48 protein-coding genes (1 of these 48 running past the window's edge) are annotated in these 57,671 nt (G+C 68.3%); 27 read left to right on the top strand and 21 right to left on the bottom strand.

Annotation, left to right across the window (positions count from 1 at the left end):
- The 5 genes in view from U9979_RS04850 to U9979_RS04830 are tightly spaced (each overlapping or abutting the next) and all read left to right on the top strand, a layout consistent with a single transcriptional unit that may run on beyond the window.
- A protein-coding gene (locus U9979_RS04850) for a hypothetical protein (protein ID WP_322778429.1) crosses the window boundary here: on the top strand, positions 1-319 show its 3' portion. The gene continues 68 nt to the left of window position 1, outside the view; 319 of the gene's 387 nt are visible here — the last part of the coding sequence; its start codon lies off the left edge, out of view; the stop codon is at positions 317-319.
- Positions 316-2,193 (top strand): hypothetical protein, encoded by a 1,878-nt coding sequence (locus U9979_RS04845; protein ID WP_322778428.1) that lies wholly within the window; start codon positions 316-318, stop codon positions 2,191-2,193. Before U9979_RS04850 ends, U9979_RS04845 begins: the two co-directional genes overlap by 4 nt.
- Positions 2,193-3,761: a hypothetical protein gene (locus U9979_RS04840; protein WP_322778427.1), complete on the top strand. Its 1,569-nt coding sequence runs from the start codon at positions 2,193-2,195 to the stop codon at positions 3,759-3,761. The genes U9979_RS04845 and U9979_RS04840 overlap by 1 nt, the downstream gene beginning before the upstream one ends.
- Positions 3,733-5,088, top strand: coding sequence for a hypothetical protein (locus tag U9979_RS04835; protein ID WP_322778426.1), 1,356 nt, complete (start codon positions 3,733-3,735; stop codon positions 5,086-5,088). The genes U9979_RS04840 and U9979_RS04835 overlap by 29 nt, the downstream gene beginning before the upstream one ends.
- A complete protein-coding gene (locus tag U9979_RS04830) occupies positions 5,085-6,386 on the top strand; it encodes a glycosyltransferase family 4 protein (RefSeq protein WP_322778425.1) in 1,302 nt (433 codons plus the stop codon). Before U9979_RS04835 ends, U9979_RS04830 begins: the two co-directional genes overlap by 4 nt.
- A 63-nt stretch (positions 6,387-6,449) precedes the next feature.
- On the opposite strand, the gene U9979_RS04825 is transcribed toward U9979_RS04830, so the two are convergent.
- Positions 6,450-7,412 carry a 4-hydroxy-3-methylbut-2-enyl diphosphate reductase gene (locus U9979_RS04825; RefSeq protein ID WP_322748873.1) on the bottom strand — a complete coding sequence of 321 codons (963 nt, stop codon included), beginning with the start codon at positions 7,410-7,412 and terminating at the stop codon, positions 6,450-6,452.
- Positions 7,413-7,540: 128 nt separating this feature from the next.
- Here U9979_RS04825 and xseA point away from each other — a divergent pair, with 128 nt between their 5' ends.
- Complete coding sequence (gene xseA / locus U9979_RS04820; protein ID WP_322778424.1) at positions 7,541-8,794, top strand: exodeoxyribonuclease VII large subunit; 1,254 nt, start codon at positions 7,541-7,543, stop codon at positions 8,792-8,794.
- On the opposite strand, the gene add is transcribed toward xseA, so the two are convergent.
- Positions 8,784-9,863, bottom strand: a complete 1,080-nt coding sequence (gene add, locus U9979_RS04815) for an adenosine deaminase (protein WP_322778423.1) — start codon at positions 9,861-9,863, stop codon at positions 8,784-8,786. The two genes, xseA and add, sit on opposite strands and share 11 nt — an antisense overlap.
- A 164-nt stretch (positions 9,864-10,027) precedes the next feature.
- Between add and U9979_RS04810 the strand changes: the two genes are divergently transcribed.
- A complete protein-coding gene (locus U9979_RS04810) occupies positions 10,028-10,267 on the top strand; it encodes an exodeoxyribonuclease VII small subunit (protein ID WP_322778422.1) in 240 nt (79 codons plus the stop codon).
- Between the two features lie 9 nt (positions 10,268-10,276).
- On the opposite strand, the gene U9979_RS04805 is transcribed toward U9979_RS04810, so the two are convergent.
- From U9979_RS04805 to U9979_RS04790, 4 genes are all read right to left on the bottom strand, one after another.
- Positions 10,277-14,641 (bottom strand): serine/threonine-protein kinase, encoded by a 4,365-nt coding sequence (locus U9979_RS04805; RefSeq protein ID WP_322778421.1) that lies wholly within the window; start codon positions 14,639-14,641, stop codon positions 10,277-10,279.
- Between the two features lie 110 nt (positions 14,642-14,751).
- The gene (locus U9979_RS04800) at positions 14,752-15,894 is read right to left on the bottom strand and encodes an FHA domain-containing protein (RefSeq protein WP_322778420.1); all 1,143 of its coding nucleotides are present in this window, start codon (positions 15,892-15,894) and stop codon (positions 14,752-14,754) included.
- Between the two features lie 52 nt (positions 15,895-15,946).
- Positions 15,947-16,972: a hypothetical protein gene (locus U9979_RS04795; protein ID WP_322778419.1), complete on the bottom strand. Its 1,026-nt coding sequence runs from the start codon at positions 16,970-16,972 to the stop codon at positions 15,947-15,949.
- Between the two features lie 165 nt (positions 16,973-17,137).
- Positions 17,138-17,695, bottom strand: coding sequence for a DUF4245 domain-containing protein (locus tag U9979_RS04790; RefSeq protein ID WP_322778418.1), 558 nt, complete (start codon positions 17,693-17,695; stop codon positions 17,138-17,140).
- Between the two features lie 469 nt (positions 17,696-18,164).
- On the opposite strand from U9979_RS04790, the gene glpX reads away from it, so the two are divergent.
- Both glpX and U9979_RS04780 read left to right on the top strand, forming a co-directional pair.
- On the top strand, positions 18,165-19,187 hold the full coding sequence (glpX, locus tag U9979_RS04785; protein ID WP_322747658.1) for a class II fructose-bisphosphatase: 1,023 nt from the start codon (positions 18,165-18,167) through the stop codon (positions 19,185-19,187).
- Between the two features lie 110 nt (positions 19,188-19,297).
- On the top strand, positions 19,298-19,984 hold the full coding sequence (locus tag U9979_RS04780) for a sterol desaturase family protein (protein ID WP_322747657.1): 687 nt from the start codon (positions 19,298-19,300) through the stop codon (positions 19,982-19,984).
- Here U9979_RS04780 and U9979_RS04775 read toward each other — a convergent pair.
- Together U9979_RS04775 and U9979_RS04770 are read right to left on the bottom strand one after the other, a co-directional pair.
- Positions 19,974-20,801: a glycoside hydrolase family 16 protein gene (locus U9979_RS04775; RefSeq protein ID WP_322747656.1), complete on the bottom strand. Its 828-nt coding sequence runs from the start codon at positions 20,799-20,801 to the stop codon at positions 19,974-19,976. The two genes, U9979_RS04780 and U9979_RS04775, sit on opposite strands and share 11 nt — an antisense overlap.
- Positions 20,802-21,206: 405 nt before the next feature.
- Positions 21,207-21,473, bottom strand: a complete 267-nt coding sequence (locus U9979_RS04770; protein WP_322778417.1) for a hypothetical protein — start codon at positions 21,471-21,473, stop codon at positions 21,207-21,209.
- 707 nt (positions 21,474-22,180) lie between these two features.
- On the opposite strand from U9979_RS04770, the gene U9979_RS04765 reads away from it, so the two are divergent.
- Together U9979_RS04765 and sthA are read left to right on the top strand one after the other, a co-directional pair.
- Positions 22,181-23,572: a class II fumarate hydratase gene (locus U9979_RS04765; RefSeq protein WP_322778416.1), complete on the top strand. Its 1,392-nt coding sequence runs from the start codon at positions 22,181-22,183 to the stop codon at positions 23,570-23,572.
- Positions 23,573-24,077: 505 nt separating this feature from the next.
- Positions 24,078-25,487: a Si-specific NAD(P)(+) transhydrogenase gene (gene sthA, locus U9979_RS04760; RefSeq protein ID WP_322778415.1), complete on the top strand. Its 1,410-nt coding sequence runs from the start codon at positions 24,078-24,080 to the stop codon at positions 25,485-25,487.
- Here sthA and U9979_RS04755 read toward each other — a convergent pair.
- Positions 25,477-26,046, bottom strand: a complete 570-nt coding sequence (locus tag U9979_RS04755) for an NUDIX hydrolase (protein ID WP_322747653.1) — start codon at positions 26,044-26,046, stop codon at positions 25,477-25,479. The genes sthA and U9979_RS04755 overlap by 11 nt on opposite strands.
- 654 nt (positions 26,047-26,700) lie before the next feature.
- Here U9979_RS04755 and U9979_RS04750 point away from each other — a divergent pair.
- The 3 genes from U9979_RS04750 (at position 26,701) to U9979_RS04740 (ending at position 28,502) form a co-directional block, all read left to right on the top strand.
- Positions 26,701-27,015 (top strand): hypothetical protein, encoded by a 315-nt coding sequence (locus U9979_RS04750; protein ID WP_322747652.1) that lies wholly within the window; start codon positions 26,701-26,703, stop codon positions 27,013-27,015.
- A gap of 288 nt (positions 27,016-27,303) precedes the next feature.
- Complete coding sequence (locus U9979_RS04745) at positions 27,304-27,969, top strand: helix-turn-helix domain-containing protein (RefSeq protein WP_322747651.1); 666 nt, start codon at positions 27,304-27,306, stop codon at positions 27,967-27,969.
- A gap of 116 nt (positions 27,970-28,085) precedes the next feature.
- Positions 28,086-28,502 carry a hypothetical protein gene (locus U9979_RS04740; RefSeq protein WP_416219431.1) on the top strand — a complete coding sequence of 139 codons (417 nt, stop codon included), beginning with the start codon at positions 28,086-28,088 and terminating at the stop codon, positions 28,500-28,502.
- Here the strand turns inward: U9979_RS04740 and U9979_RS04735 are convergent.
- Positions 28,432-28,905, bottom strand: coding sequence for an SRPBCC family protein (locus tag U9979_RS04735; RefSeq protein ID WP_322778414.1), 474 nt, complete (start codon positions 28,903-28,905; stop codon positions 28,432-28,434). The two genes, U9979_RS04740 and U9979_RS04735, sit on opposite strands and share 71 nt — an antisense overlap.
- Before the next feature lie 298 nt (positions 28,906-29,203).
- Here U9979_RS04735 and U9979_RS04730 point away from each other — a divergent pair, with 298 nt between their 5' ends.
- From U9979_RS04730 to U9979_RS04715, 4 genes are all read left to right on the top strand, one after another.
- Entirely contained in the window at positions 29,204-29,470 is a 267-nt protein-coding gene (locus U9979_RS04730; RefSeq protein ID WP_322778413.1) for a hypothetical protein, read from the top strand.
- The gene (locus tag U9979_RS04725) at positions 29,470-29,883 is read left to right on the top strand and encodes a type II toxin-antitoxin system VapC family toxin (RefSeq protein ID WP_322778412.1); all 414 of its coding nucleotides are present in this window, start codon (positions 29,470-29,472) and stop codon (positions 29,881-29,883) included. The genes U9979_RS04730 and U9979_RS04725 overlap by 1 nt, the downstream gene beginning before the upstream one ends.
- A 362-nt stretch (positions 29,884-30,245) precedes the next feature.
- Positions 30,246-30,440 carry a hypothetical protein gene (locus U9979_RS04720; RefSeq protein WP_322747647.1) on the top strand — a complete coding sequence of 65 codons (195 nt, stop codon included), beginning with the start codon at positions 30,246-30,248 and terminating at the stop codon, positions 30,438-30,440.
- 42 nt (positions 30,441-30,482) lie between these two features.
- The gene (locus tag U9979_RS04715) at positions 30,483-30,773 is read left to right on the top strand and encodes a hypothetical protein (protein ID WP_322752682.1); all 291 of its coding nucleotides are present in this window, start codon (positions 30,483-30,485) and stop codon (positions 30,771-30,773) included.
- A gap of 18 nt (positions 30,774-30,791) precedes the next feature.
- Here the strand turns inward: U9979_RS04715 and msrA are convergent, their stop codons facing one another.
- The 3 genes from msrA to U9979_RS04700 form a co-directional block, all read right to left on the bottom strand.
- Positions 30,792-31,454 (bottom strand): peptide-methionine (S)-S-oxide reductase MsrA, encoded by a 663-nt coding sequence (gene msrA / locus U9979_RS04710; RefSeq protein ID WP_322747662.1) that lies wholly within the window; start codon positions 31,452-31,454, stop codon positions 30,792-30,794.
- Positions 31,455-31,644: 190 nt separating this feature from the next.
- The gene (locus U9979_RS04705; RefSeq protein WP_322778411.1) at positions 31,645-32,937 is read right to left on the bottom strand and encodes a PhoH family protein; all 1,293 of its coding nucleotides are present in this window, start codon (positions 32,935-32,937) and stop codon (positions 31,645-31,647) included.
- 628 nt (positions 32,938-33,565) lie between these two features.
- Entirely contained in the window at positions 33,566-35,389 is a 1,824-nt protein-coding gene (locus U9979_RS04700; protein WP_322747644.1) for a phosphoenolpyruvate carboxykinase (GTP), read from the bottom strand.
- 347 nt (positions 35,390-35,736) lie between these two features.
- On the opposite strand from U9979_RS04700, the gene trhA reads away from it, so the two are divergent.
- Complete coding sequence (gene trhA / locus U9979_RS04695; protein ID WP_322747643.1) at positions 35,737-36,420, top strand: PAQR family membrane homeostasis protein TrhA; 684 nt, start codon at positions 35,737-35,739, stop codon at positions 36,418-36,420.
- A gap of 186 nt (positions 36,421-36,606) precedes the next feature.
- On the opposite strand, the gene U9979_RS04690 is transcribed toward trhA, so the two are convergent.
- Both U9979_RS04690 and U9979_RS04685 read right to left on the bottom strand, forming a co-directional pair.
- Positions 36,607-37,167: a hypothetical protein gene (locus tag U9979_RS04690; protein WP_322747642.1), complete on the bottom strand. Its 561-nt coding sequence runs from the start codon at positions 37,165-37,167 to the stop codon at positions 36,607-36,609.
- 105 nt (positions 37,168-37,272) lie between these two features.
- Positions 37,273-39,294: a thioredoxin domain-containing protein gene (locus U9979_RS04685; RefSeq protein ID WP_322778410.1), complete on the bottom strand. Its 2,022-nt coding sequence runs from the start codon at positions 39,292-39,294 to the stop codon at positions 37,273-37,275.
- Positions 39,295-39,370: 76 nt separating this feature from the next.
- On the opposite strand from U9979_RS04685, the gene U9979_RS04680 reads away from it, so the two are divergent.
- Positions 39,371-40,156, top strand: coding sequence for a rhomboid-like protein (locus U9979_RS04680; RefSeq protein ID WP_322778409.1), 786 nt, complete (start codon positions 39,371-39,373; stop codon positions 40,154-40,156).
- 89 nt (positions 40,157-40,245) lie between these two features.
- Positions 40,246-43,287, top strand: coding sequence for a leucine--tRNA ligase (locus tag U9979_RS04675; RefSeq protein ID WP_322778408.1), 3,042 nt, complete (start codon positions 40,246-40,248; stop codon positions 43,285-43,287).
- Between the two features lie 45 nt (positions 43,288-43,332).
- Here U9979_RS04675 and U9979_RS04670 read toward each other — a convergent pair whose 3' ends face one another.
- Positions 43,333-44,769: a carboxyl transferase domain-containing protein gene (locus tag U9979_RS04670; RefSeq protein ID WP_322778407.1), complete on the bottom strand. Its 1,437-nt coding sequence runs from the start codon at positions 44,767-44,769 to the stop codon at positions 43,333-43,335.
- A gap of 186 nt (positions 44,770-44,955) precedes the next feature.
- On the opposite strand from U9979_RS04670, the gene arfB reads away from it, so the two are divergent.
- Positions 44,956-45,387 (top strand): alternative ribosome rescue aminoacyl-tRNA hydrolase ArfB, encoded by a 432-nt coding sequence (gene arfB / locus U9979_RS04665; protein WP_416219425.1) that lies wholly within the window; start codon positions 44,956-44,958, stop codon positions 45,385-45,387.
- 105 nt (positions 45,388-45,492) lie between these two features.
- Here arfB and U9979_RS04660 read toward each other — a convergent pair whose 3' ends face one another.
- The 3 genes from U9979_RS04660 to mca all read right to left on the bottom strand — a co-directional run bounded on the left by U9979_RS04660 (position 45,493) and on the right by mca (position 47,403).
- A complete protein-coding gene (locus U9979_RS04660; RefSeq protein WP_322778405.1) occupies positions 45,493-45,756 on the bottom strand; it encodes a hypothetical protein in 264 nt (87 codons plus the stop codon).
- Between the two features lie 146 nt (positions 45,757-45,902).
- A complete protein-coding gene (locus U9979_RS04655) occupies positions 45,903-46,358 on the bottom strand; it encodes a tellurite resistance TerB family protein (protein ID WP_322778404.1) in 456 nt (151 codons plus the stop codon).
- Between the two features lie 139 nt (positions 46,359-46,497).
- Entirely contained in the window at positions 46,498-47,403 is a 906-nt protein-coding gene (mca, locus tag U9979_RS04650; protein WP_322778403.1) for a mycothiol conjugate amidase Mca, read from the bottom strand.
- 25 nt (positions 47,404-47,428) lie between these two features.
- Here mca and U9979_RS04645 point away from each other — a divergent pair, with 25 nt between their 5' ends.
- From U9979_RS04645 to U9979_RS04630, 4 genes are all read left to right on the top strand, one after another.
- The gene (locus U9979_RS04645; protein ID WP_322752671.1) at positions 47,429-47,884 is read left to right on the top strand and encodes a DUF4307 domain-containing protein; all 456 of its coding nucleotides are present in this window, start codon (positions 47,429-47,431) and stop codon (positions 47,882-47,884) included.
- A 348-nt stretch (positions 47,885-48,232) separates the two neighbouring features.
- Positions 48,233-48,715 (top strand): transcription elongation factor GreA, encoded by a 483-nt coding sequence (greA, locus tag U9979_RS04640; RefSeq protein ID WP_322747632.1) that lies wholly within the window; start codon positions 48,233-48,235, stop codon positions 48,713-48,715.
- Positions 48,716-48,991: 276 nt separating this feature from the next.
- The gene (locus U9979_RS04635; protein ID WP_322778402.1) at positions 48,992-50,431 is read left to right on the top strand and encodes a magnesium chelatase; all 1,440 of its coding nucleotides are present in this window, start codon (positions 48,992-48,994) and stop codon (positions 50,429-50,431) included.
- Complete coding sequence (locus U9979_RS04630; protein WP_322778401.1) at positions 50,428-52,422, top strand: vWA domain-containing protein; 1,995 nt, start codon at positions 50,428-50,430, stop codon at positions 52,420-52,422. The genes U9979_RS04635 and U9979_RS04630 overlap by 4 nt, the downstream gene beginning before the upstream one ends.
- Here the strand turns inward: U9979_RS04630 and U9979_RS04625 are convergent.
- Both U9979_RS04625 and U9979_RS04620 read right to left on the bottom strand, forming a co-directional pair.
- Complete coding sequence (locus U9979_RS04625) at positions 52,390-55,392, bottom strand: diguanylate cyclase domain-containing protein (protein WP_322778400.1); 3,003 nt, start codon at positions 55,390-55,392, stop codon at positions 52,390-52,392. The genes U9979_RS04630 and U9979_RS04625 overlap by 33 nt on opposite strands.
- Before the next feature lie 369 nt (positions 55,393-55,761).
- Entirely contained in the window at positions 55,762-56,667 is a 906-nt protein-coding gene (locus U9979_RS04620; RefSeq protein WP_322747627.1) for an alpha/beta hydrolase, read from the bottom strand.
- A gap of 229 nt (positions 56,668-56,896) precedes the next feature.
- Between U9979_RS04620 and U9979_RS04615 the strand changes: the two genes are divergently transcribed.
- Positions 56,897-57,671 (top strand): MBOAT family O-acyltransferase (locus U9979_RS04615; RefSeq protein ID WP_416219420.1); only part of this gene is annotated, 775 nt, incomplete at its 3' end.

Raw genomic sequence — 57,671 nt, 5'->3', positions numbered from 1 at the left:
GGCGGCCGGCACCGGCACGCACTCACCGGTGCGGACCGTGCTGGCTCTGCTGGCCACAGTGCTGCTGCCCGGCGCGGCAGCACTGACCACGCTCCGTTTGGACGATGTCCTTACGTGGCTCGCAGTTACGGTAAGCGTCAGCCTCGCTACGCTAACCCTCGTGGCGGTGGTCACCATCGAGGTCGGCTGGTGGAACCCGGAGGCGCTCCTGAGCTGCCTCGGACTCGCATCCAGCGGCGTGCTCGCCTGGGATCTTCGGCGAGCGCTCGGCGAACTGTCCGCGACGGCCCCCGAACGGCAGCGGAGACACCGGGGATGACCGCCAACCCGCCGATCCACACGTTGACCCAACCGTTGGCGTCGGTCCCGCTCCCGAGCACGACCACGACCACGACCACGACCACGAGCACGAGCACGACCACGAGCACGACAGTTACGGGCTCGACAGTTACGGGCTCGACCGCTGCGGCCCGGAATCTGGGCGGGCTCACACTGACCATGACGGTGGGCACCACCGGCATCATCATGTGGGCGACGTCCCTTGGCGGCATCCGGATGGACTCCCTCGGGGACTACGGCCTGCCGCCGGCCCTGCCCGTGCGCTGGTACGCCGGACTCGCCCTGCTGGTCATCGGACACGCGGGCGCGCTGTGCCAGCGGCGGTCGAGACCGTGGTTGCTCGCCGGTTTCCTCACCGCAACCGTGGTCGTCCTCTACGGGACGGTGCCACTGTGCGCGGACGTTCCACACTACCCATGGGTGTACAAGCACATCGGCGTCGTCCGGTACATCGACGTACACGGCAGTATCGACCCCGGAATCGACATCTACCATCGGTGGCCGGGATTCTTTGCGGTCGCCACGCTGTTCGGCCGGCTCGCCGGTCAGCGCAATCCGGTGACATACGCGGCCTGGGCCGAGGTCTTCTTTCCGCTCGTCCAGGCCGGCATAGTCGCCGCGACCGCACGGACCCTGACCGGCCGTACCCGCACCGCCGCCATGGCCGCTTTCCTTTTCGTCGTCACAAACTGGGTGGGTCAGAGCTATTTCGCCCCGCAGGCATTCGGGCTCACAATGGGCCTCGGTCTGTATCTGGTCGCGCTGCGGTTCCTGGGCACCCGGCAGCCGACCGTCGAGCTCACCGCGGTTACCGGGAAAGCCGCGCGACGGACGGCCATCACGATCATCTGCATGCTACAGGCAGCGGTGGTCGTCAGCCACCAGCTCACTCCGTACCTGATCGTCGCCGGAATGGGCGCATTGAGTGTCGCGGGATACCTCCGGCCACGGTGGCTGACACTTGTGCTGGCCGGACTCGCCCTGGCCTGGCTCGCGCCGAACCTCGGTTACGTCGAGCACAATTTCGGCCTGCTTTCCGGAGCGAACCCGGTTGCCAACGCCACGAACGCGCACGTCCACGAGTTCTCCCCCCAGCCCGGAAAAATCTTCAATGCGCGCGCCGGGTACGCACTCACGGCCTCCGTGTGCTTGCTGGCCATCATCGGCGCCTGGCGTGGCCTGCGCCGGGGGGAACGCGCGGTCGGGATCGCGCTGGTGCTCGCGGTGGTCCCCGTAGGGATCGTGTTCGCCCAGAACTACGGCGGCGAGGCGTCGCTGCGGGTCGTGCTGTTCGCCCTGCCGTTCGCATCCGTTCTCGGCGCCCTCGCCCTCGAACCCACCGACGGCGGATGGCGCCTGCGCCAGATGCCATCGGTCAGCATCGTGACCGGCGCTCTGGTCGCCATGTTCCTGCCCGCGTTCACCGGGCAGGAGGAAATCAACATCATGACGCCGGATACCGTCCGGGCCGCCGACTACTTCGACACCCATGCCGCAACGGGGTCTGTCCTCCTTCTCGCCGGCCCCGACTTTCCCCTCCGGTACGGCCCGAGATACCCGGAATTTCGGAGTCCAGGAAGTGATGACGACCCCAACCTGCTGCACGCGGTCAGGTTCCGCAACCGCCAGCTGGGCGCGGCCGACCTCGACGATGTCGTCGCGGTGCTGCGGCAGTACTCCACCCATGGGTATCTTGCGTTCGCGACCTCGCAGGACGTCTATGCCGATGTCTTCGGGCTCACGCCACCGGGAGCGTTGAACTCCCTGGAGGACGCGGTCGCGCGCTCGCCACGCTTCCAGGTTTTCTTCACCAGCCCGACCGCCCGCATTTACACCTACCAGGCAAACCGGTGATGACGGTCGGGCTACCGGCTCACTCCGGGAGGCGCCGGCAACAGCAACAGCAGCAACAGCAACAGCAACAGCAACAGCAACAGCGCGACTACCGAAATCCGCGGCAGCGGGGCCGACACCGGGCGACGCGCGGAAACACGGTTTCGGCGAATGCCGTCCCTGAATGGCGGTCCCCACGAACCCGCGCCCCGCGAACGGCCACCCGGCGCGGTGTCCTCTACCGCAGCGTCCTTGACCGCAGCGTCCTGTACCGCAACGGACTGGCCCTGGTCGTCAACAGCGGGGTGTCCTCTCTGGTGGGGAGCGGGTACTGGATACTCGCCGCGCGCAGCGCCACCCCGGCCACGGTCGGTGAGGTCACGGCCCTGGTCGCAGCGCTCAGTGCCCTGTCCACCCTCGCCCAGTTCAGCTTCGGCAGCGCGTTCGCGACGTTTCTCCCGAGCGCCGGGACATCCGCCCGAGCCCTGGTACTGATCGGCTATGGCGTGGCGAGCGGCGCAAGCCTGCTCCTGGGCACAGTGTTCGTGCTGGTAGCCCCCAGGATGAGCCCGGCCCTGGCAGTGCTGGGACGCCCCGGCGCGGCGATCGGCTTCACCCTGGCGGTCGCGCTATGGTCGATCTTCTCTTTGCAGGACAGCGTGTTGACAGGCCTACGTGCCGCAGTCTGGGTGCCGATCGAGAACGTCGCCTACAGCACCACCAAGCTCGCGACGCTGGCTACGCTGGCCGCCCTCGGGCAGTGTGGTGCGCTCGGGCTCTTCGGCTCGTGGGCGCTGCCACCTGTGGTCTTCATCGCGGGCGTCTCCTGGCTGCTGTGGACACGTCTGCTTCCACCGGCCAACGCCACATCGGCCGGGCCCAGAACCAGACCCAGACCCAGAGCCGCCAGGCTGCCGATCGGGGCTACGGCGGTGTTCCGCTTCCTGTCCGGTGACGCCGTCGGAATGGTCTTCGCCCAGATCGCGACGACCTTCCTGCCGGTACTCGTCGTGGTCCGGATGGGTTCAAACGCCGGCGGCGCGTTCGGCATCGCCTGGATGCTGACGGTGTCGGTCGACCTGATCACAGTCGGCATGGGGATCTCGCTGACCGTCGAAGGCGCCCAGCCCGGCGCCGACGTCGACGCCCTGCACAGGGCCTTACTGCGCCGGGTCCTGCCGGTGGTAGCGGCGGTCGGCGCCGCCGGCATCGCCGGGGCTCCACTGATCCTAAGGATCTTCGGGGCGACCTACGCCGAGCAGGCCAGCACCGTCCTGCGGCTGCTGCTCCTCGGCGGTATGGCCCGAGCCGTGACCGTGCTGGCCGTCTGTGCGGCGAGGGCGCGGCGCCAGGTCGGCCGGATCGTCATCCTGCAGGCCATTCCCGCGGTGCTCGTGACTACGGGTACCTGGCACTTCGCCAAGCCACTGGGGCTGGCCGGTGTCGGTCTGGCCTGGGCTGTCGCACAGAGCGTCACAGCGGTGGTCGCCGCCGCGCTCAGCCGCCGATCGCACCCGGCCAGAGTTCACAACAACAGAATCCGCGACAGTGGAGAAGAGGATGACCTTCATGCGTATGGCCGGTCGTGACCGTGCCTGGATAGGCCGGCGGCACATCATGCTCGCCGGCCCGGCCGAAATGCCGGACGTGACCGCGGTCCGGGTCGCCGCGGAGCAACTGTTCACCATGAAACCGGACCATCGGCTGTTCCGCAGGCTCGACCCGAGCTCGACAAAGTGGATACCGACCTCGGCGGGTGACATACGCCGCCACTGCGTGGCGACTATCGTTCCGATGGACGATCCCGATCAGGACGACCTCGCCGGCCATATCGAACGCCTCTACACATCCGCGGTGCCGACACTGCCGTTCCAGATCTATGTCGGACGTCGGTACGCGGCACTGTCGATGGCCCATTGCCTCGGCGACGGCTGGTTGAGTACCAACGCTTTCCCCGCCCTGCTGCGCGCCGGCCTCGACGGCGACCCACCGGTGGCGCTGACCGGGGATGAGACGGCGCTGCCGCTGGCGCGGGCGCTCATCCGCTTCTACGGTCGTGATCCGCGCCGCCTACTGGCGACGGTGCGTGATGCACGGTCCAGTCCGCCGAAGAGCGCAGCTCCCGCCCGCACCGGGCGGATGCCGGCGGCGGCAGCCGGGAACGCTCCAAGCCGACCGGCCGACGCCGCGCCGGCGGTTGTCGCACGACGCAGCCCCGGGTCGACGCTGGCCGACATCCGCAGTTGGCGCGACGCGCACGCCCCCGACTCGACCAGCGCCGCCGTCCTGTTCGCCGCGGCCCGGGTCGCGTTCGACCGCTGTGGGCTGGGACCACCCGCCGGTGCCGGCGTGTTCACGCTGATCGACAACCGGCGCTTCCTGCCGGCCGACGCGACCGTCGCCGGCAACTTCGCGGTGGGTCTGCACATGGCCCCGGTCAATCCGGTCGATCCGGTCGCCATCAGCCGGACACTGCGCCAAACGGTCACATCTGGTCGATCTCTGGCCACGCTATGTCTCATTGCCGTGCGCGGGTATCGACAACGGCTGCCAGCGGCATCGCTACCGACCGACGCCCACTCGCCGGCACATCCGTGCCTGGTGCTCAACCACCTGGGACGGGTGCCGCGCTTCGAACAGCTCAGCTGGATCGGCGGATCGGCGGGCGGGGATCCCGGCCCGGATGCCCCCCAGGTGTACTCGGCGTCCACGCCCGGGGGCAGCGACGTCATATCCGTGAAGTTCGTCGAGCTACGCGGCGCGGTGTCGGTCACCGCCACCTTCCACCCGTCGAGCTTCCCCCGGTCCGCTGTGGCCGCCGCGATCGACCTGCTGTGCGCCGGCCCGCTTGACCTGCTGACCGATCCGGGCCGCACGGTCACCGGCCCGTCGTCGGTGTCAGGAACAAACCGGTGACCACATCCACGACCGTCCTGGACCCAGCGACACCGCTGGCGCCGCAGGTGCCGATGGTGCCCCTGGCGCCCCTGGCGCCCCTGGCGCCGGAGCCGGAGCCGGCACGCTGCCGGGTGCTGGTTGTCGAGCAGGGTGAGGGAGTCTGGGGGGCGCAGCGTTATCTGCTGCGGCTCGCGCCGCTGCTGCGCGACCGTGGCGTCGAACAGATCCTCGCGGCCCCTGCCGGCAGTGCGACGGCCGCGGCATGGCGGGCCAGCGGACTGTTGCACGTCGTGCTGGCCGCGCCCGACGACCGCGGGATACGCACACCGGCCGGCCGCCTCAGCCCGGCCAACGCGGTCCGGGAGCTTGGGCGGACCGCCGTCCTCGCCCGACGCACCGCCGCACTCGCGCGCCTGCTCGACGTGGATGTCGTGCACGCGAACAGCCACTGGTCCCATCTGGAATGCGTGCTGGCGGGTCGGCTGGCCAGCCGAGCGGTTGTCCTGCACCTGCATGAGGAGAACGAACCGGATCTGATCGGGCGGCTGCGGGGTCTGGCGGTACGCGGCGCCCAGGCGTCGGTCGCGGTCAGTGACGCGGTGGCGGCGTCGTTGCCGCCCGAGGCAGCCCGCCGTACCCAGGTGATCCGCAACGGGGTGGACACGGATGCGATGCGCCCGGGAGCCGCCGACCCCGAGATACGTGCCCAGCTGGCGGCCGATCCGTCCGCCCCCGTGGTACTGGCGCTGTCCCGGCTCGACCCGCGCAAAGGCGTGGACACCGTCATCCGAGCGGTAGCCGCGCTACCCGGGCGATTCGCCTGCACTCAACTCGCCGTCGCGGGCACGCCGAGCCTCGATCCGGCGCACGCGGGGACGCTGCGCGAACTCGGAGCCAGCCTGCTCGGCCTGCGGATACGTTTCCTCGGCCCGCGCACGGATGTCGCGGACCTGCTACGGGCGTGCGACGCCCTGGTGCTCGCGTCCAGTCTGGAAGGTCTACCGCTGAGCGTTCTGGAAGCACAGGCCTGTGGAACACCGGTTGTGGCGTTTCCGACAGCCGGGATTCCGGAAATCGTGACGGACGGCGTGACCGGGCTGCTCGCCCGCACGGGGGACGTCGATGATCTCGCCCGTCGCCTGAGCGAGCTGCTCGGCGATCCTGCTCATGGCCGGCGGATCTCCGCGGCTGCCCGCGCGAACGTGCTCGCCCGCCATACCCTCACCCAGCAGGCCGACAACCAGGCGGAACTGCTGCACTGCCTGATGGCGGCACGGCACCGGGCCGGGCCGGGGCACCGGCCATCCAAGCAATAGGCCCCGGGGCCTTGCTGGCCAAAGGGCGTGCGAGAAAACCACGATCGCACGCCCTTTGGCCGGCTAGGCGCTGGCCGCCCGCTCCCGGGCCCGGATTTCCCGGCGTAGCTCGGGAGGTAGTGCGAACAGTAGATGCTCCTCGGCCGAGGTCACCTGCTCGACATCGTCGAAACCGCGTTCGGCGAGCCAGGCGACAACCTCGGTGACCAGCTCCTCAGGAACAGAGGCCCCACTGGTCACGCCGATGGTCTCGACCCCGTCGAGCCAGGCCGGATCCACCTGGCTGGCGTCGTCCACCAGGTAGGCCGCGGGCACCCCGTGGTCGAGGGCGACCTCGACCAGACGCACGGAGTTCGACGAGTTCGGCGACCCGACCACAAGGATCAGCTCAACCTGGCTCGCGATCTCCTTGACCGCGACCTGGCGGTTCTGGGTGGCATAGCAGATGTCGGCACTCGGCGGCCCCTGCAGCAGCGGGAACCGCTCACGCAGCGCGTGCACCGTCGTCTCGGTCTCGTCGACCGACAGAGTGGTCTGCGAGAGATAGGCGACTCTGGACTCATCGCGAACCTTGACAGCCGCCGCATCTTCCACGCCGTCCACCAGGTGGATGCGGTCGGGCGCTTGGCCCGTGGTACCGACAACCTCCTCGTGACCTTCGTGGCCGATGAGGAGGATGTCGAAGTCCTCCTTGGCGAATCGGCGTGCCTCGCCGTGAACCTTCGTCACGAGCGGGCACGTGGCGTCGATCGTTCGCAGTTCCCGGGACCTCGCCTCCTCATGGACGGACGGTGCGACACCGTGGGCAGAAAACACCACGGTCGCCCCGGCAGGAACCTCGTCCGTCTCGTCCACAAAGATCGCGCCCTTTGCCTCCAGCGTCTTGACGACGTGGGCATTGTGCACGATCTGCTTGCGCACGTAGACGGGAGCGCCGTACAGCTCCAGCGTCTTCTCGACCGTCAGCACCGCTCGGTCGACACCAGCGCAGTACCCGCGCGGATTGGCCAACAGGATCCGCCCCATGCCCGGAAGTCTACGCGGCCCGGCACCTGCTGGAGGGCCGAACGATAACCGTCACACGCCGGCAACCTGCACGGACACCGGGAGCGGTTTGTGCATGGATCGACGGTTGAAGTCGTTACGGTGGCCCGGTGGCACTCACCTCCTCGCCGGAGCAGCCGCTACCGGTCCGCACGATTTCCCGGGCGATCGGGGACTGGGTCAACCGGCTTGGCCGCGTATGGGTGGAAGGACAGCTCACCGAGATCGTCCGCCGGCCCGGCCTCGCCACCGTCTTCCTCACCCTGCGCGATCCCGTCGCCGACGTCTCGTTGCGGCTGACCTGCCCGCGAGCCGTGTGCGAGGCGATCGGCGCCGGCCTCGTCGACGGCGCCCGGGTGGTGGTCTGGGGCAAGCCGTCCTTCCACCCCGCCCGGGGGACCCTCGCGCTCGCCGTTGTGGAGATCCGCCCGCTCGGAGCGGGCGCCCTGCTGGCACGGCTTGAACAACTTCGCGGCCTGCTCGCGGCCGAGGGGCTGTTCGCCGCGTCCCGCAAGCGCCGACCGCCCTTCCTCCCGCGAGCCGTCGGACTGATCACCGGACGGGCGAGCGCGGCCGAGCGGGACGTGGTGGAAAACGCCCGCCGCCGCTGGCCCGCCGTGCGGATCGTGCAACGCGAGGTGGCGGTCCAGGGACCGCTCGCCGTCGGGCAGGTCATCGACGCGTTGCGTGAGCTCGACCGCATCCCCGAGGTGGACGTCATCGTCATCGCCCGGGGCGGTGGGTCGATGGAGGACCTGCTGCCGTTCTCCGATGAGGCGTTGATACGGGCCGTGGCCGCGGCGACCACCGCGGTGGTGTCCGCCATCGGTCACGAGCAGGACGCGCCCCTGCTCGACTTCGTCGCCGACGTCCGCGCGTCCACTCCGACGGACGCGGCAAAAAGGGTCGTGCCGGACGTCGCCGAGCAGCGCGCGCTGGTGGTCACTTTGCGCGACCGGTCGCGGCGGGTCATCGAACATCGGCTGAACCACGAGGAACGCGGACTGGTCGCCCTGCGCAGCCGGCCCGCCCTGGCCGCTCCCGGACGCGAGCTCGACCGGCAGGTCGGGTACGTGAGTGAGCTACGGGCCCGCGCACGACGCGGCGTGACGCACATCCTGGATCGGGCCGAGGGTGAGCTGGCCCACGCCCGCGCCCAGATGCACGCGCTGTCACCGGCTGCGACCTTGGACCGGGGATACGCCGTGGTCCACCGGACCGCCGACGGCGCCATCGTGCGCGACCCGGTGCAGGTGGATGCCGGCGACGAACTGACCATCCAGGTTGCCGCCGGGTCCTTCCCCGCAACCGCCGGTGCAGGTCCCGCGCAGGCGTCCCCAATCGCCGGTGGCTCTAACGGCTGAGGCCCTCGACGACCGTCGCGAGGTCCGCGTGGATGGCCTCCTTGACCGCGGCGGGAGCAAACGAGTGATCGACGCCAGCCGCAGCCAGATCGGCAACCTGACGTCGGGTCAGGCCCAGGCTACGCAGCGCGTGCAGGTACTCGTCCCGCAGCGTGGTCCCGAACATCGGCGGATCGTCACTGTTGAGGCTGACCGGCAGGCCCAGTTCGATCATCCTGGGCAGCGGATGCGCCGAATAGTCGGTGACGACCCCGGTGCGCAGGTTCGAGGTGGGACACACCTCCAGCGGAATGCGATGTGCCCGCAGGTGATCGACGAGGGCCGGGTCGTCACAGGCGGTGATGCCGTGACCGATGCGTTCGGCGTGCAGGTACTCCAGGCAGTCCCAGATCGTGCGCGGCCCGGTCGTCTCGCCGCCGTGCGGGATGCGGTGCAGCCCGGCGTCACGCGCGGCGGTGAACACCTCGGCGAACTGCGGCCGGGGCACGCCGACCTCGGGTCCGCCCAACCCGAGCGCGATCACGGACTCACGGTGGTTCAGCGCGAACTCGATCGTGCCCTCGGATGCGGGACGCAGATCCATGTCGGGCAGGCCCGGAATGTCGGTGATCCACCGGATCTGGATACCGGTTGCCTCCTCGGCTTCGCGGCGGCCCTGCTCGACGCCTGCGAAGACCTCGTCGGCGTCGACACCGCGCTGGATGTGCAGGAACGGCGTGAAGGTGATCTCGGCATATCGGACGCCCTGGGCTGCGAGCCCCAGTGCGGTCTCGCGGGCCAGGAGCGCGAAGTCGCCGGCATCGCGCAACACCCGGACAGCGGCCAGGTAGACCTCGATGAAGTGGTCGAAGTCGCGGAACTCGTAGAACGTCGCCACCCCGTCGAGGTCGGTGGGCAGATCGTCGACGCCGTGGCGGCGGGCGAGGGTGAGCAGGGTCTGCGGGCGCATCGACCCTTCAAGGTGGACATGTAGTTCCACCTTGGGCAGCGCGTCGACGAACTCCTCGTCGGTGGGCTGGTCGATGGTGCCCTCTCGCGCATAACCCTGTCGCGCATCGCCCTCTCGCATGTCCCGAGACGATTGCCGACCGTCCCCATCCCCGTCAAGCAAGATCGCAGCAACAGTTGTGGATCAGCGCGGAACTGCCCGACTCGGCTGTCGGGGTGGGCCGCGTAGGTTCGCTGTGTCCCCGGTGACGCCGGTTCGCCGCGGTCGACTCCCAGGAGGTATCGGTGGCAGGTTCGCAGGATGCGCCGGCGACACACGAGGCTCCGCAGACGTATGAGCGGGCCCGGGCGGAGCTGGAGGATGTCGTCCGCCGGCTGGAGGCCGGCGGCATCACCCTGGAGGAGTCGCTGTCACTGTGGGAACGCGGTGAGGCGCTCGCACGAGCGTGCCAGTCCTTCCTGGACGGTGCCCGCGCCCGCCTCGACGCCGCTCAGTCCGAGGCGGCCCAGCCCGACGCGGGATAGGCCCCCGGGTCAGCCCACATCCCACAGCCGCACGGTCCTGTCGTCGCCGGCACTGGCCAGGGTGCGACCGTCCGGGGCGAACACCACCGCCTTCACCCAGCCGGTGTGGCCGGTCAGCGGCGGACCGAGCGGACGGGGGGCGGACCGTGCGGTGATGTCCCACAACCGCACCGTCGCGTCCTCGCCGGCACTGGCCAGGGTGCAGCCATCCGCGGCGAACGCCACCGCCCCCACCCGGCCGGTGTGACCGGTCAGCGGCGGACCGAGTACGCGGGGGCTACGGGCGGCGTGGCCGATCAAGGGGGCGAGCAGGCGGGGACGAGGAGCGGTGATGTCCCACAGCCGCACCGTCCTGTCGACGCCGGCGGTGGCCACGGTGCGCCCGTCCGGGGCGAACTCCACCGACCACACGTCGCCGGTGTGGCCGGTCAGCGGCTCACCGAGCGGGCGGGGACGGCGTTCGCTCACGTCCCACAGGCGCACCGGGCCGGTACCGCTGAGGTCAGCACCGGCGCTGGCAAGGATGCGGTTGTCCGGCGAGAACATCACCGACCGCACCGGGCCGATGGAGCCGGCCAGGGGCGGGCCAAACGGACGGGGAGCGGACCGGTCGGCGACATCCCACAACCGCACCGTCCCGTCCCTGCCCGTGCTGGCCAGAATCCGGCCGTCGGGCAGGAACACCACCGACCACACCCGGTCGGTGTGACCGGTCAACGGCGCACCGAGCGGGCGGAGGCGACGGGCGGTGACGTCCCACAGCCGCACCGTCCGATCGGCGCTCGCGCTGGCCAGAATCGTGCCGTCCGGGGAGAACACCACCGCCTCCACCCGGTCGGTGTGGCCGCTCAGGGGTGGGCCGAACGGACGGGGAGCGGACCGGTCGGCGACATCCCACAACCGCACCATCCGGTCCGCGCCGGCGCTGGCCAGGATGCGGCCGTCCGGGGAGAACGCCACCGAGATCACCCAGCCCGTGTGGCCGGTCAGCCGCTGACCGAGGCTGCGGGGGTCGGGAACGGGCATCGGCTTGCGGGCCGCCGGCTTCTGGACGGGCGGCTTCTGGACGGGCGCAGGCTCGGGCATCTTCACCGTCGGGGCCGCCGGGGCAGAAGCCGCGACAGCCTTCTTGGCGGGGGCTGGCTTTGTGGCAGCGGCCGGTGTGGCCGGTGTGGCCGGTGTGGCCGGTGTGGCCGGTGTGGCCGGTGCGGCCGGTGTGGCCGGTGCGGCCGGTGTGGCCGGTGTGGCCGACCCGCAGTCCCACAGCCGCACGGTCCTGTCGTCGCCGGCGCTGGCCAGCGTGGCGCCGTCCGGGGCGAACGCCACCGACCACACGGTGCCGGTATGGCCGGAAAACGGCTTACCGAGCGGACGGGGGGCGCCGGGATCAGCCACATCCCACAACCGCACCGTCGTGTCGATGCTGGCGGTGGCCAGCCTTCGACCGTCCGGGGCGAACGCCACCGACCGCACCTGGTTCGTGTGGCCGGTCAGGGGATCGCCGAGTGGACGGGGAGCAGCCCGGCCGGTCAGCTTCCACAGGCGCACCGTCTTGTCACTGCCCGCACTGGCCAGGATCGTGCCGTCCGGGGAGAACGCCACCGACAGCACCCGGTTCGTGTGGCCGGTCAGCGGATCGCCGAACAGGCGGGGATCGGACGGGTCGGCCACATCCCACAGCCGCACGGTCTTGTCGTTGCCGGCGCTGGCCAGCGTGGCGCCGTCCGGGGAGAACGCCACCGAGAACACCGAGTCGGCGTGACCGGTCAGCGGCCCACCCAGCGGGCGGGGTGCGGTCGGGTCGGCCACATCCCACAACCGCACCGACTTGTCGTTGACAGCGCTGGCAGTGGCCAATGTGCGGCCGGCCGGGGAGAAGGCCACCGCGAGGACCGCGTCGGTGTGGCCGGTCAGGGGCTGGCCGAGCGGACGGGGGCTGGACGGATCGGCCACATCCCACAACCGCACCCTGCGGTCGGCGCTGCCGCTGGCCATGATCGTGCCGTCCGGGGCGAACGCCACCGACCGCACCTGGTTGAGATAGCCGGTCAGGGGATCGCCCAGCGGGCGGGGATCGCAGGGGTCGGCCACATCCCACAACCGCACCGTCTTGTCGCCGCCGGCGCTGGCCAATGTGCGGCCGTCCGGAGCGAACGCCACCGAGAACACGGGGCCGGTGTGGCCGGTCAGCGGTCGGTTGAGCGGCCGGGGGCCGAATGCCGGCGCGACCACCTTCGCCGCCGGTGCGGGGGCCTTCGCCGCCGGTGCGAGCACCTTCGCCGCCGGTGCGGGGGCCTTCGCCGCCAGTGCGGGGGCCACCGTCGGCGCTACCGCCAGGGCCGCCGGTGCGGGGGCCTTGGCGGGCGGTGGCACCCGGGCGGGCAACCCGCAGTCCCACAGCCGAACGGTGAAGTCCGCGCCGGAGGTGGCGAGGGTGCGGCCGTCCGGAGCGAACACGACCGCGTTCACGATGCTGGTGTGGCCGGTCAGCGGCTCGCCGAGAGGGCAGGGTGCGGCGGGATCAGCCACGTCCCACAACCACAGCGCCTTGTCATCACCGGCGCTGGCCAGGGTGGCGCCGTCCGGGGAGAACACCACCGACCGTACCCGCCCGGCGTGACCGGTCAGTGGCTCACCGATCGACCTGGGGACGGACGGATCGGTGACGTCCCACAGCCGCACCATCTTGTCGCCGCCCGCGGTCGCGAGGATCCCGCTGTCCGGCGAGAAGGCCACCGACCACACCTTGGCGGTGTCACCGGCCAACGGCTCACCAAGTGGACGCGGGATGGACCGGTCCCGCACATCCCACAACCGCACCACCACCGAGCCGTCGCCGGTGGAAGCCAGCATGCGACCGTCCGGAGAGAACGCCACCGCGTCCACCCGGTCGGTGGGAACGGACAGCGGTTCTCCGACCGGACGGGGAGCGGACGGGTCGGCCACATCCCACAACCGCACGGTCCTGCCGTTGCCGGCGCTGGCCAGCGTGGCGCCATCCGGAGAGAACGCCACCGCACGCACCCGACCAGCGGGACTGATCAACGGTTCACCGAGCAGGCGGGGAGCGGACGGGTCGGCCACATCCCACAACCGCACCGTTTTGTCGTCACCGGCACTGGCCAGGATGCGGCCGGCCGGGGCGAACGCCACCGCCCGCACCGGGCCGGCATGGCCGGGCAGCGGCCCACCCAGCCGGCGGGACGCGGACGGGTCGGCCACATCCCACAACCGCACCGTCGTGTCGTTGCCGGCGCTGGCCAGGATCTGCCCGTCCGGGGAGAACGCCACCGAGAACACCGAGCTGAGGTGACCGGTCAGCGCAGGGCCGAGTGTGCGCAGGCCGGGAACCGGCGCCCGCCGGACAGGCTGCGGAGTCCGATCGGCGGGCGCCGGCTGCGGCGCCGGCTGCGGCTGCGGCTGCGGCTGCGGCTGCGGCTGCGGCTGCGGCTGCGGCTGCGGCTGCGGCACGCGAGCGATGGGCGGCGGTGGGTAGTCGGCGGCCTCGCGGATGTCGTCGTCGAGGCGCAGGCCGACGCCGGAACGGGCAGTCCACCGCGGGCCGTAGACGAGGCAGGCAGCGCGGGCAAGATCGAGGGCGAATGCGCGGGCCGACGGCTGGCGTGCGGCCGGTTTCTTGGCCAGCGCCCGCATGACCACCTCCGCGACCTGGGCGGGCACCCCGGCGGGCGGTGCGGGGATGGTGTCGAGATGGTGCCGCAACTGTGCGAGCAGCGGCAGTGTGGGGTCGAACAGCGGCGCCCCGGCGAGCAGTTCGTACAGGAGCACACCGAGCGCGTACAGATCGGTGGCCGGCCCCAATCGGCCTTCGAGGATCTGCTCAGGCGCCATGTACTGGGCCGTCCCGATGATCCGGCTCGCGGTGGCCGCCGACCCGTCGAGGAGTTTCGCGATCCCGAAGTCGGTCACCTTCACCAGGCCGGTGGCGTCGAACAGAATGTTGTCCGGTTTGATGTCGCGGTGCAGCACGCCCTGGGAATGTGCACAGGTCAGCGCCTGCGCGACGGCCAGGGCGACCGCGCAGGCGCCTTCGGCCGGTAGGCCTGCCCGCCGACTGGTCAGAGTCCCCCCTGCCAGCAGCTCCATCACGATGAGGCACAGGCCGTCGTCCTCGACGTAGTCGTGGACCCGGACCACATGCGGATGATCAAAACTGGCGAGCAGCCGCGCCTCCGCGGCGAAACCGGCAGGGGCGTCCTCCTTCGCCGAGGACAACACTTTGATCGCGACATCGCGTTCCAGGTGGCGGTGCCGGCCCGCCAGGACATGCGCGAACCCGCCGGCACCCAGCCCGGCGCCCAGCTCGTAATGGGGTAATGCGGCGGCTATCCGCTCCCGGTCAACAACAAACATGCGCAGGTGGCAGCCGGATAACGACGATCCCGGACCCTACCAGTACAAACCCGCCCATCATCCCCCCTGCGCACTGTGGTGATTCTTACCATCACCAGCCGGAGTCAGGCTCACACCGACATGGTGGGTGCGGCAGCGCCCGGTGGGACGGGGGTCTGCGGGACGCCGGCCCGCCAGTCCTCGGGAAGTTCGGCGGGGAAGATCCGGCCGCTGCGGGTGAGGATCACGCTGGGGGCGAGTTCGACCTCGTCACCGGGGTGGAATCGCCGGTCGACCTGGGGAGGCAGCTGTTCCCAGGGCCCCAGCCGCCCCCGCTTGTCGACGGTCCGCATCCGGGAACCGTAGCTGCTGACGTCGCGGAGCAGGACCAGTCCCTGCTGGAGCGAGACGACCACGTGCTCGCGGCTGACCGTGGCCGCGGCCTCCGGGTCCAGCAGACTGATCAGCGCGATTCCGGGGTCGGGGTAGCGTCCCACCGGCGTCACGGAGTCCTCGTCCAGGGTGTAACGGGCCACGCAGGTGCCGTTGATGACGACCTTGAGTTGGGCGGTGGCGGGCCGCGGGCCATCGTCGCGCAGGGGTACCCGGTGCTGCTGGCAGGTGGGTACGCCGCGGTGCATGCGGGGTAGGAGCACCCGGTCACCGCTGTGAATGTCATAGAGCGAACAGCGCCGTTCCGGGCAGCGCCAGGCCCGGGTGAGCACCTCGATCAGCGGGGTCCGGTCGGGGCCGAGCAGACCCTGCTTCTTGAGTGCGGCGAGCTCCTCCCGGCGGGAGATCTGGGCCGGTGTTCGGACGCCCATATCCAGCGGGACGAGTGTGACGGTGCCGCCAGGCCCGGGTGTGGGCTTGAGGAACTGCGAGGTGTTCCCCTGGATCCAGGCGTGCTCGGTGCGGTAGGCGTCGTAACGGTCACCGGTGATGACCGGGACGCGGGTCATACCGGCGATCTCAAGAACCCGGTCGTCCGCGTCGGGGACCTCCTCGACCAGACCGTCGGCAACCCAGCGACGGAGCCGGCCGACATCCGTCTGATCGGTGAACTCCCTGCTGCCGCCCAGCAGGCTGGCATCGGCGATCAGATAAACGCGGACGTCCGGGTCCCCGGTAAGTGTCACCAGTGCCGCCACCACGAGGTCGAGCCGAGGCAGGGACCGCAGGCCCGGCCCCCCGATCGACCGCTCCCGCACGATGTTGGAGAGATCGACCAGGTAGTCGGCGCGGTCCGCCGAGGTCACCAGGTTGTGTTCCATCAAGCCCCCGTACGGCTGGCGTGTCTGGTGAGCACCAGCCTACGAAACGCGTTCAGGAGGCGAAGGCCGGGGTGTTGCGCCAGGTGGTGACCGCATCGGTGAAGTCGCGGATGGCCGGGTCGGAGGCGAACGGGCGGGCGTCGGTGAGGATGAGGTCGAGCCGTCTGCCGACGTGCGCGGTCTGGAACGGGGTGGCGAGGTCCAGCCCTTCGAGGGCGAGCGCCGAGACACGTGCCGGGTCCGGATCCTTGCTGCGGATCACGGCCATGGCCTCGTCGAGGCGGACGTAGGAGCGCTGGTGTGCGCCTTCCGCTTCGGCGAGCGGGGTGACCAGGGCGTTGAACTCCCGGACGTCGTCGGGCCGTCCCAGGTAAGCGAAGGCTGTCGCGGCGGCCGACCCGAAACTGACCGGGTGGTAGGAGTCCAGGTCATGGACGATGGTGGCGTGTATCGGGCCGCGCTGTTGCGGGGTCAGGGATGCGACGATCGCCCCGGCTTCGTCAATCGCGGCCACGGCACCGTCCGCATCGCCGACCTCAGCTCTCGCCCAGGCCACACCGTCCGTGAGGAGGATCGCCCGCTGCGGCCCGGACGGGGCATAGCGCAATCCGTCGAGCGCGTACTCCTCGGCGCCACGGGGGTTGCCCGCATAGTCCTCGACGATCCCCTGCATGTACCGCGTCCACGCCATGAGCTGCGGGTCCTCCAGCAGCTCACCGCGGCGGAAGGCTTCGGCGAGGGAGAGCCGCGCGGCATCCGTCTGGCCGGCGTTGTTGTGCACCCAGCCGCGCAGGCCGGCGCCGATCCCGGCCTGGCGCCACAGCCGGGCCTGGTCGGCGGGGCGCAGGCTGAGCTGCCCGAGCGCGTCGGTGACCTGCTGCATCTCGGCGATCCGCCCGAGCAGCACGGTCGGCGGGGTTGTCGGGTAGTCCGCGACGATGCTTTCCAGTTGGGCGTCGACGAGGGCCAGCCCACCCGAGCCGGAGGCGGTCCTGTCCAGGGCCAGCAGCCTGTCCAGCGGGGTGAGCGCGGATGCGACCGCCACCCCGGCGACCGTCAGGCCGGCCCGTTGCGGCAAGTGCTTCGAGGAGATCCCGGCGGTTCGTGGCAGCCTCCCCGATCAGCCGCTGCACAGACATGACAGGCGCGCCATCGTCTGTGAGCGCGATGGTCTCTTGCGTCGTTGTTTCGCGCGTGGCCTTCTCATCGTGCACGCCCTGGCCCGCCCTGTCGCGCGCCTTTGTCAGGCGGTGTGCGGACGCAGGGAGGCGGCCAGGGTCCCCAGGTCGGCGGCGGACGCACCGCCCTCGCCGCCGCCGTCGGAGACGATCAGTACGACATCGCCGACCTGGCGGGTGAACGCGAGGTGGCCGGCATCGTCCCGCCTTTCCTGCCAGGACTCCCCCGCCAACCGTGCGATCCCCGTCACCGGCCGGTCGCCCAGGACCCGCACTACCGCGTCGGCCGCATTGCCCTGGTTGAGCTGGGCGTACGTACGGTTGCCCGGACGGTCGACCACGTAGCCGATGCGCAGCTCGACCACGTTCGCGCGGGACGCACCGGGTGGCGGCTGCGTCCGGATCGACGTGGCCTTCCAGTAGCTGGGCAGACCCGCCGGTTCGGCGACGTCAAACGGTGCCGAACGCGCGAACGCGGCCAGCGGGGCGGCCGTGTCCACCGCACTCACCGGGTCCGAGCCACCCCTTGGCATGAACAGGGTGAACAGCGCCACCCCAAGCATCACAACACCGAGGGACAGCACCATGTCCCGGATCGTTTCCTGACCGCGTCGTCGTGCCACCCGTCCATCCTGACGTCCCGTCCCGAGCCGGACCCGACGGGGCAGCCGACCCAAGGGCCAGGGGCGGGGCTGGGGTGGAGTGGAGTGGGCCAACTAACAGGACGCCGTGCGGCCCAGCCACACGCGCAAAGGCCGACTGGCGATAAACAATGGACGAGCGTCCGGCACGCCCCCTCCGCGTGCCGGACGCCCTCCTCCTGCGTGGCACCTTCGTTCTCTGGTGCCGCCTTCGTTCTCTGCGGCACCGTGGTTCTCTGGTGCCACCTTCGTTCTCTGTGCAGTTCGACGCACAACCGACGACTGGCGTTGCGTCGGCACCGGCGACCGTGGTGTCAGACATCCGACACCCGATGGATCAACCACAGGCCAGGCGGCCTCGCAGTGGTACGCCCCCGACCGGCCGGGCGCTGAGATCGGCCGTCACACCGCCGGTGGGCGCACGGACGCGGGTGCAATTACGCTCGGATGCGTGGCAGCAGACAGCAACCTTCCTGATCCTCTCGCGGTCCAGGGGCAAGCGCCCGATCGCAACCTCGCTCTCGAGCTCGTCCGGGTGACCGAGGCGGCTGCGCTCGCCGCCGCCCGATGGGTCGGGCGCGGCGACAAGAACGGCGCGGACCAGGCCGCCGTCGACGCCATGCGGCGGCTCGTCGGCACGGTGTCGATGCGCGGGATCGTCGTCATCGGTGAGGGCGAGAAGGACGAAGCCCCGATGCTCTTCAACGGTGAGGAGGTTGGGTCGGGCGAGGGTCCCGAATGCGACGTCGCGGTCGACCCGGTGGACGGCACCACGCTCACCGCCAAGGGCATGAACAACGCGATCGCGGTGATGGCCGTGTCCGAACGCGGGTCCATGTACGACGCGAGCGCCTGCTTCTACATGGAGAAGCTGGTCACCGGACCTGAGGCCGCCGCCGTGGTGGACATCACAGCGCCCGTCGAGGACAACATCCGCGCCGTCGCCAAGGCCAAGGGCGTGCATCCACGGGATGTGACCGTCGTCGTCCTGGAGCGTCCGCGCCACGTCAACCTGGTCGAACAGATCCGTGCGGCCGGTGCCCGGGTGAAGCTCATCTCCGACGGGGATGTGGCCGGCGCGGTCATGGCCGCGTCCGCCGACACCGGCGCCGACCTGCTGCTGGGCATCGGCGGCACCCCTGAAGGAATCATCGCCGCGTGCGCGGTGGCCTGTATCGGCGGTGTCATCCAGGGACGGCTCTGGCCGCGGGATCCCGACGAGCAGAAAAGGGTCTTCGACGCCGGCCACGACCCCACGCGCGTTCTGACCACGCGCGAGCTCGTGAACAGCGACAACGTCTTCTTCGTCGCCACCGGCATTACCGACGGCGAGTTGCTGGCCGGGGTCCGCTACCGGCCCGGTGGGGCGAACACGTCATCCCTGGTCATGCGATCGCGCAGTGGGACGGTCCGCCGGGTGGACAGCCAGCACCAGTTGACCAAGCTCCAGGCCTACTCAACGGTGCCGTTCTGATCAGGGCAAGGACCCTGAGCAGCCCAACGGCTCCGGGCAAACCGCCGGCACCAGGTGAGCCGACGGCGAGCTGGCCGACGGCGGTGTTGCCGCTCCGGGCGGGCGCCTGGGTGACGCGCGTCGTCGTCGCGACCGCCGCTCGGCTGGACAGACCCGGTCCGCACGGACGCGCCACCCAGGTCACCACACTGCCCGACGCCGCCCGGTGCTTTCTGCGTCATCCCCGGCCACCGGTGCTGCTGGGCACCGTCGGGAGCCTGGCGACCGTGCGGCTCGCCCGTGGACGCTTCGGGCGGGCCGATGTCCTGGTCGCCGCGTCGATGGTGGCCATGCAGCCGTTCGTCGAATGGGCGGTCCACCGGGAGATCCTGCATGCCCAGCCGACCAGCCCGATCGGCCGTGCCTTCTACCGGACCGCCGGCCGGGGGCACGAGCAGCACCACCGTGACCCGACGAGCCTGGACACGATGTTCGTACGTCCGCAGGAGGTGCTTGGCGGCGGCACGATCGCCCTTGCCACAGCCGTTTTCGGATCACCTGGGGCGGCGACCGCGGCGCTGTGCACGGCGGCGGGCCTACTCGCCTACGACTGGACCCACTTCCTCATCCACAGCAGCTACCAGCCTCGAAGCAAAATGTACCGACGGCACTGGCGCAACCACCGTCTGCACCACTTCCGTAACGAGCGCTACTGGCTCGGAGTCACATCGAATATCGGCGACATCGTTCTGGGAACCAACCCGCCACGTGACGCGGTTGCGATCTCACCGACGGCAACGCGCGCACCTACCCGGTGAGTTGTCGCGGAGCCGCCCATATCCGCACCTGGTCGACGTACATGGTGACTGTCGCGGGTGTCTGGCTGGTCCGGCACGGGATCGCGGAGGTACAGCCCTTGTCCAGCTGCAGGGCCAGATGCATCGCAGACGTCGACGGGATCGGGTTGAACGCACCCGCGGTGCTCGGCGCGCTCACCGTCCATTCCGGCACACCGTTGAGATAGAACGTGATCGATCGGGGCAGCCACTCGACCGCGATCGTGTGCCACTGGGAGTAGTCGCCGGGCAGGTAGTGCCACTCCACATGATTGTTCGATCCGTTGTGGACGAAGCTCGACGCACCCTGGCGGTTTCCGTTGATCGCTTCTAGCAGGTCGATCTCACCGTCGGTGGGCCAGTGGCCGGACGCCGGCCACAGCAGCACCACCCCCGAGTAGCCATCCCCACGCTCAACCCGGACGCGGACCTCCCAGCGCCCATACCGCAGGTCGGTCTTGCTGGCGATCCCACCGGACAGATCCCGCCCGGCGGCGTCGAAGCCGCCGGTAAGACGCAGCGTGCCAGCCGCGACCGTGGCCCGGGCCGCCGACCGTGGGAAGGCAGCCGCGTTCGGGCTGTCATAGACCCACCAGTTTCGAAGGTCGACACCCTTGCCGTCGAACTGTTCGACGAACAGCGGGGCGCCCCAGGCCGCGACCGCCGAGGCCGATCGCGGGTCGGCGATACGCGCCGGCCCGCCGCCGAGCACGGCGGGGTCCGTGCACGCCGTGGCAGCACTGAACGCCACAACACAAGCCGCGAGCAGCGGCAGGACAACGCGGGGCCTGGTACGCATCTGAGGGCAACCCAACATCCGGGCGGGTCAGGCCCCCACTGACCCGCGCAACCGGCTTTCCTGTTGCCAGCGAACCTAACACGGAAAGTAATCAGTCGGACGCGAAACGCTTACGTTGCGTGACGCGAATTGCCGGTCACCGGAGAGCACCCACATAGCACCGAAGACACCCGTTCTGCGGACGAACCCCGCTGAGGATGGACACCATTCAGCCGTGACCGTATTCCTGCGCCCCGACCGTATGCCGCCGGGTGCAACGAGCTCTGACCGGCTGGCCGGTCGCAGCATTCCGCGGGCCATTGTGCACACCGACCTCGTCAGTCAGGCTATTTCCTGGATGCACCTGGATGCACAGAACCGGTTCTTGTAATCGTCTCCGGGGTTTCCCGTCGTGCTTTGTCCGGACTACCTACCGGGGCCGGTGGTACGGACGGGTGCGTCGCGCTGCTGACCTTTCAGCGACTGGTCCGGGTTCCGGGTGGGAATGGTGGTTGCGTCGGCGCCGGGGTCGCTGGTCGCAGGACCGCCAGTCGGGGAACCGCTGGTCGCGGGGTCGCCGGTCGCGGGGTCGCCGGTCGAGGAGCCGCTGGTCGGGGACACGGACGCGATCGCCCTGCGCCCGGCAAGACCCAGCGCTCTGGCGAGGGGCGGCCCGGCGGCAGCCGACACCATCGCGACCGAAGCATCCAACGTGCCCGGGACGGTGACCGAACTACCGCCCGGTACAGCCGAATCCCCATGCCCACACGCACTGGTGGCCGACACTACGGCCAGAGCCGCGAGGCACGCCAGCAAACAACGGAGACTGGAACGCATGACCGCCGCCATCTCACCTGTCCAGGCGGCCGACCCAGTCGTTACCGCGAAGCTGTTCCCCGCGTTACCATTCTCCGCGTTATCATTTACCGCGTTACCATTCACCGCATCGATGCCAACGATAGCACCAGACGATGCCGAACCCGGGGAGATCTGTGCGACGCCGGGAACGACAACTGCCGGACAGTTGTTCCAGTGTCCACCCCACCCGAAAAGGCGTGATCGCGCCGTTTTGACCAGCCAGCCGAACAGTGCGAACGGATAAATAATTTGGCCTACATGTGTCCGGTCGATGATTCATGAACGACACATCGGGTCACCAACCCGGTCGGCCTGAGCAATTGTGATCGATCTCATCATGATCAATACCATCTACCCGCCGACGCCTCCGTCAGTGGCCCGACCGGCGCGCCCGGCACACTCCCGGCCCACTCCGTGCCCACGCGGCGGATGGCGGCTCCGATCTGTCCGGCGGATCTTCGATCACGTGGCTCGGCCAGGCCCTAACCTCCAGGACGGAAGGTAGCCGTCGAACGGGTAACGACCGGTGGGAGCGGGAGCACATGAGCGAGCAGGACTACCGCATCGAGCACGACTCAATGGGCGAGGTGCGGGTGCCGGCCACAGCCAGGTGGCGGGCGCAGACGCAGCGTGCGGTCGAGAACTTCCCCGTGTCGGGCCAGCGGATCTCCCGGGCCCACATCGCCGCGCTCGCCCAGATCAAGGCAGCCGCGGCGACCGTCAACGCCACGCTCGCAGTCCTGGACCCGGAGATCGCCGCTGCGATCTGCGCGGCCGCCGTGGAGGTCATCGACGGGCGCTGCGACGAGCACTTCCCGATCGACGTATTCCAGACCGGCAGTGGGACGTCGTCCAACATGAACACCAACGAGGTGCTGGCGACGCTCGCCACCGAGCGGCTCGGCCGGCCGGTGCACCCCAACGACCACGTCAACGCCTCGCAGTCGTCCAATGACGTGTTCCCCTCCTCGATCCATGTCGCCGCGACGCAGGCGATCGTCCACGACCTCATCCCCGCGCTTGCCCATCTGGCCACGTCGTTGGAGCGCAAGAGCGTCGAGTTCGCCGAGGTCGTGAAGTCCGGGCGCACGCACCTGATGGATGCAACGCCGGTGACCCTCGGGCAGGAGTTCGGCGGATACGCGGCCGCGGTCCGCTACGGCGTGGAGCGCCTGCACGGCGCACTGCCGCGGATCGGTGAGCTGCCGCTGGGTGGCACCGCTGTGGGCACCGGCATCAACACCCCGCCGGGCTTTGCCGCGGCGGTCATCGAGCAGCTGGTCGCGTCCACCGGCCTGCCACTGTCGGAGGCACGCAACCACTTCGAGGCCCAGGCGTCCCGGGACGCTCTGGTCGAGGCGTCCGGTGTGCTGCGGGTGATCGCACTGTCCCTCTACAAAATTGCCAACGACCTGCGGTGGGCGTCGTCGGGTCCGCGCGCGGGACTCGGGGAGATCCGCCTGCCCGACCTCCAGCCAGGATCCTCGATCATGCCCGGAAAGGTGAACCCGGTCATCCCCGAGGCCGTGTGCCAGGTTGTCGCGCAGGTCGTCGGTAACGACGCGGCCGTTGCGTTCGGTGGCTCCGCGGGCAACTTCGAACTGAACGTGATGTTGCCTGTAATCGCGCGGAACCTGCTTGAGTCGATCCATATCCTGTCCACCATCAGTCGACTGTTTGCGGACCGTTGCGTGGACGGCATCGTGGCGGACGTCGAGCGCTGCCGGCGGTTTGCCGAGTCCTCTCCGGCCATCGTGACGCCGCTCAACCGCTATATCGGATACGAAGAGGCCGCCAAGGTGGCCAAGCAGTCCCTGGCTGAGGAGAAGACGATCCGGGAGGTTGTCCTCGAACGCGGCTATGTGGCCGCCGGCACACTCACCGAAGAGCAGTTGGACGCCGCGCTGGACGTCCTGTCAATGACTCACCCGTAGAAACCCCAAGGCCTCCGAGTGCGCGAAAAACATGATCGCGCACTCTTCGGCCACACGACTCACCCGTAGAAACCCCAAGGGAGATATACCCTCGCCGATTTCCGGTCCGAAACATTTCCTCCGGGTCAGCGCCCGCTCGGACCCCGCACCGGTGCGATCACAGCGGCCGGGAAGGCGCCGGACCGTTCGTGGCCGGCGAACGGCGGGGGCCGTGGAAGACCCCCCAGCAAGCCCCCACGACCCCCGCACCCGGTTCAACGACACGATCCGGCGGAGGTTACGGGCAGTCGGAAGATTTTTTCGGCTGCGCCGGACGGATCCCCCCGCCCCGACCCGTGAACACCGAGCGCGTCCATGTCATCACCCGAAACGGGCTGTGCTGCCCGCCGGTGCGAAGGACCCTCGCGAAGAAGAAGTAACAACCTGGCGATTGAGGTGTCGCGGGCCTCCCGGCCGGATAGCCTCACAGTAATCGATCGTGGGGCTTTTACGTGAGGAGGTGACGATGTACGATTACGACCTCCTCGTCATCGGGTCGGGTCCGGGTGGGCAGAAAGCGGCTATCGCCGCCGCTAAGCTGGGCCGTCGGGTGGCGATCGTCGACCGTCGTGACATGGTCGGCGGAGTCTGTATCAATACCGGCACAATCCCGTCGAAAACGCTGCGCGAGGCTGTGCTCTACCTCACCGGCATGACTCAGCGGGAGATGTACGGGCAGAGTTACCGACTCAAGGACGACATTACGGTCGGCGACCTGTCCTCACGCACGCAGCATGTCATCGGACGTGAGATCGACGTCATTCGCAGCCAGCTCAGCCGCAACCGGGTCACCCTGCTCATCGGTACGGCGAGCTTCATCGACGCGCACACAATCAGCATCAAGGGTACCGACGAGGTCGACGAGCGGCGGGTCCACGCGGAAAAGATCATCATTGCGACCGGAACGCGGCCGGCCCGGCCGGACACGGTCGACTTCGACGGCCGCACCGTGGTCGACAGTGACCAGATCCTGGCCCTCGACAAGATTCCCGGCTCCATGGTTGTGGTCGGTGCCGGTGTGATCGGTATCGAGTACGCATCCATGTTCGCGGCGCTCGGTACGAAGGTGACAGTGGTCGAACGCAGGGACCGGATGCTCGACTTCTGCGACGTCGAGGTAGTCGAAGCTCTTAAATATCATCTGCGAGACCTTGCCGTAACATTCAGATTCCGCGAGTCGGTGGTGTCGGTGGGACGCCACAACGGCGGGACGTTGACGTTGCTGGAGAGCGGCAAGAGGCTGCCCGCGGACACCGTCATGTACTCGGCCGGTCGCCAGGGGCTCACCACGGCGCTGAACCTCGCCAACGCGGGTCTGAGCGCCGACAACCGCGGTCGGATCAAGGTGGGTTCGGATTTCCGGACCGAGATGGCTCACATCTACGCAGTCGGGGATGTCATCGGCTTCCCCGCCCTGGCCGCGACATCCATGGAGCAGGGCCGGCTCGCCGCCTACTCGGCCTGCGGCGAGGACGTTCATGTGATGCGGCACGACCTGATGCCCATCGGTGTCTACACCATCCCCGAGATCTCCTATGTCGGCAGCACCGAGGACGAGCTCACCGAACGGGCCGTGCCGTTCGAGGTGGGGATTGCCCGCTACCGGGAGCTGGCCCGAGGCCAGATCGTCGGAGATTCCTACGGCATGCTGAAACTCCTGGTCAGTTCAATCGACCGCAAACTGCTCGGCGTACACGTCTTCGGCACCGGTGCCACCGAGCTCGTCCACATCGGCCAGACCGTGATGGGCTGTGACGGCACGATCGACTACCTGGTCGACGCCGTGTTCAACTATCCGACACTAGCCGAGTCCTACAAGGTGGCCGCATTGGACGCGATGAACAAGATGCGCGCCATCGCCCGCTTCAGCGGCTGACGCGCGCCCACCCGGATCGGGCGCTGTGGACGCGCAGCTTGTCCCCCAGGATGCCGGGGAGTTCCTCGAGGAGTATCCATCGGTGATCGGAGATCTCCCCTGAAGGTAGACATACCGTTACATCTGGAACATGTAGAACAAAACGAACATCATAGTGTATATGGGCAGGTTCATCCCAGGCACTGTCCGCCGGGATGATGTGCGCCTCAATATCCACCGGTCGGGCGGTGTCCGGAATCACAACGTTCGTGGCGATTCCGGTCTCCCGGGCAAGCTGACGCAGTGCTGTGCCGAACAGGGACCGATCGACTGCCTCGACATGCCCCCCGGGAAGCAGCCAGCGGGCCAGGCGCCGATGGTGGATATGCAACACCCGCCAGTCGGATGTGACCACGACCGCACGGCACGTGACATGCCCCGGCATCGTAGCGCGATCGGTCACCGAACTCGGCCCGGCCATCGCGGCCAGCACCAGGGGACCCACCGTCTCAAGTTCGCCCGGGTTTTCCTCAAGGTAGTTGAGAACCACCCCGGCGACCGCATTGTTGCTCACTGCCACGGCACATCACAGTACCGGCGAGAAGCCGCTCCGGGATGACTGGGGGCGTGTCGGACGCTGCCGTTTCCATCATGTTCACGAGGTCCACCGCGGCTACCGGGCCCGAATGGAGCTGGCACATCCCAGCGACCGCACGCGTTTACCCATGAAGCTGCCCGGTGTGAAACGACTCCGGGAGTCGCACCCGGCGCTCCCGTGTCGCCAGACCGACAGGATCCCGTCCGTGTTCCGGGCCTGGGGCCTGGGGCCTGGGGGGCCTTCGGCGCTGACAGCCCGACGACAACCGGGGCGATCTGTCGGATGTGCCGCCTATGGTGTGGTGACCGGCACCAGTGGTGCAAGCCACACTGGTCCGGCCGGCGGATCCAGGTGACCGGGGGCGGTCACGCATCGCGTGTCTACGTCCCCGGGTCCATGAAGGGGGAGATCAGGTTGGGCGCTCGCGAGGGTCTGGCAGGTTCGGCCCGATCCGGCCGGTACCGGATGGCGGCGGCAGCCGCGGGCGCAGGCCTGGCCCTGCTGCTTCTCGGGGCATGTGATGGATCATCGAATGTCGGCGGGACAACATCGTCGGCAGGCTCCTCAACCGGGGCGAACTCGTTGCCGACAAGCTTGCCGACGGCCTTTCCGACATCGCTGCCCGGTGGCCAGCATGTGACCGACGGGGCCGATGCCCTCAAGGAGCCGAACGTACCGGCCGGCTTCCCGATCCCGCCGGGCGCCAAGGTCAATGGCGGCACGGCCGGCACCAGCCAGTCCACCGTGGCCTTGACCGGTGTGTCCGACACGGCGGTGGCGAAATTCTACCGCACGGCGCTGCCAGCGGCCGGTTACACCATCACCAGCGACAACCAGATTCCCGGCCTGGCCACGGCCATGGGATTCAGCGGTCACGGCGTGACCGGCACCATCGACGCGGCCGGCGTCGGCTCGGCCAACGGCGCGATCATCACCTTCCGTAAGGAGTAGGTGGCGACTGAGGTACGAGAGACGGAGCCGAGGCTGCTCGGCTCACGGCACCTGGCCGCATCCGGCAGGCCTGCACCCAGGAGGCCTGCACCCGCAACTGTTTGACTTGGCGCCGACACCAGGGCAGATTACGTTATAGTCGAAATTAGGCTATAAATTGCTAAATGGTGGCCGATGTTGGTTGACCACCGAGCGGCTGACGCCGTGCCGCGACGACCCGCGGCCGGCTCCGCTCGGTGGGTCCTCCAGCTGACTCCAGCGTTACTGGACATCGTCGGAGCACGCCGGATGACTGACCCCGCCAGGCACCGCAGGTACCGCTCCCCGCTTCGCACCGAGCAGGCTCGTCAGACCCGGCTACGCATCCTGGAAGCGGCCAGAGAGCTCTTCCGTGCGCAGGGCTACGCACCAACAACGATCAGCACAATCAGCAAGGCGGCCGGTGTCGCACCCGACACCGTTTATGACGCCTTCCGGTCCAAGCGTGGGCTGCTCAAGGAACTGCTGGGCCTCAGCGGCACGCAACATGCGGATGACATCCGGGATCACGCGATGCCGGGCCGGGTGGAACCGCCCGCGATCCGCCAGGAAACCGATCAACGACGGCAGATCGCGATGTTCGCCGCGGACGCCTCCCACCAGCTCGAACGTCTGCGGCCCCTCGATGACATCCTGCGCGGTGCGGCCGCCACCGACCGTGAAATGGCGGCTTTCCGGGAAAACCAGCAGCTCGGTCAGCGGCGGCAGACGATGACGACCGTGGCACTCTGGATCTCTGAACACGGACCCCTGCGTGACGGGATGCCGGTCGATCAGGCAGCCGCGGTGATCTGGACGCTCACCGCGCCGGAGGTTCACCACATGCTGCGCGTGATCTGGCAGTGGACCGCGGAACAGTACGAGACCTGGCTGGGCCGGACGCTCACGGACACGCTGCTTCCCCGATCACTGTAGAACGCTGGGGCACACAGGAAACGCACAGATGACACCCACCGTGCTCGGCGACCTGCGCACCCATCTCGCCGTGCACGGCCCGTTGCCCTATCGCGGCAGCCAGCGGTAAGGACACGTTGCTCCTGCGCACATCACCACATCTTGTGCTCGACGGCATCCAACTGGCCGCCGAGGCCGTCAACGCGACGCAGGCGTTTCTGTGCACGCATCATGATCACATGGCCGGCCGGACCGACACGCCGTACAGGCAGCTGCATGCCGCCCTGGACGAGCGCGCCACCGCCAGCGTCGACCGGATCCCGGTAGGGCTGTTCCCCGTCCCCCCGAGGTTTCTCGCCGGTGAGGCGACCGCCCTGGTCAACACGATCAACGGCGGGGAAGCCATCCCCCGGTTCACCCCGCCGGCGAGTGTCCGACGCCGGCGCTGGCGCTGCTCCCGGCCGGCGAACCGTGACCGGCGGTTCAGGCGGCAGGCGACGGCGGGCCCGCGCCGGAAACCGCAACCCTGGCGAGGCGGCGGGCCAACCCGGTGATGAACAACCTCGCGCCGAGGGCCACCACGGCGCCCGTGCCGGGCACCAGCGGAACAAAACTACCCTGCCAGATGATCTGGGTACCACCGCTGTCCAACGGAGACAGATCAACCGTCCCGAGGTAGTCCCGGACCGGCAGCCCCCAATGAATCCGGTAGGCGTGCCGGTGACCCGGCACGTACTCGACGATCTCCTCCCGGGCGTACAGCGGCGGCCGACCGAGCCGACGCACCGCGCCCACGCCACCCGGCGCGGGCGTACCCTCCCGCTCCCACCAGGACCGCGACACGAGCGGACCCGCCCACCGCGACCAGCCCGCGCCGTCCGCCAGCAGATCGAACACCGCCGACGGCGACGCCGCCGACGTCTGGGTCACCATGAACACACGGCGCCGACCGCTCATGACCCGTCCACGGCTGGTTGCCGCACTGGTACTCCGCGGCCGATTTCGATCACCGGGGTCAGCGGCACCAATATCGATCTCATACTCTTACTCTTCATCAACTGCGCACACAGCGCAAGAAACCACGCGGGTCTGGCACGGATGACCCATCGACAAGGCGTCGGTACCCGTGCATCTCAGTGGTCGGCGGTCGACGCTCCCGTGTGACACCGACCGGCCCACGGCCCAGACGAGACGAGACGATCGACAGCACTTGGTACCAGTTCAGTACTGAACTGGTACCGTCAAGGGCATGGCCATGAATCTCCGGCTCAACGCAGACACCGAGATCGCGCTACGCGCATGCGCCGAACAGACCGGCCGATCCCAGCAGGAAATCGTACGGGATGCAGTAGATCGATACCTCAACGCCGCGAACGTCGAGCGCCACCTACCACGTGACCGGCGGATCGATTCCGGCACGCTGCTCCCGCCTCGCACGCCGTACCGTCGAACGACGCCGACCCTGACCGTTCCGGACGGCACGACAACTCTCGATCTACTCGATCGCAGCGACCGAATCTGATGCGCGTATACGTCGACAGTAGTGCTCTGATCAAGCGAGTCGCGATCGAAGCGGAATCCACCACGCTGGTGGCGACACTCGACCGTTATTACGCGGACCGAGACTTACTGATCTCATCTTCGCTGGCATGGATCGAGGTCATCCGGGCTCTTCATGCACGGGCACTGTCGCCCTTCGCAACCGCGACCGTTCACGCGGACGCCGCGATGTCAGGCATTGCCGAACACCCCATCTCGCCGGAGGTCGTCAGCCTTGCGCGTCGAATTCGGCCACCGGTTCTCAGGTCGCTCGACGCGATCCACCTCGCGTCCGCGCTGTTGGTCGACGCGGATCACATGGTGACCTATGACGCCCGGCTCGCGGCTGCCTGCACGGAGAATAGTCTGGTCGTCACGTCCCCGGGACGGGCCTGACCACGGTCACCTGCAGCCGCGCTTCGCCACCGGATCGGCGGCACGCCAGCTGGCGGAGAACCGATGCCTCAGCCGGCGTCGGCCCCTGCCACGCCGACCGGGCACGACTGGCCGGTGCCCACGAGCATCCGCCTATGTGACCCCTGCACCACGACAGTGGAGTCCCGCGTGCCCCCCGGGGGCGCTGGTCTGCAGCCACGAACGCGCCCGGTGGTTGGCCGTGGTAGACCACACACAGACGGGCAGCCGTAGCTCACCCCGCGCGGTTCTTGTAAGTGCTGGCATGTGCGGGCATGCTTTGAAGGGCACTGTGAAGCAGTCATCGAAGGACCTGGACTGACTCCGGGGAGGCGAAGCGGGAAGTGACGCAACCCAGCGCTTGGCCGTACCCCGAGCCGTACGAATGGGTCGATGCGCCAGACCCCGCCACGCAGCAGGCGATCGACGAAGCGTACGAGGACCTCGCCGCGGGACGATCGGTCATCTGTACCAGTGATGCCGCGTTCGACGCACTCCTGCACGAGCTGTCCACATCCCCGCGGTCGAAGGCAAGCTGACCCCTCGCAGGAGCGCTCACTCTTCGTCCTACTGTTGTGACCGTGCCCACATACGAGCCGGTTGCCCGCTTCCTCGCGGAGTTCCATCGGCTCTCCCCCGCGCACCAGACCGCCTTCCTGCGCGCTGTCGGGCTGTTCCGTGAGGGACTGGAGTCGGGCTCGTTCCATCCGAAGCTGCGGGTGAAGGGTTACAAGTCCGAGTCCGGGATGTTCGAGATGACGTGGGCGCCCGACGGCCGGGCACTGTGGCGGTACGGCGACCCGATCCCGGGTAAGCCTGGCCCGCACATCATCTGGTTGCGGATCGGCACCCACGACATCTTCGAACGGTAGAGGCGTCGCGGACTGCGATCAACCGGCGTCGGCCCCTGCCACGCCGACCGGGCACGACTGGCCGGTGCCACTCAACCCGCAGTAGCCGTTGGGGACCTTGTGCAGGTACTGCTGGTGGTACTCCTCAGCGAAGTAGAATGGACCGGCCGGGGCGATCTCGGTGGTGATCGGGCCGAAACCGGCCTTGTCCAGGACTGCCTGGAAGGCGTCCCGGCTACGCTGCGCCGCAGCACCCTGCTCGTCGGAGAACGTGTAGATCGCCGAACGGTACTGGGTGCCGACGTCGTTACCCTGGCGCATCCCCTGGGTCGGGTCGTGCGCCTCCCAGAAGACCTTCAGCAGGTCCTCGAAGCTCACCACCGCCGGGTCGAACACGACCGCAACAGCCTCGGTGTGCCCGGTCAGGCCTGAACACGTCTCCTCGTACGTCGGGTTCGGGGTGATTCCGCCCGCGTACCCGACCGCGGTCGAGTACACCCCGGGGATCTGCCAGAACGTCCGCTCCGCACCCCAGAAACAGCCGAGCCCGAACACCACGGTCGCGAAACCCGTGGGGACGGGACCCCGCAACGGTGTGCCGAGGACCGCGTGCCGATCCGGTATCGCAAAAGACGCTTCCGCACGGCCGGGCAGTGCCTGCGCGGCCGTGGGCAGCGTCGGCTTGTGGCGAGCGAAGAGCATGTCGAGCACCTCCGGGACCCCTGAAAGCCTGTCCATGTCGTCAACCACGGCCATCCCCGGTACGTTCCCCGACTACCGCGGTTGACCACTACCGCGGTTGACGACTGACGCGGTTGACGACTGACGCCGTCCACGCCGGACCCGGGCAGCCTGACTGCCGGGTCCGGCGTCCACGCCGCCCTCTGGCGGGCTACAGGACGAGATCCTCCAACATCGTCGTGACCAGTGCGGCGATCGGCGAACGCTCCGAACGGGTGAGGGTGACATGCGCGAACAGCGGATGCCCCTTGAGGGTCTCGATCACGGAGGCAACTCCGTCATGCCGACCAACCCGCAAGTTGTCACGCTGAGCGACGTCATGCGTGAGGACCACCCGCGATCCCTGGCCCAACCTCGACAGCACGGTAAGCAGCACCCCGCGCTCGAGCGACTGCGCTTCGTCCACGATGACGAACGCGTCGTGCAGCGACCGGCCACGGATGTGGGTGAGCGGGAGCACCTCCAGCATCCCGCGATCGGCGATCTCTTCGATGACGTCCTGGGAGACCAGCGCGCCGAGGGTGTCGAAGACGGCCTGTGCCCAAGGCGCCATCTTCTCGTTCTCGCTGCCCGGCAGATAGCCGAGGTCCTGACCGCCGACGGCGTACAACGGCCGGAACACCACGACCCGACGATGCAGCCCCCGTTCCATCACCGCCTCGAGCCCTGCGCACAGCGCCAGCGCGGACTTTCCGGTACCGGCCCGCCCACCGAGAGAGATGATCCCGATGTCGGGATCGAGGAGCAGATCCAGCGCGACGCGTTGCTCCGCGGAGCGTCCGTGCAGGCCGAAGGCCTCCCGGTCACCCCGGACGAGGCGCACCTTCTTGTCCGGGGTGACCCGTCCAAGAGCCGACGCACTGCCGCCGGAAGCGGTGAGGACCAGACCGGTGTGGCAGGGCAGCCCGGTCGCCTCGGCGATCTCAACAGTCTCCCGAGCGTAGAGCCGATCAAGATCCTCCTGGGAGACTGCGAGCTCGGCCATGCCGCTCCAGCCCGAATCCACCGGACTCTGCGCCCGGTACTCCTCGGCGGCAAGCCCCACCGCGGACGCCTTCACGCGCAGCGGCAGATCTTTCGTGACGAGAACAACGTCGTTGCCCTCCCGAGCCAGGTTGAGCGCGACAGCCAGAATTCGCGAGTCATTGTCATCCACCCGAAACCCCGGTGGGAGCACCGAGGGGTCGCTGTGGTTTAGTTCAACCCGCAGGGTTCCACCGTCGTCCAACGGCAACGGTTGATCCAGCCGACCATGGCGGATTCGGAGGTCGTCAAGGAGACGAAGGGCTTCACGGGCGAACCAACCCAGTTCCGGGTGGTGCCGCTTACCTTCCAACTCCCCTACGACAACCAGAGGAAGCACAACATTGTGCTCCGCAAAGCGCAGCAGCGCACCAGGATCGGACAAGAGCACGCTTGTGTCGACGACATGCGTTCGTGGCACACGCCCACCCGCTTACTCGGAGGAAGTCCGGGACAGGGCCCCACAGGAGGCCGGGTCCCGGCCTCCTTACGTTGTCGCGAATGCGGCACCGAGGGGCCTCCCGAGTGGTCCAGCCCAGTGCCGGACCACAACTTGAGCCAACTGGATCCATCCCGACGGATCGCCGTTCGGTAACGTCCGTCAGTGGAACCCAGGCTCACACGTTAGCTCCCCCGCCTGGAAAGCGCGACCATTTTCGCACAACACGCTCGGCAACAGTCACCGGCCATAAGGTGATGGCGCACGAAACCGCCTGCCCCCCAGACAGAACAGGTTGATCGTCTAATCCGATCGAACGGTCTTGGACAACGATGTGGTCCGCTGTTCAGATGACGGCCACCACCACAGCGGACGGCGGGTGGCCGATCGCGGGTGCGTCGCCGCCGCGACCAGAACGACGACGGTCGGACCTGCGTCCGTGGTACATACCGGACACTGATCCGACCGTCATCCGCCGCATGCAGCATGACCGCCGAGACGATCAGCCATGATCATAAAAAGTCGTCACGAAGGTGGCGGTGCCCACGGCGTGGCAATGGCCACCACGACATCCTGTCAAAGAGCTGCGCAGCCGGTCCGCGGCCCGTCGTCAGTCCTTGAGTCGGGCGACCAATGCCTCCTGTTCGGCCCACAGCTCGACCGGCAGCCCGTCCCCAAAGGTCTGATAGTGATCGGGGATCAGCTCCGCCTCCCGCTTCCAGACCTCGGTGTCGAGGGTGAGCAGCTCGGCGAGCTCCTCCGGCGCGACGTCCAGCCCATCGGTGGGCAGGGCCTGCGCCGTGGGCAGGACGCCCAGCGGTGTCTCCACCCCGTCCGCCTGCCCTTCGAGCCGCCCGACGATCCAGGCCAGAACCCGGCTGTTCTCGCCATAGCCCGGCCACATGAACCGGCCCTGCGCGTTCTTCCGGAACCAGTTGACATAGTAGATCCGCGGTAGCTTCGCCTGGTCGGCCTTGCGACCCATCGCCAACCAGTGCGCGAAGTAGTCGGCCATGTTGTAGCCACAGAACGGCAGCATCGCGAACGGGTCGCGCCGCAGCTTACCGATCGCTCCGGCCTGCGCCGCGGTCGTCTCGGACGCCACGATCGAACCGAAGAACACCCCGCGCTGCCACGTCGGTGCCTCGGTCACCAGCGGGACCGCGGTCGCCCGACGTCCACCGAACAGGATGGCCGAGATCGGGACACCCTTCGGGTCCTCCCACTCCGCCGCGATCGTCGGGCACTGGCTGGCGGGCACCGTGAAGCGGGCGTTGGGGTGAGCGGCCGGTTCGGTGGCCTCCGGCGTCCAGTCGCGACCCAACCAGTCGATGAGGTGCGCGGGCTTGTCCCTGGTCAGCCCCTCCCACCAGACGTCACCGTCGTCGGTGCGGGCGACGTTGGTGAAGACCGTGTTGCCCCACAGCGTCTCGATGGCGTTCGGGTTGGTATCGACGCCTGTGCCCGGTGCCACGCCGAAGAAGCCAGCCTCAGGGTTCACCGCGTACAGCCGGCCGTCATCCCCGAAGCGCATCCAGGCGATGTCGTCACCGACGGTCTCCGCCTTCCAGCCCGGCAACGTCGGAATGATCATCGCGAGGTTGGTCTTGCCGCAGGCCGACGGGAAGGCCGCCGCGACGAAGTGGACCTTGCCCGCCGGTGAGGTCAACTTGAGAATCAGCATGTGCTCGGCCAGCCAGCCCTCATCGCGGGCCATTACCGAGGCAATCCGCAGTGCATAGCACTTCTTGCCCAACAGGGCGTTCCCGCCGTAACCGGACCCGAACGACCAGATCTCCCGGGTCTCGGGGAAATGCGTGATGTACTTCGTCGAGTTGCACGGCCACGGGACATCAGCCTGACCCGGCTCGAGCGGCGCGCCCAGAGAATGCACGCATGGGACGAAGAATCCGTCCACGCCCAGCTGTTCGAGGGCGGGGGTTCCCATTCGGGTCATCGTCCGCATCGACGCGACAACATACGGCGAGTCAGTAATTTCAACGCCAAGAGCGGAAATCCGCGAGCCTAGCGGGCCCATACAGAAGGGCACGACATACATCGTGCGCCCGCGCATACTGCCCGCAAACAGGACATGCAGCTTCGCCCTCATCTCAGCCGGATCGAGCCAGTTGTTGGTCGGCCCGGCGTCCGCACGGTCACGCGAGCAGATGTATGTGCGGTCCTCAACCCTGGCAACGTCTGTGGGATCGGAAGCCGCGAAAAAACTACCTGGCCGCTTCTCGTCGTCCAGCGGCACAAAAGTACCCTTGTCGACCAGCAACCGCGCGAGTTCCGCGTACTCCGCATCAGAGCCGTCACACCATTGGATGCGCTCCGGTCGGGTGAGTTCGGCGATCTCGCGCACCCAGGCAATCAGCCCGGTATGCCTGGTCGGGGCAGCGTCCAGCCCCGGAATCTGCGTCGCGGTCGTCACAGCTCCCACCTCCGCTTGAGTTGAGCCCACCACGGCCTCGCCGTGCCGCCACACGTCCCCGCCATGACAGACCCACTCGTGCCCGGGATCGTGGAACGCGGAACGCATGCGTAGTGAACCCGCAACAACGTGCCGACACCCCACCGTCCACTACATAGCGGGTCCACCACGGCTCGGGTGATTCGAGGCCGGGTACAGGATCTTTTGACTCTACCGTGGGAGCTTCTGACAGTCGCGCGGTCGAACTGCCCCACAGCGAGGTAGATCCGTCACGCTCCGGAACTGAACGCGGTGCGCGACATTGGCGGTGGGTAGTAAGGAGAGTGGTCGCAAGATACGGTAACCAGGTGACCACAACGGCACCCGGACACGACTTCGGCAACCATCCCCACGACCTGGTGCGACCACGGATGCGTGGGTGGCTACATGCCGGCGCGTTCCCGGTCAGTGTGGCACTCGGCGTAATCGCCGTGGCTCTGGCAAGCACGTTCCGCGCACGGCTGGCCGTCGGCATTTATGCGCTGAGCATCGCCCTTCTGTTCGGCACCAGCGCGCTTTACCACCGAAAAATGTGGTCGACGTCACGTTCCCGCTCGCTGATGAAGCGACTCGACCATTCAATGATCTTTGTTTTCATCGCCGGGACGTACACACCGCTGACCTTGCTGGCGCTGCCACCGAGGACCTCGCGGACCATACTCACGATCGTCTGGAGCGGCGCAGCGGTCGGGATCGGACTGCGGATGCTCTGGCTGCACTCGCCCCGCTTCCTGATGGTCCCGCTGTACATCGCCCTGGGCTGGGTGGCGGTCTTCGTCATACCGCAGCTGCTGCACACCGCGGGCGTGACAACGCTGGTTCTGATCGTCGTCGGCGGCGTCCTCTACAGCATCGGGGCGATCGTCTATGCGACCCGACGACCGAACCCGGCCCCGGAGACGTTCGGGTACCACGAGGTTTTCCATGCGTTCACGATCGTCGCGGCGGCGTGCCATTACATCGCCGTCATCTTCGCCATCTATGCGACCTGACCGGGTAATCAGGTGATCAGGAAATTGCCGTCACCGGTCGCCGGCGGGGCAACTCCATAGCCAAGGGGACACAAACCCGGGGCGAAACCAAACCACGAGGCTTGTCCGGGGGCGCCGTCGCAACAATCGACGGCGCCCCCGGACGCGCCGGTGAAAATTACCCGCTGCCGGATGTCGGCCGGATTCTCACAGTTCAGGCCCGTCGGCGCGAACCTGCTCGACCTTCGCCATGGCCTCCCGCAGGCGGGCGAGCCACGGCTGGGCATTCTCACCGACGAGGCGGACGCACCACGCGAGCGCGTCGCTGCGGCTGCGCGCGACGCCCGAGTCGACCAGAGTGTCAAGAACATGACGTTCTGGTTGCCGAAGCCTGGTCATTACCGGAACGGACAGCGTGGTGAACAACTCGGTCGTGCCGCCGGCCGTCACCCCCCACGCGACCTTGCGCAGATAACGCTCCTCCGCCTCTTGGGCGATCGCGATCCGGGCGTCCCTGGTCTGCTCGCGGAACCGCCGGATCCGACCGGACTCGGCGGCGGCCGCTGCGGCCTGATCGTCGGACTCCACCTCTGGAGCGGCAACCGTGCCCACGACAATGATCTCATCTCGATCCACCGTCACCGTGACCGGGTGGGTGAACCACTCATCGGGCAGTCGCCCCGTGAACCATGCCTGCGCATCGTCTGCGGAGGGCGCCTGCTCGCGCTCGCCCCACCGCCCGTGGCCGCGCCCGCGCGATCCTGCCATCCCGTGCCTCCTCGCCACCTGCTCTCGATGTGGGCTCCCGTACATCATGAACCTCCCGATTGATTACACACTTACATCTGATACACATGCAACGGTAGTCAGACATCAGACATTCCACGGTGGCGCTGGGGCGAGCGTGACGCCCAGTTGCTCACGCACGGCGTCGGCCGTGGTCGCGGGCCGCTCACACACGAAGCCTCGACACACGTAGACCCCGGCGGAGCCCCGTCCGCGCGTCAACGGTCCGGACGTCACCACGACCGCACCCGGCGCGGTGGCGAGCCGGGCCAGTCGTTCCAGATCCGGCCGGTCAACGACGGCCACCTCGGCCGGTCCGGCAAGCGATGCCTCGGCGACCGCACCGGCCCAGCCGGCAAAGGACGCGCTGAGGCCGAGCATCGGGGTGAGAACCTCCAGCGCCCGGTCGGACGCTTCGCGATGGTCGCGTGAACCTGTCAGCGCCGCATAGGTCAGCAGCGCGCCGGCGACCGCAGCCTGACCGGACGGCGTCGGCGAGTCCGCGGGGTCCCGCGGCCGGCGCAACAGCCGCTCGGCGTCATCGGCGGTGTCGTGGAAGCCACCGTCAGGCGCAGCGAAGTGCGCACGCACTACCTCGAGCAGGTCGCCCGCCCACGCCAGCCATCGCTCGTCGCCGGTGACCTGATGCAGGACGAGCAGGCCCTCGGCGACGTCCCCGTAGTCCTCCAGCACCCCAGCGTTCGTTCCGACCCGGCCGTGCCGACTGGTCCGCCGCAGCCGACCGTCCACCCAGTGGACGTCGAACAGCAGCGTGGCCGCCTCGACAGCCGCGGTCACCCAGGCCGGCTCCGCCAGCAGCGCGCCGGCCTCGGCCAGCGCGGCGATCGCCAGACCGTTCCAGGCGGCGACAATCTTGTCGTCACGGCCCGGCTGGGGCCGGCGCGCCCTGGCCGCCGCGAGTCGGGCCCGCACCCGGTCGAACCTCGAATGATCATCCGCGTCCACGGCCAGCGCAAGAACGGACGCCCCGTGCTCGAACGTCCCTGCCACGGTGACGCCGAACAGATCCGCGGCCCAGCCGCCGTCCTGCGGGCCGAGGATGTCGACAAGCTCACCCGGCGTCCAGACATAGGTGGCACCCTCCACACCGTGCGCACCGTCGACTCCCTGACCGGCGGGCAGGACGGTGTCGGCGTCCAGGGCGGAGGCGAACCCGCCTTGCGCGGTCCGCAGATCACTCAGCAGGAACGATGCGGTCTCCCGGGTGACCCGCTGTGCCAGGGCCGATCCGGTCGCCCGCCACAGATGCAGATACACCCGCAGCAGCTGGGCGTTGTCGTAGAGCATCTTCTCGAAGTGCGGGACGGTCCAGGTGGCGTCCACGCTGTAGCGGGCGAAGCCGCCCGCAAGCTGGTCGTAGATCCCGCCGCGAGCCATCCGCTCGCACGTGGACACGACCATGCGCAGACTCGCGCCGTCCCCGGTGCGCGCCCAGTGCCGCAGCAACATCTCCAACAGCGCGGACGGCGGAAACTTCGGTGCCGTCCCGAAACCGCCGTTGGCCTGGTCGAACGTGCGCCCGGCCTTTTCGACCGCGGCCGCCAGGAGCTCGGCCGTGAGCGTCGCCGGCGGCCCGCCTGCGGCGTCGGCCGCTGCGGAGATCTGGCGCACGATGTCCGCGCCGGACGCGGTCACCTCGTCCCGGCGCGTCCGCCAGGCGCTTGCCACCGCCTCCAGCAGCTGGCGGAACGATCCCATCCCCGCTCTCGGCGTCGGCGGGAAGTAGGTACCGGCGTAAAACGGCTCGCCCGCCGGGGTGAGGAAGACGGTCATCGGCCAACCGCCGTGGCCGGTGAGGGCAACGGTGACGTCCATGTAGACGGCGTCGACATCCGGCCGCTCCTCGCGGTCAACCTTGATGTTGACAAAGTGCTCGTTCATGACCGCCGCGGTGGTGGCATCCTCGAACGACTCGTGCGCCATGACATGACACCAGTGGCACGCCGCGTATCCCACGGACAGCAGGACCGGTACACCACGCTCGGTGGCCTCGGTGAACGCATCCGCGCCCCACGGCCACCAGTCGACCGGGTTGTCCGCGTGCTGGAGCAGGTACGGTGAGGTCTGGTCGGCAAGACGGTTCGGCATGTGGCCAGCATTCCCGTTGCCGGGGAAGTTTGGCCGGCTCCCAGACATTGAACCCTTTGTGGTGTATGCCCACCGGATGCTGTTCCGTGACGCCCGCAGCCTGCTCTCGCGGTCGCAGTCGCCGTTGCGGTCGCAGTCGCCGTTGCGGTCGCAGTCGCCGTTGCGGTCGCAGTCGCCGTTGCGGTGGCCCACGCCGCACGCCGGGCGGGACCTGCTCCGCCAGGCATGGCATACGGCACCATTAGCGATGATCTACATCGCCATCCTGGCGGTCACGTCGGCCGTCCTCGCGGTCGCCTACGCGCTCGACCCGGAGCTGCATCGCCACATCCTGGTGACCAGGTCTACCAACCTCAGCGGGCTGCGGACCCGTCCGCTCTACGTCCTGATGGCCAGCGCCTTCTGGCTGGAGAGCTTCACCTTCTTGCGGTCGGCCACCGCGGTTGCCGCAGTCCTCGGCCCGCTGGAGCGGGCGATCGGCTCCGGACCGGCACTCGGGGTCTTCGCGGCCGGCCACGTCGGAGCAAGTCTGATCGTCGCCGGTGGGCTGGCGGCGGGTCGAGCCGTACAGCTCGTCGACGATCGGGTCAGCGATACCATTGACGTCGGCACCAGTTACGGCATGATCGCCTGTGGGACGGTGCTCGCCGCCACGCTGCCGCCGGGCTGGCGGTGGCCGCTGACCGGTGGCCTGGCTGCCGGGCTCACTCTGGACATGGCGCGTGAACCCGACTTCACCGCCGCCGGCCACCTCGTCGCGGCGGCGCTGGGCCTGCTCTGCTCCCGCCATCTCGCCCACCGCTCAGCCCTTGTCTCCAGGCGCCGGATAGGCTCGAAACAACGATCGACACCCTCCGCGTGAGCCTTTCATCGGCATCGCCGTCCTGATCAACGGTATCCCGCGGGGTCCGCGGGATGGGTCGGATCGAAACGATCTGAGGATGATGAGGCATGACCAGCAGTTCCGAGCACACCGGTAATGCGAGCACCGCAGCAGGCACCCACGGCACGACTCCAGCCAAGATCCCCCCCCTGGTGTCGGATCTGCCGTTCCGTTACGGTGCACATCTGGCGGGTGACATCGAGCGCCGCTGGCAACAGACCTGGTCCGAGCGGGGCACCTTCAACGCGCCCAATCCGCATGGTCCGCTGTCGGACGGCTTCGATCAGGTCGCCGGGCGTCCGGTGTTCTTCGTCATGGACATGTTCCCGTACCCATCCGGCAGCGGCCTACATGTCGGTCATCCGCTCGGCTACATCGGCACCGACGTGTTCGCCCGTTACCTACGGATGACCGGCTACCACGTGCTCCACCCGTTCGGCTACGACGCCTTCGGTCTCCCGGCCGAGCAGTACGCCATCAACACCGGCCAGCACCCCCGGGTCACCACCGAGGCCAACATCGACAACATGCGGCGCCAGCTGGGACGCTTGGGGCTTGGCCACGACACCCGTCGGGAAGTGGCCACCACTGATGTCGAGTACTACCGGTGGACACAATGGATCTTCTTGAAGATCTTCAATAGCTGGTACGACGACGAGGCGGGCCGCGCGCGGCCGATCAGCGAACTGATCGCCGACTTCGAGGCCGGTACCCGGGCACCACGCGGGGACGCAAACCCACACAACCGGCCGTGGTCGGCTCTGCGCACGACTGAGCGTCGACAGATCGTGGCCGGGTACCGGCTGGCGTTCATCTCCGAGCAACTGGTCAACTGGTGTCCGGGCCTGGGCACGGTGCTCGCGAATGAAGAGGTCACCGCCGAAGGACGCAGCGACGTCGGTAACTACCCGGTCTTTCGCCGCCCACTGCGCCAGTGGATGATGCGGATCACCAGCTACGCAGACCGTCTGATCGCAGACCTCGACCTGGTCGACTGGCCGGATTCGATCAAGCAGATGCAGCGCAACTGGATCGGACCGAGCGACGGCGCCACGGTCGAGTTCACCGCCGTTGGCTCAGACATCCGTATCGAGGTTTTCACAACCCGTCCGGACACCCTGGCCGGCGCGACCTTCATGGTCCTGGCACCCGAACATCCTCTCGTCGACACACTGACCGCACAGGCATGGCCGCAGGGAACCCCGATTGCGTGGACGTTCGCCGACGGGATTGACCGCGAAGCGGGCCCGGGCACCGGTGCCAGCGGCAACAGGCCGACTCCGGAGTGGACGCCGCGAGCGGCGGTGAACGCCTACCGGGAATACGCAGCGCACCTTGGTGATCGTCAGCGCGGCACCGACGAGATCCCACGCACCGGCGTGTTCACCGGCTCCTATGTCACCAATCCGGTTACCGGCGACCCCATTGCGGTCTTCCTCGCCGACTACGTCCTGATGGGCTACGGAACCGGCGCGATCATGGCTGTTCCCGCGCATGACCAGCGCGACTTCTCCTTCGCCCGCACACTCGGCCTGCCGATCCCAGCCGTGTTGGCGCCGGACGAGGACTGGCGGGCCGAACACAACGTGCCCGCGGGTGCCGAGCCGAACACCTGGCCGGTTGCCTTCGCCGGGGACGGCGAGTACCTGCCGGCGACGGGTGTCGGGCCGCCCCTGGTCGGGCTGTCGAAGCCGGACGCGATCAAGTCGACGATCCGTTGGTTGGAGGACGTCGGTGCGGGTCGCGCGGCCCGCTCATACCGCCTGCGGGACTGGCTGTTCTCCCGGCAGCGTTACTGGGGCGAACCCTTCCCCATCGTGTTCGACGATGACGGCCTTCCGGTCGCGCTCAGTGAGGATCTCCTGCCCGTCACCCTGCCGGAGATGACCGACTTCCGGCCGAGCGCCATGGCCGATGACGACGTCAGCGACCCGGTCCCCCCACTGGCCCGGGTAACCGACTGGGCCACTGTCACCCTCGATCTGGGTGAGGGACCGAAAACATACCGACGCGAGACCAACACCATGCCGCAATGGGCCGGCTCGTGCTGGTATTACCTGCGTTATCTCGACCCGACGAACAGCGAACGCTTCGTCGATCCGAAGGTCGAGCGTTACTGGATGCACACGCCGGACGGCCCACCCGGCGACGGGGGTGTGGGGCTCTATGTCGGCGGTGTCGAGCACGCCGTCCTGCACCTGCTGTATGCGCGGTTCTGGCACAAGGTCCTTTACGATCTCGGGTTGGTGTCCACCAGGGAACCGTTCAAGAAACTGTTCAATCAGGGCTATATCCAAGCGGACGCGTTCACCGATGGCCGCGGCATGTACGTACCCGCCGCCGAGGTCGTCCGCACAGCAGAGGGCACACTGCGCTACAACGGTGAGCCGGTGAACCGACGCTCCGGGAAGATGGGCAAAAGCCTGAAGAACAGCGTCAGCCCGGACGCGATATATGACAGCTTCGGCGCTGACACCCTGCGGGTCTACGAGATGGCGATGGGGCCGCTGGACGCCGACCGGCCGTGGCACACCGACGACATCGTCGGCTCCCACCGCTTTCTGCAGCGACTGTGGCGCAACATCATCGACGAGGCGACCGGCGGGGCGGTCGTCTCCGATGTCACACCGGACGCGGAGGCCACCCGGATGCTGCACCGCACGATCCTCGCGGTCCGGGCCGACTACACCGATCTGCGCTTCAACACCGCCGTCGCCCGCCTCATCGAGCTGACAAATTTCGTCAGCAAGCGCTATGGCGCTTCCGGTGGACTGCCCCGTGAACTCGCCGAGGCGCTGGTCCTCATGGTCGCCCCCCTGGCTCCGCACATCGCCGAGGAGTTGTGGGCGCGGCTGGGCCACGATGGCTCGCTGGCGATGCATCCCTTCCCCGAGGCGGACGACTCGCTCGCCGTCGATCCCACGGTGACCCTGCCGGTGCAGGTCAACGGCAAGGTGCGGTTCACCGTGGATGTCCCGGTGGACGCCGACGAACAGGCGGTGCGAGACCTTGTGGCCGGCCACGACGAGTACGCGCGCCACACTGCCGACCGGACCGTGAAACGGATGATCGTGATTCCCGGCCGGATCGTCAACATCGCCCTGAACTGACCGGTGCCTCGGCCCCATGGCCGCAGCTGCCACGATCACCGTCGGTCACGACGACAGGCGCCGATGACGGTCGCGTCGCGCCGCGAGCCTCGTAGCGGCGTCGCGGACCGCGACGCCTGCTAGACAGTGCGCGACAGCACCGGCGAGCCCGGCGAACCCGGCGGTCGTGCCGACGCCGGCCGGACCGCGCGCGACGACGACGTCGACCGCGCCCAGCCGGTACAGGTCATCGGCGGTGATCCGTAGCTCGCGCGCCATCTCGGCGGCATGGTCAACAGTACGGTGCATGATTGTCGATGCACCCTCGGGTGGCAGCGGAGCCAACCAGGCGTCCTCGGCCGCCACCACGGCGTCCGCCGGCAGCAGGGCCAGCGCGGCACCGCCCGCGCCCTGTCCGAGCAGCACGCTCACCGTCGGCACCGGTGTGCTCAACAGTGCCGCCAGGCAGTGCGCGATCGCCGCGGCCAGGCCGCTGCGTTCTGCCTCCTCCGAGAGTTCCGCTCCCGGCGTGTCGATTACAGTCACTATGGGTAGACGAAGATCGGCAGCCCGTTGCACCGCGTGTTGCGCCGCGTGCAGGGCGCGCACCCCGATGGGCTGATGGCGCTGGGCCTCACGGTCCTGCCCGATGACAACGCATGGAATGCCACGCAGCAGGGCGAGCGCCGTGACCATCGGCGTGCCGGGCACATCCGGGCCCTGGCCCAGCTCGGACGCGCCGAGAAGGGTGAGATCGCTGGTCGAGGCAGCCAGAAACGCACGTAATCCGGGACGGTCAGGCGCGCGGGTCGCCAACACCGACGCCCACGGATCCCCCGTCTGATCCGGCTCACCACGCTCGACCAGCTCGACGCCGGCCGGTTGGGCTCCCGTATCGCTCTCCGCGGTCGTCGGGCCTCGGTCCACCGCCACGACGCGCAGCACCCGCTGGACGGCTTCCCGCAGGTCAACGGGGGCGACAACGGCGTCCACCACACCGGCCCGGCGCAGCGCCCGCGGGCTCTGCGCGTCACGCGCAAGCGCCGCGCCCGTGAGCGCCTCAACCACCCGAGGACCGAGGAACCCGACCAATGCACCGGGTTCGGCAAAGGTGACATGGCCAAGCGATGCCCATGACGCCAGCACTCCGCCGGTCGTGGGGTGGCGCAGGTAGACGAGGTAGGGCAGGCTGGCCGCCCGGTGCCCGGCAATGGCAGCACTGATCGTCAGCATCTGCAGGAACGCGGGGGTGCCCTCCTGTATCCGGGTGCCGCCGCTCGCGGGCAACGCGAGCAGTACCCGTTTCTCGGCGGTGGCCCGTTCGATCGCGGCCGTGGCACGCCTTGTCGCGGCCCGGCCCACGCTGCCGCCGAGAAAATCGTACTCGCTGGCCACCACAGCGACCCGGTGGCCAGCCACCCGGCCCGCACCGGTCCGGATCGACTCGTCCCTACCGCTACGTGCGGCGGCCCGCGACAGATCCCGACCATAGGCGGCGCTCACCGTCGGCTGCTCCGGAGCGCCATCCCAACAGGTCCAGCTACCGGCATCCAGCAGCAGGTCGAGCAAATCGGCACAATTCGGATGTTTCACAGTCAGGGCCAGTCCCCCATCAGGTGTCAGCCCTACCGGACCGCGCCGCTCCCTAAATTCGGTGGCGGCGGCGCGCGGATCGGCGACCATGGTGCAGTGACATTTCCACCATCTCAGGTCCGCCCGGGCTTCATACTGCGCGAATCCGACCTGACCTGGCGATTCTCCCGGTCGAGCGGGCCTGGCGGGCAGGGGGTGAACACGTCGGACAGCCGGGTCGAGGTATCCTTTGACGTTCGCCGTTCGCCGTCGCTTCCCGAACGGCTACGCGAGCGGACACTGACGCGGCTGGAAGGTCGATTGGTCGACGGCGTCCTCACCGTGACCTCCAGCGAACACCGATCGCAGCTACGTAATCGTGAAGCTGCCCTCGCACGGTTGACGGCAACCCTGCGCACCGCGAGCGAACCCCCACCACAGGCGCGGCGCCCGACCCGTCCATCCGCCGGAGCCGTGCAGCGGCGCATCACCGGCAAAAAGCAGCGGGCGCGGGTCTTGCGTCAGCGCCGCGCCGACCCCGAGGATTGATCATCGCTGCTGTCGCCCCGCTCGTTGATCAACGCCCCTGTTGCCGGACGCCCTTTGGGAACGATGTGAATCTCGTGCTGTGGCAGGAGCATCAGATTCACATCGTTACGAGCGCCCGGCTGCGTCCTGGACCGGGATGTCGCTACCGGAGCCATGGCCGTTGCCGGAGCCATGACCGTCGGGCTGTCCACCTCGATCTGCCGTATGCTTCCCAAAGCGTCCGCTGGCGACGTTGCCACGCAGCCGTACAAGGCTGCGCGACATCATCGTGAAGAGGCCGACAGCCGCCAGGCCCAGCAGCAGGACCACGAGGAACCCGCCAGTGCCCGCGCTGACCTCAAGTGCAAGGGTCTGTCCCGCAAGAGTCACGCCTCAACCCTACGTCGCAATCCGGCTGGGGCCCTGTGCCGGCGGGCTCCAGCCGGATGACTGACAAGGTCGAGGAGCCGCCGCGTACCCGGAGGCGTACGCAAGGCGACGAGAAACGCGGTCAGGCGCCGGCTGGAGCCCGCCGATCAGAGGTCGAACTCGTGGGGGTCCAGCCCCACCGCATAGCATGCCTCCCGAACAACCTGCTGCTCGGACTTGTCGAAGTTACCGTCAGCACCGCCGATGACGATGCCTATCTGGATCACCGCCCGTGCTTCGGCGGGCTTCTTCTTGGTCTTGCCGATGTCCTGGATCACACTGACCTTGCCGAAGTCGAAGTCGGTCGCCAGCTTGGTGCAGTAGTCGTTGAACTTCTGCTGTAGCTGGTCAGCCGGAAAGTTCTGCAATACCTCGTTCGACCCGATGAGCGCGGCGACCTTACGGCGCTCGTCCGGGTCGATGCTGCCGTCGGCGGCTGCGACCAGCGCGCACATGGCCATGCTCGCGTCCCTGAAGGCACCGCTTTTAAGATCGTTTTTCTTGGCGTTCAGTTGTTGCTGCATGGTCGTCGTGGTGGTGCGCAGACGATCCCAGATCGCCATGACGTGTTCCTCTCATCCATGCCAAATGGGCCGTGCGTTCGCATGTGCGGGCCTGGATGCCGCATTGAGACAGCATCCTGTCACCAGCAACGACCGATGGCTCGTGGCCGTGCCCGCACCCCGGGCCATTTCCTGACAATCAGGGCGATCGGCGGATCCCGTTGAAGAGGTCGTTCTCGGGCAGCGTCCCCACTTCGATCAGCGATCGGGCGAGTTGGTAGTCCTCAGTGGGCCACGCCTCGCGCTGGATCTTCAGTGGGATGCGGAACCACGGCCCGTTCGGGTCCACCTGGGTGGCGTGGGCCAGCAACGCACGGTCGCGGGTCTCGAAGAAGTCCTCGCACGGAACTCTGGTCGTGATCCGCCCGGCGTCACCCGCGCGGTCGACCCACTTCGCCAGATACTCGACATAGGGCGATTCACGCCCGCTCGCGAGCATGGCGTCATGCAGGGCGAGCATCCGCGCCTTGTGGAACGTCTGGTGATAATAGAGCTTGAGTGGCTGCCATGGTGACAGACCGACCTCGCGTCCTACCTCTAGGTAACGCTCCGCGTCACCCGTAGCCTCGAACGCCTCGATCGTGACCTTGTGGTTCATGATGTGATCAGGATGTGGATATCCACCGTTTTCATCATAGGTGAGCACCACCTGCGGCCGGAACTCCCGCATCAGTCGGATCAACGGTCTGGCCGCGTCAGCCAGCGGCATGAGCGCGAAGCACCCTTCCGGCAGCGGCGGCGGCGGATCACCCTCGGGCAGACCGGAGTCATGAAAACCCAGCCAGACCTGCCGGACTCCCAGAATGCGACGTGCTTCCTCCATCTCGGCCCGCCGCAGTTGCGGCAGGCGGGCGTGGACGTCCGGTCTGTCCAGATCGGGGTTCAGTACGGTGCCCGCCTCACCACCGGTGCAGGTCACCACAAGTACGTCAACGCCCTCGTGGACGTAGCGTGCCATGCTTGCCGCACCCTTGCTGGACTCATCGTCAGGGTGGGCGTGAACTGCCATGAGTCGCAGGCCATCCCCACTGGTCGCCTCGGACATGCCACCATTGTCCCCGATGCCTCCGGTGACCTCGTCCAGACAGACACGGCGCGCCGCCCTGCCGGGACGGTCGCGCGTGCTCGGCTTCCCCCTGCGCTGGCTCGACATCCCGTGGCTCGGTGGGATCAGGGTGGCACCCTGGTTCCTGCTGGCGACAGTCCTCATCATCGTGGTCGCGGCGGTCGGCGCCGGGTGGGTCCAGGGCCATCCGGACCGGCTGGACTATGCCACCCGCGCCTTCCGGATCAACGGGACGCAGGCGCAGCTGACGTTCGATGTGGAAAAGTCACCCAACGCCGTGGCACAATGCACTGTCCGCGCACGCTCCCGGGATGACCAGGTCGTCGGCCGACGTACCGACATCGTTGTCGGTCCGACTACAGACGGCCGACGGGTCACGACCGTAAAGGTCACACTGACCACATCACGGGAGGCAAACGTGGTCGAAGTCGAGGACTGTCAGATCACCCGCCCCGGCTGACAAGCGGGCGGGGTCCTGGCACGCAACCAGGGCGCGGTCGTGTCCTGGTTCGTCGTCTACGGCAAGCAGTGACGCTTGCCTGCGCGCGGTTGCTCCGACTCAGACTGCCAACTGTTAAGCTGGGCGTTTGCCCCTGTCCCCGCCATCACTTCCAACCCCCGCCCACCGCCCTTGACTCCAACAATTTCCACCATCGGCCGCCCTTCACGGCGAAATAACCCAACAAAGGCCCCGCGAGAGTCCCACCGAGATATAGCGGCCCCAAGCAATGTAACCGGCCAAAGGCCGCGCGATCATGGTTCTGTCGCGCGCGGCCGGCGGCCCCAGGCAACGTAAGGAGCGTGACGCGTGTCGCAGCAGACGTGGCTGACCCAGGAGGCGTACGACCGGCTCCGCGGGGAGCTCGACCACCTCACCGGGACCGGTCGTGTCGAGATCGCCAACAAGATCGAAGCTGCTCGCGAGGAGGGTGACCTCAAGGAGAACGGCGGCTACCACGCAGCCAAGGAAGAACAGGGCAAGATGGAGTCCCGCATCCGACAGCTCACCGACCTGCTGCGTGACGCGCGAGTCGGCGAGGCGCCGCAGTTCAACGGCGCTGCGGGTCCGGGCACCGTGGTCGAGGTCCGCTTCCCCGACGACGACGACACCGAAAAGTTCCTGATCGGATCCCGCGAGGACCACAGCACACCGCTTGAGGTGTATTCGGCACAGTCACCACTGGGTGGAGCGGTCGCCGGCCACAAGGCCGGTGACACCGTGACCTACACCCTGCCCAACGGCCGCCCGGCCCGGGTTGCGATCGTCTCGGTGGAGCCGTACCACCGCTGATCTCCTCAGAGCGACCGGCCCGGACCCGCAGCCCGGGCCGGCATACCGCAGCCGGGGTAACCGACTTCCCGAGACCTCCGGCGGCGCACAAAACATCATCGCGCCGCCTCCGGTCAGTGCCCACCCCAAGACCTCCGGCGGCGCACAAAACATCATCGCGCCGCCTCCGGTCAGTGCCCACCCCAAGACCTCCGGCGGCGCACAAAACATCATCGCGCCGCCTCCGGTCGGGGCAACTTCCCTGCGCCCGAGACCCCGGGGACGTACCGTCAACTAGTGCTCGATCTGTCAGGGGCCCAGGCCCCGCAGTCCCCTGAACCGACAACGCTCGGTGTCCTGCGTGGCTCAGGACACCGGCACCGGTCCGTACGCACTGAACTGCGCAACAACACCCTCGCCCGGATGGCGGGTGGCGAGAACCGGTTTCCCGGCATCGTCGGCTTCGACGACACCGTGCTCCCCCAGGTCGAGCGTGCCCTGCTCGCCGGGCACGACATCGTCTTCCTCGGGGAACGCGGGCAGGGCAAGACCCGCCTGATCCGCACCCTGGTGGGCCTGTTGGACGAGTGGACACCGGTGGTCTCCGGCTGCGAGATCAATGATCACCCTTTCACCCCAGTGTGCACCCGGTGCCGGCTGTTGGTCACCGAGTTCGGTGACGACACCCCGGTTTCGTGGAAGCACCGCTTCGAACGGTTCGGCGAGAAACTGGCCACGCCGGACACCAGCGTCGGCGATCTGATCGGCGACGTCGACCCGGTCAAGGTCGCACAGGGCCGCACTCTGGGTGACCCGGAGACCGTCCACTACGGTCTGATACCACGTACCAACCGCGGCATCTTCAGCGTGAACGAACTTCCCGACCTGGCCGAACGGATCCAGGTATCGCTCCTGAACGTGCTAGAGGAACGCGACATCCAGGTCCGGGGCTACGTCCTGCGGCTCCCGCTCGACCTGTTTCTCGTCGCTTCGGCGAATCCCGAGGACTACACCAACCGGGGCCGGATCATCACACCTCTCAAGGACCGCTTCGGCGCCGAGGTCCGCACCCACTACCCGCTGCGCCTCGACGACGAACTGGCCCTGATCCGCCAAGAGGCGGCGCTGAACTGGCGGGACTCGCCGCTGGGCCTTCCCGCCGTCCCCGACCACCTGCTGGAGGTGGTCGCGCGCTTCACCCGGCTGGTGCGCGACGCCCCGCAGGTCGATCGGCGCTCCGGCGTGTCGGCCCGGCTGTCGGTGGCCGCCGTCGAGACCGTGGCCGCCTCGGCGGTGCGCCGGGCGGCGCTGGCCGGCGAAAACGTTCCGACGGCCCGGGTCGTCGATCTCTCAACGATCGTGCCGGCGGTACGCGGCAAGGTCGAGTTCGACCAGCTGGAGGAGGGGCGGGAGGACGAGATCCTCGCGCACCTGCTGCGGCGGGCTGTCGCCGAGACCTTTCGCGCCCGACTCGCCGGCACCGACCTGAGCGGTCTGCAACGGCGTTTCGAGGTGGACGGCCCGGTTGAGACCGGTGATCTCATCCCGGCCACGGAGTTGCTTCGGCGGGTCGGCCCGGTGCCGGGGCTCGCCGCGATCCTCATCAGGCTCGGCATTGACGGTGCGGAGTCGCCGGGGCTCGCCGCGGCCGGGCTTGAACTGGCTATGGAGGGTCTGCACCTCAACCGGCGGCTCGCCAAGGAAGAACTGCCGGGCCGGACGGTGTACGGCGGATGAGCGCCGGGACCGGGCCGGCGGGATTCCGGTACGGCCCATGGGACGGGGGCCCGGACCCCCTGGCATACCCGTTCGACGTGGCGGGCGCGCTGGACGAGATGTCCGAGCACATCCTTGATGGCCGAACCCCGCGCGAGGCTCTGGACGCGTTGCTGCGCCGGGGCACACCCAACCGCCGTGGCCTGGAGGATCTGCGCCGCCAGGTGGAGCGCCGGCGGCGCGAGGCCCGCGCGCGCGGGCGTCTGGACGGCACTCTGGAGCAGGTCCGTGAGCTTCTGGACGAGGCGGTGGGGCAGGAGCGGACCGCGCTGTTCCCGGACCCCTCCGACGATGCCCGCCTGCGCGAAGCCGAACTCGACGCCGTGCCGGGCGACCCGGCCCGGGCCGTGAGCGCGCTGGCCGACTACGAGTGGCGTTCGCCCCTTGCGCGCGAGACGTTCGCAAAGATCTCCGACCTGCTCCGCCGCGAGGTGCTCGACACGCAGTTCCGCGGCATGAAACAGGCGTTGGAGAACAGCACGCCCGCGGCCATGGCCCGAGTGGCAGACATGCTGAACGCGCTCAACAGCATGCTGGAGGCGGATGCCCGCGGCGAGCACACCGACGCCGCGTTCGAGAACTTCATGCGCTCGTTCGGTGACTTCTTCCCGGACAATCCGCGCTCGCTGGACGAGCTGGTGGATTCGTTGGCGCGGCGCGCCGCGGCTGCTGCGCGGCTGATGGCGGGCCTGTCCCCGCAGCAACGTCAGGAACTGGCCGATCTGATGACCGCCGCCATGGCTGACATGGGCCTGGCGGCCGAGCTGTCCCGGCTGCACGATGCGCTCCGGGCCGCCCGCCCGGACCTCGGCTGGGGCCAGCCCGCGCGCGGCCGGGTGCGGGACCCGATGACCGGCGAGCGCCCCCTCGGGCTGGGGGAGGCCACCAGCGCGCTGGAGGAGCTGGCTGAGCTCGACGAACTGGCTGCCGCGCTGTCCCAGGACTACGCCGGGGCGTCCCTGGAGGACATCGATCCGGACGCGATCGCGCGAGCGCTGGGCCGAGATGCCGTCGACGACCTGCGTACCCTCCAGCAGATCGAAAAGGAGCTGGAACGCCAGGGTTTCCTGACCCGCAACGCCGGCAACCTGGAGCTGACCCCGCGGGCGGTCCGCCGCATCGGGCAGACCGCGCTGACTCGCATCTTCCACCGGTTGGACGCCCACGGACGCGGTGATCACGATGTCGCCGACGCCGGCGCGGCCGGCGAGCTCACCGGGACATCCCGGCGGTGGTGCTTCGGTGACGCCCAGCCCCTCGACGTCGTCCGCACTGTCCGCAACGCGGTTCTACGGGCGGGGCCGGCCGGCCCGGACGGAGCGGTGCGCCTGGATGTCGCCGACTTCGAAGTCGCCGAGACCGAACGCCGGACCTCGGCCGTGGTGTGCCTGTTGGTCGATCTCTCCTATTCCATGGCGCTGCGGGGGACCTGGGGAGTGGCGAAGTCGACAGCGCTCGCGCTGCACACCCTGATCAGCACGAAGTTCCCGCAGGACACGATCCATCTGGTCGGTTTCTCCGACTACGCCCGGCTGCTGCGCCCGGTGGAGCTCGCCGGGCTGGACTCCGAAGTGGTACAGGGCACGAACCTCCAGCACGCACTGATGATCGCGGGTCGGCTGGTGTCGAAACATCCGGATTCCGAACCGATCGTACTGGTGGTCACCGACGGTGAGCCGACCGCGCACCTGATGCGTAACGGCACGCCCGCCTTCTCCTGGCCGCCCACTCCGGAAACCCTCGAGCTGACCCTGGCCGAGGTGGACCGACTGACCCGCCGTGGGGCGACAATCAACGTGTTCATGCTTGACAACGAGCCACGGCTGGTGCAGTTCGTCGATGAGGTCGCGCGGCGCAACGGCGGTCGGATGCTGTCCCCCGATCCGGGGGCGCTGGGTCAGTATGTCGTCCGGGACTACCTACGCGCACGTAGCGGACGACGTTCCCGCTGATTGCGACCGCCCGGCCCTCTTCGCCCGCAACATGGCAAGATCGGCATTGCGGACGGCAACCTCAGGATGGCCCTCGGCCGGTTCCGCCACGGCGATACCGACGGTCGCGTCAACACTGACCAACGTCGCGCCGACGGACATGGGCTGGCGGATCGCGGCAAGCAAGCGGTCTGCGACCCCGCGGGTCTGCGGGCCGTCCACATCGCGCAGGACGACGGCAAACTCGTCGCCACCGAGGCGGTAGACCACGTCCTGCGCCCCACTCACCCTGGCCAGGCGTGCTCCGATGATCCGCAACACCTCGTCGCCGACGTCATGGCCGTACGTGTCGTTCAGTGGCTTGAACCGATCAAGATCAATAAGCAGTACCGCGAACGTCGATACCGCCCCGTCCTCGGTGATGCCATGAAGGCGCCGAACAAACGCAGCCCGGTTCGGCAGGCCGGTGAGAGCGTCATGGCGGCCCTGGTGGCGCAACTGGTCCTGGCGCTTCCGGCGTTCGCCGATCTCATGGCAGGTCAGCAGGATGCCGGCCACCTCCGGCTGGCCGCGCAGATCGCTTGCCTCGATGTCGAACCAGCGGTAGCCGCGGTCGAGCGCATGCAGCCGAATATCGCGGACCGCGGCGGCGCCCACCTCCGCGGCGAGCCGCAGGAACTCCGCCAGGGTGGCTGCATCGTCGGGATGGGCCGCGTCGGGCAGGTGCCGGCCGACGTAGCACCGGGCCCGGTGACCGAGCAGTACCTCGACAGCGGAGCTGACAAAGGTGATGCGGCCATCCGCGCCGGTGGCGATCACGAGATCGTGGGCGTTGTGGAGCAGTGCCTGCAGCCGTCCTTCGTCGCGACGCAGCGCCGATTCCCGCCGACCGTGGCGGACGGTGAGCCCGGCAACCGCAGTGGTGACCAGGGCGAGCAGGGCGAGCAGGCTTAGGTCGCGGCTCCACCGGCCGGATCTGATGTCCCCGTAGAAGGCCGAAACCGATTGTTGCTCCGCGCCATGACGTACCTGTGTCTGCAGCCACACGCTGATCGCGGCCATCGCGAGCAGGACAACGCCGCCGACCAGCGGTGCGATCAGCCGGCCCGACCGGTACCGGCGGGCACGACCCGTGGGCACGCAACGCTCGGGTCGTCCGGATGCGGAGAAATGCCCACCGACCGCACCGACCGCGGATTGACGTGGCGCCGGCAGGTACACCTCGCCGGCAAGGTCGGTGACGGGGATACGAGGACGACTGGCAAGAGGCTGGGCGCCAGCGACCGCCACGACGAAGCGGCCTTTCCCGGTCCGCTTGGCCTCGTACATAGCCTGGTCCGCGACGCCGAGGAAATGGTCGGGCGTTTCGAGCGACAGCGTCGAGGTCGCGATGCCGATGCTGACGTCAACCTGAACGATCGATGTCCCGACGGTGATCGGTGCGCGTATCGATTCGATGACACGGTCGGCGACCGCACCCGCCGATACCTCGTCCGCGCCCGCGAGCAGGATCGCGAACTCGTCGCCGCCGAGCCGGGCCGCCAGGTCCCCATCGCGCAGCGTCTGGACGAGACGGGCCGCGACGACCCGCAGAACCGCATCACCGGCATCGTGGCCAAGACCGTCGTTGACCGGCTTGAAGTGGTCGAGGTCGATGAACAGCAGCGCGAACGACGACCCACCGCAACGGGCGGTACCGACGGCCGCTGCCAACGCGCTCATGAAGAGCGTCCGGTTGGGAATACCCGTCAGTGCATCGTGTGACGCCTGGTAACCCAGCCGGTCCTGCAGGTCCTTGCGCTCACCCGTCTCGTGACAGGTGACCAGCACACCGGCCAACTCGGGATGGTCGGTGACGTCACGTGCTTCCAGGTCGAACCAACGCACCGCACCCGAGGCAGGGATCAATCGTACGTCGAAAGCGGTGCCGCCGCCGGGCTCGGCAAGTAACCGCTGGATCCGGCCCACGTCGTCAGCATGGGCGAAGTCGGTGAGCGCGCAGCCGAGCCAGGATGTGGTGTCATAGCCGAGCAGGTCCCTAACAGCCGGGCTGACAAAAGTCATCACCCGATCCACACCGACGACGACGATGATATCCCGGACGCCGCCGAGCATGGTGCGCAGTCGGGCCCGACCCCGCTTGGCCGACCGCTCCCGGCGCAGCCCGAACGCGGCCAGGCCGCCCAGGCAGCTGGTAAGGACAACCAGCAGGATCAGGTCATGGCGGCGCTGGCGGGCCCGGAGATCGGCGAACATGCGTGCTGTGGGCTGCTGGAAAATCGTCGTATAACCGGTCGTTTGCTGGCGCGCCGCGAGAGTGGTGAGCTGCGCCGCGCCACGGCCTGACGTCCACACCCGGACCGCGCCCGGAATCAGATCCGCAAGGCGCGCCGGTTCAACCAGCCGTCGGCCCCGCAACGCCTGGTCCCAGGATGCGAACGCGACGCCCGAGGCATCAAGATTGCCGAACCCGCCAGGAACACCGCCGAACGAGGCACGCTTCTCCTCACGCTGCCGGGACACAGCCTCGTCGGCGACCTGCACCACCACCGCCCACGGGCGACCGGTGCCCACCGGTGCGACCGTGGCCCGAACGATCTGATCGTCCAGGACGAATACCGGCGACATGGCCGACCGTCCAGCCAGTGCGGCCGACCAGGCCTCACCAAGATCAGATACGGATATCCGACGCGCCGCTGGAACGGTGGCCACCGGCCTACCAACCGGGTCGACGAGGGCGACGACCAGGCTGGGGTCTCCAGCGGGCGTTCGTTGCAGCTGCCGCAGCAGTCGGGCGTCGGCGTCCGGCTGGTCCGGAATGAACGGCGTGCTCTCGACGGCCGCCCGCATTCGTTCTGGATCGTCCACTTTTGAGGTGTTGTAGGCGATTCGCTCAACAAGGCTGGACCGGTCGGAAAGGCGCTCCCGCTCTGCCTCCCGCAGGCCGGTCTTCCCGGCCGCCACGGCCACCGACGCGAGTGCGACAACCATCGCCAGCCCGCCGGCCAGCGGGGCGAACCGTCGTAGTTGCCCTCGTTCGACCGCACTTCCAGCGAGGCCGGGCTGTCCGCCGAACCAGGCACGACGGTTGCCAAAAACCGGACCAGTTCGAATGACCCTTACCCCTCGTGACAGCCAGCCGTAATAACGGTCAGTCGTGACAACACAAGAAGTGTGCGAACGAGAAGAAGGAATTTGATCGAACACTTACTCATACGTGATGGTACCGTGCCAACCCGTCACGCTCCTAGCGAGCACCCTGTTACCAACCCGGGCAGTGACACAGGGCACAAAGGCGACCATCGCCGAAACCGGCCCATCCCCATGCCCATCCCCATGCCCGGGCCCTACGCGATGGCCCTACGCGATGGGCATCCTGCGCGCAGTGGTGGCCACTTCGCCTCGGTGGGCCACGTCGTCGAGCTTGTCCAGCAGGCGCTCCCAGACCTGGCGCGGGAGGTCGTGGCCCATTCCGTCGATCTCCAGCAACTCGGCGAACGGGACGGCGGCCGCGGTATGGCGACCACCGGCGACCGGAATGAGCGGATCGGCCGTACCGTGCACGACCAGGGTGGGAATCGTCAGCTGGCGCAGGGCCGCCGTCCGGTCGTCAGCCGCCAGGGCGGCAAGCAACTGCCGCGCGGTCCCGTGCGGGTCGTACCTGCGGTCCCACGCCATCCCAGCCCGCCGACGCGCCCACTCGCGGTCGTGCGGGAACTCACCCGGCCCGATGATGTTGTATGCCTGCTCGGCCCCGTCTATGAACGCCTCGCGGCTCGCGGCCACCGGGCGCAGCAATGCGGCAGCCGCCTCCGGGGTCGGCTGGGTCTCCTCATAGTTGCCCGGGGTCGAGGAGACCGACGTCAGGCTGCGTACCCGATCGGGAAAGTGCAGCGCAAGCGTCTGGGCGATCATGCCACCCAGAGAGCTCCCCAGGACGTGCGCGGACTCCCAGCCCAGAGCGTCCATCAGACCGATGGCATCAGCCGCCATGTCCAGGAGAGTGTAGGCAGCGGCGTCGGCATCCCCGGAGAGCGCGGCCGTGAGGTCCGGCTGGCCAAGATGATCAAAGTGGGTGGAAAGCCCGACGTCCCGGTTGTCGTAGACGACGACCCGGAAACCTCTGCGCACCATCGCGCGGAGAAGATCAGGATGCCAGCCGACAAGCTGCTGGCCCAGCCCGCTGACGATGAGGAGCGGCAGGCCGCTGGGGTCACCGTGCAGCTCGTACGCGATTTCGATGCCATTGGCCTGAACCGTGCCCATAGACGGAAGGTAGCGAGCAGGCGCCGCTGATGCTCGCAATCCATCGAACTTCCGCCGAAGATCACCCATACACACGCAATCGCGCACTCAGCCAGGACCGTACAGCCGCCGCTCCCGCTGACGCTCCCACTGGTGCCCCCACTGGTGCCCATCGCCCCACCCGTGCACGCTCGACTACCTTAAGTCGAAAACCTGATGCTCAAAGTGACATTCGCGAGGGCGGGTACGGGTGGTCTTCCCTACGATCGAGTTCGCGGCGTTCTTCGCCGTGGTCATGGCAGGCTCCTGGAGCCTGATGCCCCGCCCGCACCTGTGGAAACCCTTCATCCTGGGCACCTCCTACTTCTTCTACGGATATGCCGACAAACGGTTCGTCGCGCTCCTACTCGCCTCGACCGCCCTCAATCAGGCGGCCGCGCTCGCCCTTGCCCGGTGGCGGGACCGGCGCATCCTCATCGCGGCGATCAGCTGCGATCTGGGCCTGCTGGGCTGGTTCAAGTACTACGGATTCTTCGCCCTCTCCGTCGACCGGATGCTCGACCGCATCGGGCTGCCTGCGCCACTCCCGCTGCTCCAGGTCGCATTGCCGGTCGGCATATCATTCTTCACGTTCCAGGCGATGTCATATGTCATCGACGTCCATCGCGGGACCATCCAGCCGGCGAAGACCAGCGACTTCGCCGTGTACCAGGCGTTCTTCCCACATCTCGTGGCCGGGCCGATCGTCCGGGCCAGTGAGTTCATTCCACAGCTGGCCACCCCGCGAGACCCGGACCAGGTGCCGGCCACCCGGGCCATCTTCCTGATCGTCGGCGGCCTCGTCAAGAAGATCGCGCTCGCGGACCTGCTTGCCACGCAGATCGTCGATCCGGTCTTCGACACCCCGAGCCAGCACTCGTCGCTGGAGGTACTGGTTGCCATCTACGGCTACGGCGTGCAGATCTACTGCGACTTCTCCGCCTATTCGGACATGGCCATCGGAATCGCCCTCCTGCTCGGTTTCA

The organism is Protofrankia sp. Cas4, assembly GCF_963555915.1.
Classification (GTDB): Bacteria; Actinomycetota; Actinomycetes; order Frankiales; family Frankiaceae; genus Protofrankia.
Note: the sequence above shows the minus strand (reverse complement) of the source record. Positions and strands in the feature narration are given on the sequence as shown.

Coding starts and splice junctions, on each gene's coding strand:
- U9979_RS04845 (WP_322778428.1), top strand. CDS start 316: ATGACCGCCAACCCGCCGATCCACACGTTGACCCAACCGTTGGCGTCG.
- U9979_RS04840 (WP_322778427.1), top strand. CDS start 2,193: ATGACGGTCGGGCTACCGGCTCACTCCGGGAGGCGCCGGCAACAGCAA.
- U9979_RS04835 (WP_322778426.1), top strand. CDS start 3,733: ATGACCTTCATGCGTATGGCCGGTCGTGACCGTGCCTGGATAGGCCGG.
- U9979_RS04825 (WP_322748873.1), bottom strand. CDS start 7,412: ATGGGGCGGATCCTGTTGGCCAATCCGCGCGGGTACTGCGCTGGTGTC.
- add (WP_322778423.1), bottom strand. CDS start 9,863: ATGCGAGAGGGCGATGCGCGACAGGGTTATGCGCGAGAGGGCACCATC.
- U9979_RS04805 (WP_322778421.1), bottom strand. CDS start 14,641: ATGTTTGTTGTTGACCGGGAGCGGATAGCCGCCGCATTACCCCATTAC.
- U9979_RS04800 (WP_322778420.1), bottom strand. CDS start 15,894: ATGGAACACAACCTGGTGACCTCGGCGGACCGCGCCGACTACCTGGTC.
- U9979_RS04775 (WP_322747656.1), bottom strand. CDS start 20,801: ATGCGTACCAGGCCCCGCGTTGTCCTGCCGCTGCTCGCGGCTTGTGTT.
- U9979_RS04770 (WP_322778417.1), bottom strand. CDS start 21,473: ATGGTGTCGGCTGCCGCCGGGCCGCCCCTCGCCAGAGCGCTGGGTCTT.
- U9979_RS04765 (WP_322778416.1), top strand. CDS start 22,181: ATGAGCGAGCAGGACTACCGCATCGAGCACGACTCAATGGGCGAGGTG.
- sthA (WP_322778415.1), top strand. CDS start 24,078: ATGTACGATTACGACCTCCTCGTCATCGGGTCGGGTCCGGGTGGGCAG.
- U9979_RS04745 (WP_322747651.1), top strand. CDS start 27,304: ATGACTGACCCCGCCAGGCACCGCAGGTACCGCTCCCCGCTTCGCACC.
- U9979_RS04735 (WP_322778414.1), bottom strand. CDS start 28,905: ATGAGCGGTCGGCGCCGTGTGTTCATGGTGACCCAGACGTCGGCGGCG.
- U9979_RS04730 (WP_322778413.1), top strand. CDS start 29,204: ATGAATCTCCGGCTCAACGCAGACACCGAGATCGCGCTACGCGCATGC.
- U9979_RS04725 (WP_322778412.1), top strand. CDS start 29,470: ATGCGCGTATACGTCGACAGTAGTGCTCTGATCAAGCGAGTCGCGATC.
- msrA (WP_322747662.1), bottom strand. CDS start 31,454: ATGCTCTTCGCTCGCCACAAGCCGACGCTGCCCACGGCCGCGCAGGCA.
- U9979_RS04690 (WP_322747642.1), bottom strand. CDS start 37,167: ATGGCAGGATCGCGCGGGCGCGGCCACGGGCGGTGGGGCGAGCGCGAG.
- U9979_RS04685 (WP_322778410.1), bottom strand. CDS start 39,294: ATGCCGAACCGTCTTGCCGACCAGACCTCACCGTACCTGCTCCAGCAC.
- U9979_RS04680 (WP_322778409.1), top strand. CDS start 39,371: ATGCTGTTCCGTGACGCCCGCAGCCTGCTCTCGCGGTCGCAGTCGCCG.
- U9979_RS04675 (WP_322778408.1), top strand. CDS start 40,246: ATGACCAGCAGTTCCGAGCACACCGGTAATGCGAGCACCGCAGCAGGC.
- U9979_RS04655 (WP_322778404.1), bottom strand. CDS start 46,358: ATGGCGATCTGGGATCGTCTGCGCACCACCACGACGACCATGCAGCAA.
- mca (WP_322778403.1), bottom strand. CDS start 47,403: ATGTCCGAGGCGACCAGTGGGGATGGCCTGCGACTCATGGCAGTTCAC.
- U9979_RS04630 (WP_322778401.1), top strand. CDS start 50,428: ATGAGCGCCGGGACCGGGCCGGCGGGATTCCGGTACGGCCCATGGGAC.
- U9979_RS04625 (WP_322778400.1), bottom strand. CDS start 55,392: ATGGTTGTCGCACTCGCGTCGGTGGCCGTGGCGGCCGGGAAGACCGGC.
- U9979_RS04620 (WP_322747627.1), bottom strand. CDS start 56,667: ATGGGCACGGTTCAGGCCAATGGCATCGAAATCGCGTACGAGCTGCAC.